Source organism: Thiobacillus sp. SCN 63-57, assembly GCF_001725555.1.
In the GTDB taxonomy this organism is placed as follows: domain Bacteria; phylum Pseudomonadota; class Gammaproteobacteria; order Burkholderiales; family Thiobacillaceae; genus Thiobacillus.
The window spans coordinates 1-43,661 of the sequence record NZ_MEGP01000026.1; the positions used below are offsets into that span (position 1 = coordinate 1).

Annotated in this window: 39 protein-coding genes and 1 pseudogene; 29 read left to right on the plus strand and 11 right to left on the minus strand. The window is 63.1% G+C overall.

Features of this window, described 5'->3' with window-relative positions:
* Positions 1-1,067 (minus strand): FAD-dependent oxidoreductase (locus ABT23_RS11460; protein WP_296635277.1); only part of this gene is annotated, 1,067 nt, incomplete at its 3' end.
* Between the two features lie 397 nt (positions 1,068-1,464).
* Here ABT23_RS11460 and ABT23_RS11465 point away from each other — a divergent pair.
* Both ABT23_RS11465 and ABT23_RS11470 read left to right on the plus strand, forming a co-directional pair.
* Positions 1,465-3,213 (plus strand): SulP family inorganic anion transporter, encoded by a 1,749-nt coding sequence (locus ABT23_RS11465; RefSeq protein WP_296635280.1) that lies wholly within the window; start codon positions 1,465-1,467, stop codon positions 3,211-3,213.
* Positions 3,210-3,770: a carbonate dehydratase gene (locus ABT23_RS11470; RefSeq protein ID WP_296635283.1), complete on the plus strand. Its 561-nt coding sequence runs from the start codon at positions 3,210-3,212 to the stop codon at positions 3,768-3,770. Before ABT23_RS11465 ends, ABT23_RS11470 begins: the two co-directional genes overlap by 4 nt.
* Positions 3,771-3,794: 24 nt before the next feature.
* Here ABT23_RS11470 and ABT23_RS11475 read toward each other — a convergent pair whose 3' ends face one another.
* Positions 3,795-3,992, minus strand: coding sequence for a CopG family transcriptional regulator (locus tag ABT23_RS11475; RefSeq protein ID WP_296635284.1), 198 nt, complete (start codon positions 3,990-3,992; stop codon positions 3,795-3,797).
* A gap of 99 nt (positions 3,993-4,091) precedes the next feature.
* Between ABT23_RS11475 and hyfB the strand changes: the two genes are divergently transcribed.
* The 6 genes from hyfB to ABT23_RS11505 are packed head-to-tail and all read left to right on the plus strand — an operon-like array spanning position 4,092 to position 11,262.
* On the plus strand, positions 4,092-6,104 hold the full coding sequence (gene hyfB / locus ABT23_RS11480; RefSeq protein WP_296635287.1) for a hydrogenase 4 subunit B: 2,013 nt from the start codon (positions 4,092-4,094) through the stop codon (positions 6,102-6,104).
* Positions 6,101-7,045, plus strand: a complete 945-nt coding sequence (locus tag ABT23_RS11485) for an NADH-quinone oxidoreductase subunit H (RefSeq protein WP_296635291.1) — start codon at positions 6,101-6,103, stop codon at positions 7,043-7,045. The genes hyfB and ABT23_RS11485 overlap by 4 nt, the downstream gene beginning before the upstream one ends.
* Before the next feature lie 48 nt (positions 7,046-7,093).
* A complete protein-coding gene (locus tag ABT23_RS11490; protein WP_296635294.1) occupies positions 7,094-7,759 on the plus strand; it encodes a formate hydrogenlyase in 666 nt (221 codons plus the stop codon).
* 3 nt (positions 7,760-7,762) lie between these two features.
* Complete coding sequence (locus ABT23_RS11495; protein ID WP_296635297.1) at positions 7,763-9,214, plus strand: hydrogenase 4 subunit F; 1,452 nt, start codon at positions 7,763-7,765, stop codon at positions 9,212-9,214.
* A gap of 1 nt (position 9,215) precedes the next feature.
* A complete protein-coding gene (locus ABT23_RS11500) occupies positions 9,216-11,168 on the plus strand; it encodes an NADH-quinone oxidoreductase subunit C (protein ID WP_296635300.1) in 1,953 nt (650 codons plus the stop codon).
* 7 nt (positions 11,169-11,175) lie between these two features.
* Complete coding sequence (locus tag ABT23_RS11505; protein ID WP_296635374.1) at positions 11,176-11,262, plus strand: hypothetical protein; 87 nt, start codon at positions 11,176-11,178, stop codon at positions 11,260-11,262.
* Positions 11,263-11,336: 74 nt separating this feature from the next.
* Here the strand turns inward: ABT23_RS11505 and ABT23_RS11510 are convergent, their stop codons facing one another.
* Positions 11,337-12,476 (minus strand): spermidine synthase, encoded by a 1,140-nt coding sequence (locus tag ABT23_RS11510; RefSeq protein WP_296635303.1) that lies wholly within the window; start codon positions 12,474-12,476, stop codon positions 11,337-11,339.
* A gap of 171 nt (positions 12,477-12,647) precedes the next feature.
* On the opposite strand from ABT23_RS11510, the gene ABT23_RS11515 reads away from it, so the two are divergent.
* Positions 12,648-12,854, plus strand: a complete 207-nt coding sequence (locus tag ABT23_RS11515) for a CopG family transcriptional regulator (RefSeq protein WP_296635306.1) — start codon at positions 12,648-12,650, stop codon at positions 12,852-12,854.
* Positions 12,855-13,056: 202 nt separating this feature from the next.
* Here the strand turns inward: ABT23_RS11515 and ABT23_RS11520 are convergent, their stop codons facing one another.
* The 4 genes from ABT23_RS11520 to ABT23_RS11535 all read right to left on the minus strand — a co-directional run bounded on the left by ABT23_RS11520 (position 13,057) and on the right by ABT23_RS11535 (position 18,336).
* Positions 13,057-15,414, minus strand: a complete 2,358-nt coding sequence (locus ABT23_RS11520; protein WP_296635309.1) for a nitric oxide reductase activation protein NorD — start codon at positions 15,412-15,414, stop codon at positions 13,057-13,059.
* A 93-nt stretch (positions 15,415-15,507) separates the two neighbouring features.
* Positions 15,508-16,311 carry a CbbQ/NirQ/NorQ/GpvN family protein gene (locus tag ABT23_RS11525; RefSeq protein WP_296635312.1) on the minus strand — a complete coding sequence of 268 codons (804 nt, stop codon included), beginning with the start codon at positions 16,309-16,311 and terminating at the stop codon, positions 15,508-15,510.
* A gap of 154 nt (positions 16,312-16,465) precedes the next feature.
* Positions 16,466-16,822, minus strand: coding sequence for a ribulose bisphosphate carboxylase small subunit (locus ABT23_RS11530; protein ID WP_026240650.1), 357 nt, complete (start codon positions 16,820-16,822; stop codon positions 16,466-16,468).
* A gap of 92 nt (positions 16,823-16,914) precedes the next feature.
* A complete protein-coding gene (locus ABT23_RS11535; protein WP_296635315.1) occupies positions 16,915-18,336 on the minus strand; it encodes a form I ribulose bisphosphate carboxylase large subunit in 1,422 nt (473 codons plus the stop codon).
* 159 nt (positions 18,337-18,495) lie between these two features.
* On the opposite strand from ABT23_RS11535, the gene ABT23_RS11540 reads away from it, so the two are divergent.
* The 5 genes from ABT23_RS11540 (at position 18,496) to ABT23_RS11560 (ending at position 25,663) form a co-directional block, all read left to right on the plus strand.
* A complete protein-coding gene (locus ABT23_RS11540) occupies positions 18,496-19,440 on the plus strand; it encodes a LysR family transcriptional regulator (RefSeq protein WP_296635317.1) in 945 nt (314 codons plus the stop codon).
* Positions 19,441-19,796: 356 nt separating this feature from the next.
* Positions 19,797-21,479: a proton-conducting transporter membrane subunit gene (locus ABT23_RS11545; RefSeq protein WP_296635320.1), complete on the plus strand. Its 1,683-nt coding sequence runs from the start codon at positions 19,797-19,799 to the stop codon at positions 21,477-21,479.
* A 1-nt stretch (position 21,480) separates the two neighbouring features.
* Positions 21,481-22,224 (plus strand): hypothetical protein, encoded by a 744-nt coding sequence (locus ABT23_RS11550; protein ID WP_296635322.1) that lies wholly within the window; start codon positions 21,481-21,483, stop codon positions 22,222-22,224.
* Positions 22,221-25,340, plus strand: a complete 3,120-nt coding sequence (locus tag ABT23_RS11555) for a DUF2309 domain-containing protein (RefSeq protein ID WP_296635325.1) — start codon at positions 22,221-22,223, stop codon at positions 25,338-25,340. The genes ABT23_RS11550 and ABT23_RS11555 overlap by 4 nt, the downstream gene beginning before the upstream one ends.
* On the plus strand, positions 25,337-25,663 hold the full coding sequence (locus tag ABT23_RS11560) for a P-II family nitrogen regulator (RefSeq protein WP_296635327.1): 327 nt from the start codon (positions 25,337-25,339) through the stop codon (positions 25,661-25,663). The genes ABT23_RS11555 and ABT23_RS11560 overlap by 4 nt, the downstream gene beginning before the upstream one ends.
* Before the next feature lie 123 nt (positions 25,664-25,786).
* Here ABT23_RS11560 and ABT23_RS11565 read toward each other — a convergent pair whose 3' ends face one another.
* Complete coding sequence (locus ABT23_RS11565) at positions 25,787-26,695, minus strand: LysR family transcriptional regulator (protein ID WP_296635330.1); 909 nt, start codon at positions 26,693-26,695, stop codon at positions 25,787-25,789.
* Between the two features lie 144 nt (positions 26,696-26,839).
* On the opposite strand from ABT23_RS11565, the gene ABT23_RS11570 reads away from it, so the two are divergent.
* From ABT23_RS11570 to ABT23_RS11585, 4 genes are all read left to right on the plus strand, one after another.
* Positions 26,840-28,465, plus strand: a complete 1,626-nt coding sequence (locus tag ABT23_RS11570; protein ID WP_296635332.1) for an NADH-quinone oxidoreductase subunit L — start codon at positions 26,840-26,842, stop codon at positions 28,463-28,465.
* Positions 28,466-28,467: 2 nt separating this feature from the next.
* Positions 28,468-30,948 (plus strand): DUF2309 domain-containing protein, encoded by a 2,481-nt coding sequence (locus tag ABT23_RS11575; protein ID WP_296635337.1) that lies wholly within the window; start codon positions 28,468-28,470, stop codon positions 30,946-30,948.
* A 25-nt stretch (positions 30,949-30,973) separates the two neighbouring features.
* Entirely contained in the window at positions 30,974-31,816 is an 843-nt protein-coding gene (locus ABT23_RS11580; RefSeq protein WP_296635340.1) for a DUF6671 family protein, read from the plus strand.
* Positions 31,817-31,879: 63 nt separating this feature from the next.
* Complete coding sequence (locus tag ABT23_RS11585) at positions 31,880-32,842, plus strand: hypothetical protein (protein WP_296635344.1); 963 nt, start codon at positions 31,880-31,882, stop codon at positions 32,840-32,842.
* A gap of 29 nt (positions 32,843-32,871) precedes the next feature.
* On the opposite strand, the gene ABT23_RS11590 is transcribed toward ABT23_RS11585, so the two are convergent.
* Entirely contained in the window at positions 32,872-33,822 is a 951-nt protein-coding gene (locus ABT23_RS11590) for a LysR family transcriptional regulator (RefSeq protein ID WP_296635346.1), read from the minus strand.
* A gap of 171 nt (positions 33,823-33,993) precedes the next feature.
* Here ABT23_RS11590 and ABT23_RS11595 point away from each other — a divergent pair, with 171 nt between their 5' ends.
* From ABT23_RS11595 to parA, 10 genes and pseudogenes are all read left to right on the plus strand, one after another.
* Positions 33,994-35,982, plus strand: a complete 1,989-nt coding sequence (locus ABT23_RS11595; protein WP_296635349.1) for a CsoS2 family carboxysome shell protein — start codon at positions 33,994-33,996, stop codon at positions 35,980-35,982.
* A gap of 157 nt (positions 35,983-36,139) precedes the next feature.
* Positions 36,140-37,524, plus strand: a pseudogene (locus tag ABT23_RS11600) (carboxysome shell carbonic anhydrase).
* Between the two features lie 9 nt (positions 37,525-37,533).
* Positions 37,534-37,791: a carboxysome peptide A gene (locus ABT23_RS11605; protein WP_296635350.1), complete on the plus strand. Its 258-nt coding sequence runs from the start codon at positions 37,534-37,536 to the stop codon at positions 37,789-37,791.
* A 1-nt stretch (position 37,792) separates the two neighbouring features.
* A complete protein-coding gene (locus ABT23_RS11610; protein WP_296635353.1) occupies positions 37,793-38,083 on the plus strand; it encodes a carboxysome peptide B in 291 nt (96 codons plus the stop codon).
* Positions 38,084-38,095: 12 nt separating this feature from the next.
* Positions 38,096-38,395 (plus strand): BMC domain-containing protein, encoded by a 300-nt coding sequence (locus tag ABT23_RS11615; protein ID WP_296635355.1) that lies wholly within the window; start codon positions 38,096-38,098, stop codon positions 38,393-38,395.
* Between the two features lie 35 nt (positions 38,396-38,430).
* Positions 38,431-38,730: a BMC domain-containing protein gene (locus ABT23_RS11620; protein ID WP_081616722.1), complete on the plus strand. Its 300-nt coding sequence runs from the start codon at positions 38,431-38,433 to the stop codon at positions 38,728-38,730.
* Positions 38,731-38,784: 54 nt separating this feature from the next.
* Positions 38,785-39,126 (plus strand): BMC domain-containing protein, encoded by a 342-nt coding sequence (locus tag ABT23_RS11625; RefSeq protein ID WP_296635377.1) that lies wholly within the window; start codon positions 38,785-38,787, stop codon positions 39,124-39,126.
* A gap of 13 nt (positions 39,127-39,139) precedes the next feature.
* The gene (locus tag ABT23_RS11630) at positions 39,140-39,589 is read left to right on the plus strand and encodes a ferritin-like domain-containing protein (protein ID WP_296635358.1); all 450 of its coding nucleotides are present in this window, start codon (positions 39,140-39,142) and stop codon (positions 39,587-39,589) included.
* Positions 39,582-39,851 carry a 4a-hydroxytetrahydrobiopterin dehydratase gene (locus ABT23_RS11635; protein ID WP_296635361.1) on the plus strand — a complete coding sequence of 90 codons (270 nt, stop codon included), beginning with the start codon at positions 39,582-39,584 and terminating at the stop codon, positions 39,849-39,851. The genes ABT23_RS11630 and ABT23_RS11635 overlap by 8 nt, the downstream gene beginning before the upstream one ends.
* A gap of 6 nt (positions 39,852-39,857) precedes the next feature.
* Positions 39,858-40,496 (plus strand): ParA family partition ATPase, encoded by a 639-nt coding sequence (gene parA / locus ABT23_RS11640; protein WP_296635363.1) that lies wholly within the window; start codon positions 39,858-39,860, stop codon positions 40,494-40,496.
* A 366-nt stretch (positions 40,497-40,862) separates the two neighbouring features.
* Here the strand turns inward: parA and ABT23_RS11645 are convergent, their stop codons facing one another.
* Positions 40,863-41,111, minus strand: a complete 249-nt coding sequence (locus ABT23_RS11645) for a hypothetical protein (protein WP_296635366.1) — start codon at positions 41,109-41,111, stop codon at positions 40,863-40,865.
* 95 nt (positions 41,112-41,206) lie between these two features.
* Here ABT23_RS11645 and ABT23_RS11650 point away from each other — a divergent pair, with 95 nt between their 5' ends.
* A complete protein-coding gene (locus tag ABT23_RS11650) occupies positions 41,207-41,620 on the plus strand; it encodes a PEP-CTERM sorting domain-containing protein (RefSeq protein WP_296635369.1) in 414 nt (137 codons plus the stop codon).
* A gap of 449 nt (positions 41,621-42,069) precedes the next feature.
* Here the strand turns inward: ABT23_RS11650 and ABT23_RS11655 are convergent.
* Positions 42,070-43,661 (minus strand): hypothetical protein (locus tag ABT23_RS11655; protein ID WP_296635371.1); only part of this gene is annotated, 1,592 nt, incomplete at its 5' end.

Below are 43,661 nucleotides of genomic sequence, written 5' to 3' on the forward strand. Positions count from 1 at the left end.
TCGGCCAGGCAGACTGCGTTCCAAGTAGCCTTCTCGGCAGGTTCCTTGCCATCCAGCAGGGCGCGGATGTTGTGCGCGGTGGCCGTCACCATGGACTCGATCATGTAGCCGGTCTTGGGCACGCCGACCGGCAGCGGGGTGGCTTCGACCGGGGGAATGGCGACGCATACGCCGACCGAGAAGACGTTCTTGAAGGTGGGATTGCGCTGGTACGGGTCGATGACAATGAAACCACGCGGATTGGTCAGCCCTTCGATGCCGAGGACGGCGTCCACGCCCTTGAAGGCGGGCAGCATCATGGAGTACTTGAACGGTAGTTCGTGCTGTTTCTTCTCGCTGCCGTCCTCGTTCACTTCGGTGACGAACATCTTGCCGGCTTCGACCTTGGTGACCTTGGCGTTGCAGATCCATTTGACGTGCTTGTCGCGAAAGGCCGATTCGATCATGCCCTTGGAGTCGCCGACACCGCCGAGGCCGAGGTGGCCGATGTAGGGTTCGGCGGTGACGAAGGTGATGGGCACCTTGTCGCGCAGTTTGCGGCGGCGCAGGTCGGTTTCCATGATCATGGCGAATTCGTAGGCGGGGCCGTAGCACGAGGCGCCCTGGACGGCGCCGACGACGATGGGGCCGGGGTCTTTGACGAAGGCCTGCCAGTTGTCGCTGGAAGTGACGGCATGGTCGACGTGGCAGACGGACTGGGTGTGGCCGTTGGGGCCCAGGCCCTCGATTTCGTCGAAAGCCAGTTTGGGGCCGGTGGCGATGACGAGGTAGTCGTAGTCGATGCTGCGGCCGTCTTCGAGTTCGATGCGGTTCTCGGCGGGATGGACGCGTTTCGCGGCGACGGGGATGAAGTCGATCTTCTTCTTGCTGAGGATGGGTTCGATCGGCAACTCGATATCCGCACGAGTGCGCCAGTTGACCGCCACCCAGGGGTTGGAGGGAACGAAGTGGAAGGTGGGGGTGTTGGAGATGACGGTGATGCGATCTTCGGCACGTGCGTTCTCCCGCATCTCGAACGCCATGGGCATTCCGCCTATACCTGCTCCTAAAATCACGATGTGGGCCATTTTTCTGTCTCCTGAGGGTTGCGATTGCATGGTTAACTTATTTTTTATACGTCAACTGATGAGGTTCGCAATCAGAATCGCTTCACCGCTCAAGTAAGCATCCCTGAGCGGGCTGGCTGCATCGCGGCTTACATGGCTTTTTCACAGTCGGTGTCCGGACCGACAAAGTGACATCAAGGTGAACGCCCGAAAACCGGCCATATCCCGCTGGCACGGGGCGGATGGGCAGCATGGCCGCGCCTCCCCGGCAATGCGTACGCAGGCGTCCAGCTGGCCATGCACACGCCCCGAAATGGCAAAACCACTGTCTCATAGCCGCCCAATGCTTTAAAATGCGCCCACCATGCAAAAAACACTTTCCAAACTCTCCTCCGTCTGTCCTCTCTGGGTTTACAGGATGCTCCCCTTTCTCCGCTGGTGGCCTTCGGTCAACGGCAGCACAACCCGCGACGACGCGATGGCGGGGCTTACGGGTGCCCTGATCGTGCTACCCCAGGGGGTGGCCTTCGCCACCATTGCCGGCATGCCGCCCGAATACGGTCTTTATGCGGCGATGATGCCGGCCATCATCGCCGCGCTGTTCGGCTCGTCATGGCATCTCGTGTCCGGGCCCACCACTGCCATTTCGATCGCCGTGTTTGCATCGGTCAGCCCGTTTGCCCATCCCGGCACACCCGAATTCATCAGCCTGGTGCTGACCCTGACCTTCCTAACCGGGGTCTTCCAACTCATTCTGGGCCTGGCGCGCATGGGCGTGCTCGTCAACTTCATTTCCCATACGGTCGTGATCGGCTTTACGGCCGGCGCGGCCATGCTCATCGCAGGCAGCCAGATCAAGAACTTCTTCGGAGTCAGCATCCCGCGCGGCACGCCGTTCTTCGAGATCCTGTCCTTGTTCGTCCAGCACCTTCAGGACATCAACCCCTACGTCACGGCGGTTTCCGTCATCACGCTTGCCTCGGGCATCCTGGTCAAGCGCTTCATGCCCAAGTTCCCCTACATGATCGCCGCCATGCTGGTCGGCAGCTTTGCGGCGCTGTTCCTGAACGCGCGTTACGGCGTGGAGGTCACCCACATCAAAACGGTTGGCGCCCTGCCGTCCGGCCTGCCGCCGCTGTCGGCGCCCGACTTCTCCTTCGGCGCGCTGAACCAGATGCTGTTCCCGTCGCTGATCATCACCATGCTGGCTCTGACGGAAGCAGTATCCATCTCGCGCGCCGTCGCCACGAAATCCGGACAACACATCGACGGCAACCAGGAATTCGTCGGCCAGGGGCTCTCCAACGTGATCGGCAGCTTTTTCTCGAGCTACGCATCCAGCGGATCGTTCAACCGCAGCGGGGTCAATTACGCGGCAGGCGCACGCACGCCCCTGGCCGCCGTGTTCGCGTCGGTGTTTCTGCTGATCATCCTGCTGCTGGTTGCGCCCCTGGCTGCCTATCTGCCCGATGCGGCAATGGCCGGGATCCTGTTCCTAGTGGCCTGGAGCCTGATCGACTTCCACCACATCAGCTTGCTGCCCAAGATCAGCCGGCAGGAAACCATCGTTCTGTGGGTGACGCTCATCGGTACGTTGATCGATCTGGAAAAGGGCATTTTCTTCGGCATCGCCCTGTCGCTGGTGTTCTACCTGTATCGCACCTCGCGCCCCGCGCTCGAACCCGTGCTGCCCGATCCCGATCCGGCAAGCTACCACTACACACCCCTCGATGGCCGGTCGGAGTGCCCGCAGATAAAAATGATGCGGGTCAATGGCTCGATCTTCTTTGGCGCCGTCGCCCACCTGCAGCAGCAACTGCAGGAAATCGAAGAATCGGAACCCGAGCGCAAGCATCTGGTCGTCATGGCCAGCGGCATCAACTTTGTCGATCTGGCCGGAGCCGAGTTCCTGGCCGAGGCTGCGCGCCAGCGGCGAAAAACGGGGGGGACCCTGTCTTTCTATCGCATGAAGAACAGCCTGGCCGAGACGCTGAAACGCGGCCATTTCATGGAAGACGTCGGTGAAGAAAACCTGTTTCCGGCCAAAACCCGCCCTGCCGAGATCCTGTATCCGAAGCTCGACAACGAGATTTGCCGGAATTGCACCGTACGCGCCTTCCCCATCTGTCACCAACACCTACCCAACGGAGAACCTCGCTCATCATGATCCGCAAAAACCCGTCCGGGCATTTGCCTGTCGTACATGACACCGCATTTGTCGACCCCACCGCCATTCTGTGCGGCAAGGTCATCGTAGAAGAAAACGTGTTCATCGGCCCCTACGCGGTGATCCGCGCCGACGAGGTGGACGATAACGGCGAGATGGAGCCCATCATCATCTGCGCCCATTCCAATATCCAGGACGGCGTGGTCATCCACTGCAAGGCAGGCGGCGGCGTCACCATCGGACGGAGCACTTCCATCGCGCACCGCTCCATCGTGCATGGCCCCTGCACTGTTGGCGATAACGTATTCGTCGGCTTCAACTCGGTGCTGTTCAACTGCATCGTGTCCGACGGCTCGGTCGTTCGCCACAATTCGGTGGTGGAAGGCTGCACCGTGCCGCCGGGCTTCTACATCCCCTCCACCGCCAACATCCACTCCGATGCCGACCTGGCGACGATCGAGCGCGTATCGCCGCAGGCCGCCGACTTTTCGGAAAGCGTGGCGCAGGCCAACCACGAGCTGGTCAAAGGCTACAAGCGCATCCGCAACGAGTTCTGATTTTGGGAGGATGTCCTCCGGACATCATTCCTCGCCCCGTGGCGCCGCAGCGGTCAGCCACCCGGGCAATTCCCTTCCGCCCGCATTGTCGATGATGTATTGACGGATCAGTCGCCTCACGACCTGTGACGGCGTCAGGTCGCGCTGCACGCAGATTTCTTCGAACAGTTTCTTTTTCCTGGGATCGATCAGAACGGTGAGCCGGGCTGTACGGTTTTCCATGGCAACAGAATAACGACTTGATATGTTAATCAGATTAACATTGTAGTTGATTTGGTTTGTCAATAGAATCAAATCTGGTCAGCTACGCGCGTACGTTCAATGTCACATTTGGCATCCCTTGACGCTCATGTCCTCGATTTGGCTTGGGCCGGGGTGCTGTACTGGTTGGGAGTAGGTTTTTCAGCGCTGCTGCTGCAACGTCGGCACGGCCTACTCACCCGACTGATCTTTCCCCTTGGCGCCTTGGGCGCATTGTTCATGGCAGGCATCGGCGTCGCCGGACTGCTGCTACCCGCCTCGTCCATGGTGCTGCCCATCGGCCTGCCTGACCTGCCGTTCCATCTGCGGCTGGACGCCTTGTCTGCCTTCTTCATGGTGTTGCTGGGCGGCGCCGCATTCGGCATCACCGTGTATGCCTGCGGCTATTTCAGAAACATGGCTGCGGGTCCGCTCGCCCTGCTCGCCCTCTGGTACCACCTGTTCCTGGTCGGGATGGTCACGGTGCTGCTGGCCGACGATGCCTACGCGTTCATGGTGGCCTGGGAAGTGATGGCCTTGTCGTCCTACTTCCTCGTCACCACCGACCACAAGATTCCCGAGATCCGCCGTGCCGGGTTTCTCTATCTGCTGATCGCGCACATCGGCGCGGTGGCCCTGCTGCTCACCTTCGGCGTGCTGCAGGGCGGCCATGGGGACTACACCTTCAACACCATGCGCCTGGCGGAGATGACGCCGTTCTGGTCCTCGGCGGCCTTCCTGCTGGCGCTGTTCGGTTTCGGCGCCAAGGCGGGCCTGGTACCGATACACGTGTGGCTGCCGGAAGCCCACCCCGCCGCGCCGTCGCCGGTATCGGCCCTGATGTCGGGCGTGATGCTGAAGACCGCCATCTACGGTCTACTCCGCGTCACCTTCGACCTGCTCAAAATGCAGCTTGGCTGGTGGGGCACGCTGGCATTGGCGCTGGGCTTGGTGACCGCCCTGTACGGCGTGATCTTCGCCGCCGTGCAATCGGACATGAAACGCCTCCTGGCCTGGTCCTCGATCGAGAATATCGGTGTGATCATCGCCGCCTTCGGCCTGACGCTGATTTTTCACACCGACGGCAAGGGCGCGCTGGCGGCACTGACGCTGACCGCCCTGCTGTACCACGCCCTCAACCATGCGTTCTTCAAAGGCCTGCTGTTCGTCGGCACGGGTTCGGTGCTGCATGCCACCGGCGAGCGGCGCATGGGCCGCCTGGGCGGACTGATCCGCACCATGCCGTGGACAGCCTGGCTCACGCTGATCGGCGCGCTGGCCATCGCGGGCCTGCCGCCGCTCAATGGCTTCGTCTCGGAGTGGCTGTTGTTGCAGGCCTTCCTGCTGACACCGGGACTCACCCAGCCCTACCTCAACATGGTGATTCCGGTGGCGGCAGCCACGGTGGCGCTTGCCGCCGCGCTCGCCGCCTACGTGATGGTGAAGTTTTACGGCGTCATCTTCCTCGGGCAGCCGCGCGATCCGGCTCTGCAACATGCACACGAGGCAAGCTGGCCGGAGCGCCTGGGCATGCTGTGGCTGGCTGGCGCTTGCATCCTGCTGGGGCTGTTTCCCACGCTGGTCATCCAGTGGCTGGAGCCGGTCGTGCTGATGCTGACCGGACAACGCCTGTCCGGCATCAGCAACTGGCTGTTGCTGACGCCGGTTTCGGCGGAGCGGGCGAGTTATGCGCCGCTGATTTTCCTGGCAGGTGTCACAGCGGTGGTGGCGCTCACCTATCTGTGGGTACGCCGCGTCTATCACGGCAGGGTACGCCGCAGCGAACCGTGGGATTGTGGCTATCCGGAACAGAATACGCGCATGCAGGACAGTGCCGAAGGCTTCGGCCAGCCGATCCGGCAGATCTTCGAGGTGTTCATGCGGGTGGAGCGCGAAACTCCCGATCCTTTCGACCGTCACCCGCATTACCGCGGTGACAGCCGCGACAAGCTCTGGCTGCTGATCTATCAGCCCATCGCCGACCTGACTGCCTGGTTGTCGATGCAGGCCGCACGCCTGCAACATGGCCGAATCCAGTGGTACCTGATCTACAGCTTCGTCACCCTGATCTTCCTCCTGGTATTCACACGATGAGCGCCGGCATCCTCCTGCAAGTCGCCCAGACCCTGTTGGCCATCCTGCTGGCACCGCTGCTGATGGGCTGGGTCAACCAGTGCCGCGCCTGGCTGCAGGGGCGCAGTGCGCCACCCATCACCCAGCCTTACCGCTCCCTGCGCAAACTGTTCCACAAGGACGCGGTGATCGCGCACACTGCCTCGCCGCTGTTCCGTTTCGCGCCCTACATGAAGTTTGCCTGCATGGCGCTGGCGGCCGGCATCGTGCCGACCATCGCCAACGATCTGTCCTTCTCGCCAGCAGCGGACGTCATTGCCCTGGTGGGCATCTTCGCGCTGGCACGGGTGTTCCTGGCGCTGGCGGCCATGGACATCGGCACCCCGTTCGACACCCTCGGGGCACGAAGGGACATGCTGGTGTCCTTCCTGGCCGAGCCTGCGCTACTCATGGTGTTCTTCACCGCCAGCCTGATTTCGCAGTCCACTGAACTTCCCATCATCGTCGCCACCCTGGCGCACAAGGCGTTCGCCATCCACCCCAGCCTGGCGTTCGCGGCGGTGGCGTTCTGGATGATCTCGGTGGCGGAGAACGCGCGCATCCCCGTTGACAATCCCAGTACGCACCTAGAATTGACGATGATCCACGAGGCCATGATCCTGGAGTATTCCGCCCGGCATCTCGCCCTGATCGAATGGGCGGGGGCATTGAAACTGTTCACCTACTCCGCGCTGGGCATCGCGCTGTTCCTGCCCTGGGGCATCGCACCTCAGGGCGATATCGCCGCCTTGCCTTTGGCGCTGGCCGCCATCGTGGCGAAGCTTGCGGTCGGCGGCGCCGCGTTGTCGTTCATGGAAGTCGTCTCCGCCAAGGTGCGCCTGTTCCGCGTTCCGGAGTTTCTCGGCACGGCCTTCCTGCTGGCTGTACTGGGCATGCTGATCCATTTCCTGCTGGAGGGATGAGATGGGATCGAACGCGATTCGCACATTGAACGCCGGGTGGAAAACATCATGACGGCATTGGCCTACCATCTTCAGATCGTCAACCTGCTTGCGGCCCTGCTGCTGCTGATCTCGTTCGCCATGTTGTCGCAGCGTCGCGTCGTTGGCCTGGTGACCCTGTTCGCCTGGCAGGGTGCGGCGCTGGCCTTGTCCACGGCCATCGTCGCCTGGTCCACCGGCCAGCACCACCTGTATTACTCGGCGGCCATGACGCTGGGGCTCAAGGTGATCGCCATGCCTTGGTACTTCTACCACTTGGTGAAAAAGCTGAACGTGAACCGGGTCGTGGAGCCGATGATCAACATCCCGACCACGATGCTGATCGGCATCGTGCTGGTGATCTTCGCCTTCAACCTGGCGCTACCCATCTCGGAAATGTCCGGCACGGTGACACGCTCGACCCTGGGCATCGCCATGGCCTGCGTGCTGCTCGCCTTCCTCATGATGATCACGCGCACCAAGGCCATCCCACAGGTGATCGGTTTCCTGTCCATGGAAAACGGCCTGTTCTTCGCCGCCACCAGCGCGACCTACGGCATGCCCCTGGTGGTGGAACTGGGCGTGGCCCTGGACGTGCTGGTCGGCGTGTTCGTGCTCGGCATCTTCATCTTCCAGATCCGCGAGACGTTCGACTCGCTGGATCTGAAGCACATGGAAAAGCTCAAGGAAAAATAGGTCATGGAACTGTTCTGGCTACTCGGCATTCCGCTGACAGGCGGCATTTTCCTGGCGCTGTGGGGCTACCGGCGCAACGCGCCGGAGATCAACGCGCTCTTCAGCCTGCTCACGCTGGCGATGGCGGCACTACTGACTGTGCGCATCGTCGAGGCGGGTCCGATGATGGTGGGCAACGGCTGGTTCTTCATCGATTCGTTCAATGTGTTCCTGGTTGCGCTGACCGCCTTCGTCGCTTTTACCACCGCCCTGTTCTCGCGTCCCTACATGCGCATCGAACAGGAACACGGCCGCCTCAACGCCACGCGCCTGCGCCTGTATCACAGCAGCTACCAGATCTTCATCGGGGCCATGCTGCTAGCGCTGACCACCAACAACATGGGCATCCTGTGGGTGGCGATGGAGGCCGCGACGCTCGCCACCGTGCTGCTGGTCTCGCTGTATCGCACCCCGGCCTCGCTGGAAGCGGCCTGGAAATATTTCATCCTGTGCGGCGTAGGCATCGCGCTGGCGCTGTTCGGCACCATCCTGCTCTATTTCGCGGCGGAGAAAGTACTGGGTTCGGGCGGCAACGCGCTGTTGTGGACGCACCTGAACGGCGTGAAGGCCCAGCTCGAACCCACGGTGCTGTCGCTGGCCTTTGTTTTCCTGCTGGTCGGCTACGGGACGAAAGTTGGTCTGGCGCCGCTGCACAGCTGGCTGCCGGATGCTCACGCCGAGGGGCCGACGCCGGTGTCCGCCGTGCTCTCCGGTCTGCTGCTCAACGTCGCACTGTATGCGGTGATGCGCTCCAAGGTGCTGGTGGACGGTGCGCTCGGCAACGACATGGCGGGTACGCTGATGATGGGCTTCGGTTTGCTTTCCGTCGTGCTGGCGGCATTCCTGATCGTGCGTCAGACCGACGTCAAGCGCATGTTCGCCTACTCCTCCATCGAACACATGGGGCTGATCACGTTCGCTTTCGGCATGGGCGGCGCAGTGGCGAACTTTGCCGGCCTGCTGCACATGACCATGCATTCGCTCACCAAGTCCGCCATATTCTTTGCCGTCGGCCATGCCACGCAAAAAACCGGCACGCAATTGATGGACGACATCCGCGGCCTCATCAAGACCAATCCCACCCTCGGCTGGGGCCTGATGCTCGGCACCGTCGCCATCCTCGGCATGCCGCCGTTCGGCGTGTTCGCCAGCGAATTCCTCATCATCACCACCGCCATGCACGAGCATCCCTGGGCCACGCCCTTCCTGCTGCTGGCGCTGGGCGTGGCCTTCGCAGCCATCTTCGGCAAGGTGCAGCCCATGGTGTTCGGCGAGACCGAGCTGCCGAAGCTGCCTTACCAGCCCGCGCAGACACCGGTGTTCCTGCATCTGGGGCTGGTGTTGATGCTGGGCCTGTTCATCCCGCCGTACCTCGCCGCCTGGTACAGGCAGGCGGCCCATCTGCTGGGAGGCTGAGATGAAAATCGGCGATCACGAGTGGCGTCTCGACTCCATCGGCCCGCACATCTGGCGCGGCAGTATGGAAACCGGGCAATTGCTCGCGCTGTCGCGCGCGGTCAAGGATGAAGGCGGACAGCTCGTCGCACTGTGGGGTTCGGACGACCGCCACCTGAACGGCGGCTTCGGTATTCAGGTCGCCCTGCTCACGGGCCTGGGGTTGGCCTGGGTGAGTTGTGCCCTGCCGGCGGAGGCGCCCGTCTATCCCGATCTCGCGCATATCTTCCCGCAAGCCGACCGCATGCAGCGTGCGGCCTTCGATCTGCTCGGCATCACTGCCACCGATGCGGTGGACGAGCGCAAATGGCTGCGCCACAACGCCTGGGCCGCAAGCGAATTCCCCCTGCGCAAAGATTTCTCGTCGCTCGCCGCTCGCCACTCACCGCTCCCGGAGGCCGACGCCTATCCTTTTATTTACGTGCAGGGCGATGGCGTCCACGAAATCGCGGTCGGTCCCATCCACGCCGGGACCATCGAGCCCGGACATTTCCGCTTCTCCATCATTGGAGACCGTATCCTCAAGCTGGAAGCGCGCCTAGGCTACGCCCACAAGGGCATCGAAAAACGTTTCGAGGGCATGGAACTCGCCACAGGCGCCAGGCTCGCCGGGCGCGTGTCCGGCGATTCGCACAGCGCCTATGCCTGGGCCTATTGCATGGCCGTCGAGATGGCGACCGCCAGCACGGTACCCGAACGGGCGTTGTGGCTGCGCGCCCTGTTCCTGGAAATCGAACGCATCGCCAACCATCTGGGCGATCTCGGCTACCTGGGCAACGACGTGGCGCTTGCGTTCGGCTTCGTGCAGTTCTGGCGCCTGAAAGAAGACTGGCTGCGGATGAGCATCAAGCTGTTCGGCCACCGCTATCTGTTCGATTGCATCACGCCGGGCGGCGTGGCCACGGATATCGACGCCGCAGGGTGTGCCGAACTCGACGCCCTGGCCCGCCGCATCGAGGCCGAAATACGTGAGCTCAAGATCATCTATGACGAGCATGCCACCCTGCAGGACCGCTTTGCCGACACCGGCATCTGCAAACCCGAACTGGCCGCGCAACTGGGTTTGACCGGGCTGGCCGGTCGCGCCAGCGCCCAGACCTGGGATGTGCGTACGCAATTTCCGCAGGTCCCCTATGACCGACTGGATGTGAACATGGCGACCCAGCGCCGGGGCGATGTGCTGGCGCGCGTGGAAGTACGCTTTGCCGAGGTGTACGAATCCCTGCGATTGATCCGCGACATCCTCAAGCGCCTGCCAGCGGGCGGCATACACACGCCACTCCAACCGGCGCACGCTGCATGCGAAGGTCTGGGCTGGGTGGAAGGCTGGCGCGGCGAGGTGGTGGTGGCAGTCAGGATTGCGGCCGACGGCACGCTCGACCGCGTGCATCCGCACGATCCGTCCTGGCAGAACTGGCCGCTGGTGGAAATGGGCGTGCTGGGCAACATCGTGCCCGACTTCCCGCTCATCAACAAATCCTTCAACTATCTGATCCTCCAGAAGATCCTCAAGACCGGCTTCGTCTCCGAACCGGCGCCCCAGGCCGACCCCGCCCTGCGCACGCGCGAGCAGGCACTGCAGGCGGAAATCCTCAAAGTGTTCGGCCAGGCGGTGGCGATCCGCCACGTCGACGCCGGCTCCTGCAACGGCTGCGAACTGGAAATTCATGCGCTCAACGGTCCGCACTACAACATCGATGGCCTGGGCGTGAAGTTCTCCGCCAGCCCCCGGCACGTCGATGTACTGCTGGTGACCGGCCCGGTTTCGCGCCACATGGAAGCCGCGTTGAAACGCGCCTACGACGCCATACCGGATCCCAAGTGGGTCGTGGCCATGGGCGAGTGCGCCTGCACCGGCGGGATGTTCGGCGAGAGCTACGCGTCGTGCGGAAAGATATCCAACCATCCCCGTTGACGTCGAAGTGCCGGGTTGCCCCCCCACCCCGACCGCGCTGCTGCAAGGCATCCTGGCTGCCGTCAGCAAGGACACGTCCAACGCAAGCGGCTAGGGAAACGTCCTACAGGCAGGCCCAGCCATCATCGTGCCGTCCCTGCCGGGGTCGCCCGTATTCGCTTGACCGGTCTAGGCTTTGGGTTTCCTGCCGGGGCTGGCGGCCGGGATATATCCCGAGATCCGATACAGCATCCCTTCGCTTTTCTTGCCCTTGATGAAGCGCGTGGAGTGGCACGCGATGACGTCCCCTCTTTTCGACAATTCGGCCAGATGAAGTCGAACGTCTTCCAGCGGGATTCGGGTTGCCGCGGCGATCTCGGCGTCGAACTGCTCGCCGCGACTTTTCAGGTATTGGTGGATTTTCTGCATATCTGAGGTACCTGATTTCATGAGTGACGAGACCTTGGGGCAGGCAGCCTGCTTTGCCCAGGGCAATTCAGCCCCCTCGCGCAAGCTGGTAACGATTGCTGAAAAATCGAGTGGGATCCGATCGACAAGCGCACTCGCCCGTTTTTCCAGCTGTCCCCAATCGAGGGGACAGGCCGGTCCGGCACATGCACAGGCAATATGGTTGTCGCCGCCAGGGACCGTCCCCAAATGCACGTGCCCCTGGAAGACTTCGCTCAACAAGGCCAGATGTCTGGACCAGTATTTCCGGGGCCCAGCGAAGTTGGCGACAAGCAGTCCGCCAGGACGGAGTCGGTTACGTGCCGCCTGATAGAAGGTGCGACTGAGAAACGTCGGGGCGATGCCTCGGGCGTCGAAGCCATCCAGCAACAGTACGTCGGTATCGCCTTCGGCCTCGGGGAGATACACGGCTGCATCGGCCTGGACGATCGCCAGGCGTTCATCGTCGGGTACGCCGAACGCCTGGCGCAACGCGATGACGTCGGGGTTCAACTCGACCACGGTCAAGCGTGTGCGGGGCAGATGGCGGTGACAGAACTTGGCCAGCGACCCACCACCCAACCCGACCAGCAACACATGGGCCGGATTCGGCACGAACAGCAGAAAAGCCATCATCTTGCGGGTATAGGCGATATCCAGGCCGAAAGGATCATCGATGCGCATGGAGCTCTGGATGAAATCCAGATTAAACAGCAGTTGCCGTGTCTCGCCGTCGTCGATGATGAAAGGCCTGGCGTAACGCCCGTCCAGGATCTGCTCGTAGAGTCCCACAGGATCGCTCTGCGGCGATTCGAGTACGCACACCTTGACCGGTTCGCCCGCCACCTTGCCGGGCAGCTCCAGCAGCGGGGGGCGACTCATGGGGGCGGCGATGGCGGAAGCGGAATGGGACAAGAATGACGAAGACCTATAAACGTGTCTGCCAATTACGCATGGCAAAAAGCGCGATCGATCAAATCACATCATCAGATGACATTCTCATGATAATACAATTATCATATTATCCCTACCCCGCCCATCACGAGTCCCGCTATGGAAAACCGTACCGCCAGGATGACCATCCTGATCGATCCGCTCAAAAAGGAAATTTTCGAGGACATCTGTACGCAACAAGACCTCACGTCGTCGCAAGTCATTCGCAAATTGATACGCCAGTACATCATCGATCACGCGGGCCCGCGAGAACTGCCCGAATGGTTGACCGGGCCTGCCGCCAAGGCAGGAAACCCATCGAAGTGAACGTAAACAAGAACGGCAAGACAGCCGCTCTTTAAATATTGGAAAGGCGAAATGCCGGCGCTCTAAGTCCCGGGCGCCCCGGTTCGAACGGATCGGCAACCCCGCGTCACCTGCGCTCCGCACGGCCGTTGCCCATCATTACCCGTCTAGGGTGCACGGTCGCCGACAGACGTGTCCGCAGGCTGCTTCCAAGATCCCGGCTTTAGCGCGTCAGACCCGCGTACAGCAGCGGCAGTTTTTCCGGCAGCCGCTGCACGTGGTCGACCACCATATAGTTCTTCTGCCCGAAGATACGCGACACATAATTGTCGGCGCGCGGATCGAGGCTCATGCAGTAAGTGGTGACGCCGTTGCGCGCCACTTCCTCGACCGCCTTCTTGGTGTCGTAGCGCAGATACTGCGGATCGCGCACGTCGATGTCGGCCGGCTCGCCGTCGGTGATCACGATCAGCAGCTTCTTCGCCGAGCGCTGCAGCTTCAGATGATGGCCAGCGTGGCGGATCGCCGCACCCATGCGGGTCGACAACTGGCCCGTCATGCCCGCGAGTTTGGCCTTGGGTACCTCGTTCCAGTGCTGGTCAAAGTCCTTGAAGCGGGTGTATTCGACATCGTGACGACCGTCCGAACAGAAGCCATGGATGGCAAACGGGTCGCCGACCTTGTCGATCGCATCGGCCAGCAGCACGCAGGCCTGCCGCGTCAGATCAAGCACGCTGTATTCCTGGTCCTGCACCAACTCATTGGTCGACTCGGACAGGTCGAGCAGCACAAGGATCGAGAAGTCACGCGTTTTCCGGACGCTGCGCATCATGATGCGCGGGTCGGGCTGGTTGCCGAGCCGGATGTCGATGAAGCTCGCGATCGCCGCGTTGATGTCGATCTCGTCGCCATCTTCGAGCTTGCGGATGCGCTGCACGCCCTGCGGCTGCATCGCGTCGAGCAGGAACTTCATGCGATGGATTTCGCGCTTGTACTTGGCGGTAATGTCGTCGATCACCTGCAGATCGCCCGATTTGGCGCGCTTCTCCAGCACCGTGGCCCAGGCCGGACGCTCCAGCTGGATCTGGTAGTCCCATTCCGAATAGTGGAAAGGATCGGACACCGGCTCCTTGCCTTCCATCTCGTTGAAGCTCTTGCCGTGGCTCTCGTCACCGATGTTCTCGTAGGGGAAGAGCTCGGTGCTGAGTACCCAGATTTCCTCGGCATCGTCGCCCGCGGTTTCGACGTCGATCGCGTTGACCATCTCCATCACGCTGACGTTCTTGCGAACCTGCTTGATGCTCTCGTAGCCGGCGCCCGCAGCCTTGTCGAAATCGAATTCCTCGAATTCCCAGAAGTAGCGGTTGTCGTCTCGGTAAGGCGCGGCAAGGATGTCGGTGCGCGGGTTGAACGGGATTCTTTTCTCGGTCAAATTGTGCGCGAGTTGGACGCCGATTTCCCACGAAATCTGGTTGTCGCCGAGGCGGTCCTGCACTGCGGCAAACAGCACGCGGCCCTCGGCGATCCACGGATCGTTATCCTGGTAGGTTTCGTCCAGCAGCGCGCGGGCCAGGCGGTTGAGATAATCGCCGACGCTCGCATTCATGTCCGGCGTGGCGACGTGCAGCCTGCTCCAGAGCTGCTTCAGGCCGGGGAAGCGACGGATCGACAGCGCTTCCACCCGCGCGTCCTCGATCACCGAAATCACCGCCATCTGCATCGGGTTCAGTGCTTCGGCCGAAATCGGTTCCTTCGTTTCCACGACGTGCGCGGCGCAGTGTGCGGCGGTCGCGCGATAGAGTTCGAGACCGGACACCGGCTCCTGCCCCTCGATCGCGAAGTCATCGACGGCGTCGGGCACATGCAGCAGGTAGTCGGCGATGTAGGGCCGGTAACCTTCGCGCGACTCGAAGTCGCCCGAAGTCGGCCGCATGAAAAAGTCACGTGCCCACAGCGCCCTTAAATACATGTTGATGCGGCGCTGCACGTCGACCAGAAGCGTGCCCTTGCGCTCCTTCTGCAGCATCGCCAGCGACTCCTTCGACTCGAGGCCAAAGTACCTGATCTGCTCTTCGTAGTTGGTGCGATGCGCGTGCGCGCCCCACAGCGCCCAGCGACGCAGGCCGCCCAACGTCAGGTGCTGGAACAGCACTTCCAGCTTGTCGAGCATCGGCCGCACGCCGCGCGGCGCCTGCGCGATGAGGGTATTGAGAAACTGCAGATACTTGAGGAAGAGGTCGGCGTCCCCGAGCCGGTTGGCGGCGGTTGGCGCACTGGCGAGCAGCAGCTCGATCACCGCACCCGAGGTTTTCGACGCCAACATCAGCGCGGCGGTGGCGAGGTCGGCCACCACATCCTCGCCCACTTCCTTGGCCACCAACGGCGCCTGTTCGATCCAGGTTTCGACCAGATCGTCGCCTCGCCCCAGCCCGCGGATGGCCGACACACCCTTCAGGTAGTTGTCCAGCCCACGCGGCGAGAACACCTTGGTGGCCTCGTGCCAGGTCGCATTCAACGTATCGCGCGTGTGCGGCGACAGGTCTTCCAGCAGTTCAGCGTAGTCTTCGAGTTTGATCGACATAGTGAGTGTGCTGTAAACAGTTAGCCGTGAGCGGTAGGGGCTGGCAGCGTAGGCAGTTCTCCCGCCTGCTGCTCACCGCTTGCCGCTTACGAATCAGAAGAACGTGGACACGGCCGCGTCGAGCGCATCGCGCATGTCGGGATCGTCCGTGATCGGGCGGACCAGGGCGACGCGGCAAGCGGCAAGCGGGTTGACGCCCTTGGCGATCAGCGACCCGGCGTAGATCAGCATGCGGGTCGACAGGCCTTCATCAAGGCCGTGGCCCTTGAGGTTGCGGCTGCGCTCGGCGATCGACACCAGCTTGGCGGCGATGTCTGCATTGACGCCGGACTCGTGCGCGACGATCTCGGTTTCGATGCCGTGCTCGGGATACGTGAAATCGAGGCCACCGAAACGCTGCTTGGTCGACTGCTTGAGATCTTTCATCAGCGACTGGTAGCCGGGGTTGTAGGAAATCACAATCTGGAAATCGGGGTGGGCGTGCACCAGCTCGCCCTTCTTTTCCAGCGGCAGCACGCGACGGTTGTCGGTCAGCGGATGGATCACCACGGTGGTGTCCTGGCGCGCTTCGACAACTTCGTCGAGGTAGCAGATCGCGCCATGGCGGGCGGCGATGGCGAGGGGCCCGTCCTGCCACTCGGTGCCGGAGGCGGACAGCAGGAAGCGGCCAACCAGGTCGGACGCCGTCATGTCCTCGTTGCACGCCACGGTGATCAGCGGCTTGCCGAGCTTGTAGGCCATATATTCGACGAAGCGCGTCTTGCCGCAGCCGGTAGGACCCTTGAGCATCATCGGCATGCGCACCGAATAGGCGGCCTCATACAATTCGACTTCGTCCGCAACCGGACGGTAATAGGGTTCCTGGGTAACGCGGTACTGGTCGACGATATTGCTCATGACAGCTCCATGTAAGGGATCGCAAATACGCAGGCCGCTCAGCGTGCAGCCTCTGGATTTACGACAGATAAAAAGCCCCCGGGCACCGACCCTGCGCCCACTTCAGGGCTTCGGATCGGGCAGCGGGGGCCGGGTGTGACAGCCTTGCCGCCGCTTAAACAGTCTTGCCGCGGAAGATCACCATCGACGCGCCCTGGCTTTGCGAGAAGTTGTCGTAGCCAATCAGACGGACGTGGTTGTTGGGGTTGGCCTTGTGGCAGGCTTCAGCTTCAGCCAGCACGCGAGAGACGTCGGTTTCGCCGAACATCGGCAGCTTCCACATGTACCAGTAGGAGTCCATCATATGCTCGGGCTCAGTGTGCTCGATGGCCGGGTTCCAGCCTTTTTTCACCAGGTACTCGACCTGCTTCTTGATGTTGTCCGCAGTCATGGCGGGCAGGTAGGAGAAGGTCTCGAATTTGCGGCTGGCGGGATCGCTCAGGCGGCTTTTGTAATCCATCACTTCAGACATTTCATATCCTTTCGGTAAAAGTCAGGGGTAAGGGGTGAGGGGTGAGGAAGGTGTGCATGCGCTCCACCCCTCCCCCTTCACGCCTCACCGGTTTACTTGTGCGCGACGTCCAGCTTGTCGACGGTGTCGAACTCGAACTTGATTTCTTTCCACGTTTCCATGGCGATCTTCAGTTCGGGGCTGTGCGCGGCGGCAGCGGTCAGGATGTCCTTGCCTTCTTTTTCGATGGCACGGCCCTGGTTGCGGGCTTCCACACAGGCTTCCAGCGCGACGCGGTTGGCGGCGGCGCCAGCGGCGTTACCCCAGGGGTGGCCGAGCGTACCACCACCGAACTGCAGCACGGAGTCATCACCGAAGATGGAGACCAGTGCAGGCATGTGCCACACGTGGATGCCGCCGGACGCAACCGGGATCACGCCGGGCATCGAACCCCAGTCCTGGTCGAAGAACAGGCCGCGCGAACGGTCTTCGGCAATGAAGCCGTCACGCATGGTGTCGATCCAGCCCAGGGTCGCTTCGCGGTCACCTTCCAGCTTGCCCACGACGGTGCCGGAGTGCAGGTGGTCACCACCCGACAGACGCAGCACCTTGGTCAGCACGCGGAAGTGGATACCGTGGTGCGGGTTGCGGTCGAGCACGGCGTGCATGGCGCGGTGGATGTGCAGCAGCATGCCGTTGTTGCGACACCAGTTGGCCAGGCCCGTGTTGGCCGTCAGGCCGCCAGTCAGGTAGTCGTGCATGATGATCGGTGCGCCGATTTCCTTGGCGAACTCGGCACGCTTGTACATCTCTTCCGGGGTCGGCGCGGTCACGTTCAGGTAGTGACCTTTGCGCTCGCCGGTCTCGCGCTCGGCCTTCAAGGTCGCCTCGTGCACGAAGGCGAAACGGTCGCGCCAACGCATGAAGGGCTGGCTGTTGACGTTCTCGTCGTCCTTGGTGAAATCCAGACCGCCGCGCAGGCACTCGTACACCGCACGGCCGTAGTTCTTGGCGGACAGGCCCAGTTTCGGCTTGATGGTGCAGCCCAGCAGCGGACGGCCGTACTTGTTCATGCGGTCGCGTTCGACCTGGATGCCGGCGGGCGGACCGCCGCAGGTCTTGACGTAGGCGATCGGGAAACGGATGTCTTCCAGACGCAGGGCGCGCAGGGCCTTGAAGCCGAACACGTTGCCGACCAGCGAGGTCAGCACGTTGACGACGGAGCCTTCTTCGAACAGATCGATCGGATAGGCTACAAATGCATAGAAGCAGGTGTCGTCGCCGGGCACGTCTTCGATGCGGTAGGCACGGCCCTTGTAGTAGTCCAGGTCGGTCAGCAGGTCGGTCCACACCGTGGTCCAGGTACCGGTTGACGATTCGGCGGCCACGGCAGCGGCGACTTCTTCACGGTCGATGCCCGGCTGGGGCGTGATCTTGAAACAGGCCAGAACATCGGTGTCCAGCGGGGTGTAATCCGGGGTCCAGTAAGTCTGCCGGTATTCTTTAACACCGGCGTTGTAGGTCTTAACAGCCATGATTCCTCCTAGCAAAGGTTAGGTTTACGGACATGCCAGAAGTGGTCATGCACGATGGGTCGCATCATGCAGGAGGCAAACCATAAATAACAGTCGATTTTTTCTATTAGAAAAATAGATTATTATCTATGAAAAGGTCAGGAAAATCAGGTTAACGCCATGCGCAGCCATACCACGTTTCGCCAGCTGGAAATTTTCGAGGCCATCGCCCGGCTCGGCAGCTTTACCCGCGCCTCCGAGGAGCTCTACCTCACGCAACCGACCGTGTCGATGCAAATGAAAAAGCTCACCGAAGCAGTTGGTGTGCCGTTGATCGAGCAGGTCGGCAAGAAACTCCACCTGACCCCCGACGGCCAGCACCTTGCCCAGGCCACCCGCGAGATCTTCAGCACCCTCGACCGTTTCTCCATGTCGGTCGCCGAGCGCAAGGGTCTGAAGCAGGGGCAACTCAGTCTGATGGCAATCACCACGGCATCGTACTTTGCGCCGCGCCTGCTGGGCGAATTTTCCAAGCTCTACCCCGGTATTGATGTCTCGCTACGCGTCACCAACAAGGAACAGGTGCTTGCCAGCATGGTCGACGGTCTCGACGACCTCTATTTCGTCGGCCAGCCGCCGGAGGACATTGACGTTGTCGCCACGCCCATCATGGACAACCCCATCATCGTGCTGGCCGCACCAGAACATCCGCTGGCGCACAGGAAAAAAATCCCCCTCGACCGGATCGCCGCGGAGCCTTGGCTGATGCGGGAGAAGGGTTCGGGCACGCGCAACGCCATCGAGCGCATGTTCAGCGGACATGGCCTCAACATCCATCCACGCCTGGAGTTGGGAAGCAACGAAGCAATCAAGCAGGCAATCCTCGTCGGGCTCGGCATCTCCGCCCTCTCCCGAGACACCCTCGCGCTCAACCAGCCCGGGCAGTTCGCCGTACTCGACGTCGAAGGCTTCCCGATCCTGCGCCACTGGTATGCCGTCTACCCGGCCACTCGGCAGCTGTCAGTCGTGGCACGCGCGTTTCTCGAGTACTTACTCGACCGCGCGGAGGCGGCACCGACGGCGGTTGGCAAGCGATCAGCCGGCACCAAAGACGCGGGCCGCTAAGACAACCTAGCCGCAACGCGTCGAACGCGACCAGTTCGGTGAGAACGCCGCCCGCCTGCGACGCGCCCAGTATCCAGTGCATATCATTCCATTTACTTTATGGTTCCCATAAAAATTTAAGACTGTTATGTATGGATTGTCGAATTTAGGATTCTACCTAGTACCTCGTGGATTAGGGTTCGTTGACCAAGTTTGGCAGAGTGCGCCGCGCGAACGCGATAAATGATGCAATCGATGTTTAGGGTGGCTCTTCTACCATAACTTATGGATTGATTCACACCGCATCGTGGTCACCCGGGCAGCGTTCACGACAGGCGCCAACCAAGACAACACTAGAATCAAGGAGAACTGACGCGGTGGACAAGCTCATCGTCCTGCTTCCGGCCACGCCATTGCTCTCGGCCTTGTTGATTACGCTGCTCGCCGATCGATCCCGGCGTCGTATCGCGCGGCTGAGCGTCGGCTTCAGCGTGCTCACCTTCCTGCTCGCCGCGGCCTCGCTCGCGCTCTATCTGACCGAAGGACAGCCGCAATGGGCATCGTTCGCGCCGGGCTGGGGCAGCCTGTATCTCGACCCGCTGACCAGCGTGATGTCCCTGATGGTCGCGGGCATCAGCCTGGTCGTACACGTCTATTCGGTGCGCTACATGGCAGAGGAAGCTGGCTACGCGCGCTTCTACATCCTGCTCGACCTGATGGCCGCGGCCATCCTGCTGATGGTCGCTGCGGGCGATCTCGTCACGCTGCTGGTGGCATGGCACCTGATCGGCGTGTTGCTCTACTTCCTGCTCGGCCACGACGCCGCGCGCCCCGCGGCCCAGCGCTATGCCTTCTGGACCTTCCTGACCTATCGCCTGGGCGACCTGCCGCTGGTACTGGCTGCGGTCCTGCTGTACGAAACCTATGGCACCGCGGCGCTGCCAACGCTGTTCGAGCGCATCGCCGCCGCGCCGGATGCGCACACGGTGGCGGGCATGCCCGTGCTCACCGTGGTGGCCCTGTTGGTCGCCCTGGCGGCGTTTGCCCGCTCGGCGCAATTTCCACTGCATACCTGGCTGCCCTACACCATGGAGGGCCCGACCCCGGTGTCGGCGCTGATGCACGCCGGCATCGTCAACGCTGGCGGCTTCATCATCAACCGTTTCGCACCGGTGTTCGTGCACGCTGGCGGCGTCTTGCACCTGGTGTTCGCAGTGGGCCTGGTCACGGCCATCCTCGGCTCGATCCTGATGCTCACCCAGAACGACATCAAGAAGGCGCTCGGCTACTCGACGATGGGCCAGATGGGCTTCATGTTCGTGGAATGCGGCGTCGGCGCGTTCTCCCTCGCGATCTACCACCTGATCGCGCACGGCCTGTTCAAGGGCACGCTGTTCCTCGGCGCCGGCAGCGTGATCAGCAACGCGCGCAAGCACGACGGCGTGCCCCACGACGACGTCTACACCTTCGTGGTCGAGCGCAAGCCGCTGGCACCGCGCCTGCCGTGGGTGCTGGCTGCCGTCATCACCGTGGTGGTGCCCTTGCTTGTGCTCGGCGCGTCACGCTGGCTGATGGGCGGCGACTCGGTCGGGGAGCAGGGCGGGATCATCCTGTTGTTCTTCGGCTGGGTGACCGGTGCCCAACTCCTGTTCGCGACCTATCGCCTGCGCGTGGATAGCCCGTGGCGGCTGATGGCGATGATCATTCTGTCGCTGATCATCGTGGTGGCAGGCTATACGCTGATCGAGCATGGCTTCGACCTCTTCCTCTACCCTGATCGAGAGCTGAGCGAGCGTATCTATGCGGCAGCCAGCCTTCCATTGGCGACTTTTGAAGTATTGGTGATGATCCTCACAGCCACCATCGTGGTCGGCTGGATCGCCACCTACTACGCTGCCGCCAACGGCCGCGCGCACCGCGGCAGTGATGCATCGCCGCTGCGGCTCGCCTTCTATTCCCTGATCTCGCGCGAGTTCTACGTGGCCGACGTGTACGCCTGGCTCACCCAGGCAACGCTCGGCCTGTCGCGACGCCTCAACGTGTGGTCAAGGTGGGTGTGACATGACGCTACTGCTGATCGCTTCGCTGTTCCTGCCGTTGTTCCCGCTGAGCATCGTGTTCAACGGCGCACTGACGACGTTGCGCCACCCCGTCGCACGCGGCGCGCTGCTGCTTCTGTGGCCCCAGTTGGGGATCGGACTGCTGCAACTCGCACCACACGCCGTCCCGCCCTACTTCGTTCCCTGGGCGCTGCTGACATCCGGTCTCTATGCGCTGCGGCTGCTGACCGTCCGCGACATGGGGCGGTGGGCTGGCCTCCTCGCGACGTCTGGCCTCGCACTCACTTGGGCGCTCGCGGCCGCTGGCGCCGATAGTGCGGACCTCCACCTGTTCGCCTTCTGGTTCAGCCTGCCGCACGCCTTGGTGGCATTGCTGGCCCTTCCGCTGACCCGCCGCTTCGGGGCCGCGTACGCGGGCCTGCAGGGCGGACTCATCGGTCATCTGCCGCGCCTGTCCGGCGTGCTGACAGTGACGGCGCTGGCTGCGGTCGCGACCCCTCCCTTCCCCGGCTTCTTCGGCCTGCTGCGCGTACTGCATGTGCTCGACTGGGCGGGAGCCGTCACCGTCCTATTCATCTGGCTGACCTGGGGCTGGGCCGCGACGAAGCTGCTGCAAGGCTTCGTCTTCGGGGCCGAGCGCATGGAGTCCGACGCCGACATCGGACGCGCTTCGACGTATGCATTCGCCGGCATGCTCGGCGTCTTCATTGCAGTCGGCCTCTATTCGACAGGAGGGGGACTATGAGCCTTTCACTCGGGCGACGCCTCAAGATTCGCGCTACGGTGCACGTGGCCGGGGAGCCGATTCCCTTCTTCTGGCCCATGCGGACCTTCATCCACCACAATCCGCTCTATGGCCTGGAGCACTTGCCGTTCGAACAGGCGGTTGGCGAGGGCGAGCGCCTGTTCCATGCGCGCGGCTTCCTGCCGCGCCCGATCCAGCAGCGGTATCTGGCCTCGGGCAAGATCGATCTCGTCGCGCTGGAGGATCAGGTCGAGCGCTTTCTGGCCACGCAGCCGGACATCGCCGGGTTCAACCAGCGCCGCCTGCTGATGACGCTCCTCACGGAAATCGAGGAACCGATCGGCGCGCCACCTTCGCTCGCCGACGCCGTCGACGTTCACGCCGCGCTGGCCGGTTTTGCCCTGCCGGCGCGCAAGATCGACGACGTCGCACTGGCGGCGCATGTCGGCGCCGACATGCCGCCCGGTCGCCCGCTCTACGCCATCGTGGACATGCTCTTCGGTACCGAGATCGGCGCGACGCTGAATGAATTGGTGATCAAGAGCTGCCTCGATTTCTTCGATGAGGGGCAGTCGGTGTGGCAGATGCCGGGGCGCGAAAAAGGCCTGTTCGCCGCCTGGACCGCGGTGGCGCAACGCAACCTACGCTTGTTCATCCGGGGGCTGCACATCAAGCGCATCCTCGCCGTCGACGACACCCCGGAAGGCATCATCAGCCACGTCATGGACGAACTGGGCGTGCCCGAGGACGACTGGAAAAGCCACTTTGCTTGCGAACTCACCCGCCTGCATGGCTGGGCGGGCTTCATCCGCTGGCGCGCCGGCGCCAAGCACTACCACTGGTCCCGACACTATCCGGCCGATCTGGTCGACTACCTGGCCATTCGACTCGTGCTGGGACTTGCGCTTCTGCGCGAGCATGCACAGCGGAAGAGCGTGCCGGACACCCTCACCGGGCTTGCGCGTTTCGTCGAGGCCCATCCGGCAGAAGCCTATTTGCGACGCGAGTTTCATGGCGGTCATGTATTGCCGGAAATGGCACATGCCGTAGAGGACGCCATCGCTTCGCGGCGAGGATCGCGCATTGCGCGTGTGCTGCCGCAATACCTGGCGCGCAAGCGCGAACACGAGGCAAGAGGGCTTGCCTCCGCATTGCGCAGGCTGGCGGATAAGGCCGGAATGGCTGATGCCATGCAGCGATTGGGGCCGGAGGATCTGGCCAAGCTCACTTCAACGCTCGCCCGCTTCGAACAGGCGGAAGGCCGCATGTGGCTGGGCGCGCTGGAGGCCCGCACCATGGACCGGCTGCTGCAGGGGATGGATCTGTCGCGGCCCGTGCCACGCGAAAAGCGGCCGTTCGCGCAGCTCATGTTCTGCATCGATGTGCGTTCGGAACGCATCCGGCGCCATCTCGAAAAGATCGGGGATTGCCAGACTTTCGGTATCGCCGGTTTCTTCGGCATACCGGTGAGCTTCATCGGCCTGGAGAAAGGCAGCGAAACCCAACTCTGCCCGGTGGTGGCAAGTCCCAAGAACGTGGTGCTGGAGCTGGCGATCGCGCGCAGCGTGGACGAACAGGCCTTCGTCTCGTCGCTGGAACAGGTTGTCCACGACCTGAAGGCCTCGGTGCTTTCGCCCTTCATCACGGTGGAGGCGATCGGCTTGCTGTTCGGGTTCGACATGTTCGGCAAGAGCCTCGCGCCGCTCGCCTACAGCCGCTGGCGCCAGCGGCTGAATCCGGGCAAATCGGATAGCCGATTGTTGCTGGACAAGCTGAGTCGGGAGCAGGCGGACTCCATCATCCGTTCGCTGCAGCGTGCGCTGATCGTCAAGGCCATCGTGAGGGAACTGGGCCTGCAACGGGAGACGATCACCGACGGCATGATTCGTGAATTACGGGAAACCGCCTTGGGCAATCGCGAGAGTTCGACCGAATTCGCACGCCATTTCAATCTGGACACCCATACCGAGTCGGCTTTCATCGCGCGCCTGCGCACGGTCTATCGCATCGACCGCGGCTATGCGCGGATGCAGATGGAAAGGCTGGGGCGCATCGGCTTTACGTTGGACGAACAATTGAACTTCGTCGGCACGGCATTGCGCTCCATCGGCCTGATCGAAGGGTTCTCGCGATTCGTGTTGCTGGTAGGCCACGGCAGCACGTCCGAGAACAACCCCTATGAATCCGCGCTGGATTGCGGCGCCTGCGGCGGCAATCACGGCATCGTCAATGCACGGGTGCTCGCACAGATCGCCAACAAGTCGGCGGTACGCGAAGGACTGCGTGGACAGGGCATCGACATCCCGGATGACACCTGGTTCGTCCCTGCATTCCACAACACCACGACAGACTGCATCCAGTTGCACGACATGGATCTGCTGCCGCCCAGCCATCTGGTCTATGTCGACCGGCTCAGCAGCAACCTGCAATCCGCCACCCGGCTCAGCGCGGCGGAGCGCATGCCGACACTGGAGCCGGAGAACGCCGGTATCGATCCGGCGAAGGCATACCGCAACGCCCAGAGGAATGCATCGGACTGGTCCCAGGTGCGTCCGGAGTGGGGCCTGTCGCGCAACATCGGATGCGTCATCGGCCGCCGGCACCTGACCGAGCAGATGGATATGGAGGGGCGGGTCTTCCTGCAGTCGTATGACTACAGCATCGATCCCAAGGGCCGTCTTCTCGAAAACATTCTATCCGGAGCGCTGGTGGTCGGGCAGTGGATCAACATGGAGCACTACTTCTCGACAGTGGACAACGAGCATTACGGCAGCGGCAGCAAGGTTTACCACAACGTCGCCGGACGCTTCGGCGTCATGACCGGCAACCTCAGCGACCTGCGTACCGGGCTGCCGGCACAGACCGTCCTCAAGGACGGCCTGCCCTATCACGAGCCCATGCGTCTGCTCACCTTCATCGACGCGCCCTTCGACCTGGCCAGACGCGCCATCGAGAGCGTCGTCCAGGTCAAGAATCTTGTCTACAACGGCTGGGTTCGCATGGCCATTGTGGACCCGGAGACCGGGATATGCCATCTGTACGAAGATGGCGGCTGGCGGCAGCAAACGATGGGGACCGCCGACACAAGCGAAGAATTCAAGGAGCTCGCAGCATGAAAAACCTCAACTTCAGTCCCCTCAAGAAACTGGAGATCATTCTCGAAGGCGCCCATCAGGAATTTGCCACCGATCTGCTGGACCGGGCGGGTGTCAGCGGCTACACCATCGTCAACAACCTGTCGGGCAAGGGGCGCCACGGCTTTCACGAAGGCCACCTGATGTTCAACGAGGAGGCCGTGCTGATCATGATCATCGTTGCCGTACCGGAAGAACTGGTGAAACCCATCCTTGAGGGCTATGCGCCTTTTTTCAGCGAACACACCGGCGTCGTGTTCATCTCGGACATCCAGGTCACCCGATTGGTGAAGTTCAAGAGCTAAAAGCGCGCGGGACAGGGTCCTGCGAGCGACATCCTGTGCTGGCGGATGGGCCGTCGTCCCGCCCTTCGGCTTCGACGTATAGCCTGGGCTATGCGTGTGGCCTGAAGCATCCGCCCCGTCTTACTAGTTCCTCGGCTTGAGCAATTGCACATGCGTCCGCAGGAATTCCAGAAATGCATTCGCCACCACCGATAGCTGCTTGTCCCGCGGGCGTACCACGTACCAGTAGCGTTTGATCGGGAAACCCTCGACATTGAGAATCGCCACTTCCGTCTGGTTGGGATCGAGGCTCAGGGTACTCTGGGACAAGAGCGCCAGCCCCAGGCCGCCGGCAACCGCCTGCTTGATCGCCTCGTTGCTGCCCAATTCCATCTTGATTTTCAGCGGCACGTCCCGTTCCTGAAACACGCGCTCGACGGTGAGCCGCGTGCCCGAGCCGCGTTCGCGCACGATGAAGGGTTCGTTGGCCAGATGCGCGAAGGGAATACGCTTGCGGCGCGCCAAAGGATGCGACGCCGGCGCCAGCACCACCAGCGGATTTTCCAGGAATGGCTCGCACTCGATGTCCAGCCCATCCGGCGGCACGCCCATGACGTAGAGGTCGTCCTGATTGCGCGCGAGGCGTTCCAGCAGGCGGTCACGGTTGACCACCTCCATCGCGATGTCGATGCCCGGGTACTGCGCACAGAACGGACCCAGCAGCCGCGGCATGAAGTATTTGGCGGTCGTCACCGCGGCGATTCGCAACCGGCCCTGCTTGATGCCCTTGAGGTCGGCGACGGTCTGTTCGAAACAACCCCAGGTCTCCAGCCAGTCGGCGCAGGTGGCGTAGAGCTGCTCGCCGGCCTCGGTGAGGAAAATCTTCTTGCCGATCTGCTCCAGCAGCGGCAGCCCGACTTCCTCATGCAGCAGGCGGATCTGTTTCGACACCGTCGGCTGCGTGACGTGCAGTTCCTCCGCCGCGCGCGAGAAATTCTTCAGGCGTGCCACAGCCTCGAAGGTCCGCAGCTGGCGCAAGCTGACATGCATCATGGGACGATCCCTCCGTTTGTATATTGCCTATAGGCTATCATTTTCATAACAACTATTCATTAGTGTTTTAGTAGGGTATTCCCTAGACTCGGCGCCAGGACGTCAAGAAGACGCTCCACTTGTCAACCCGCAAGGAGCCCAGCCATGCCACCGACACTGAGTTCGTTCATTCCCGCCCTCGTCCTGTTCGCGCCCGCACTGCTCTGGGGGGTCGGGTTCACGCCGGCCAGCTTCGCCAACGCCCGACCGCGCCTGATGGCGCAGATGAACATCGGCGCCGCGTGGCTGGTGTTCGCAGGCGCCCTGGTGGCGGCCGTCGCACACCTCTTCGACACACCTCACGCCTGGACGCTGTTCTCGCTCGCCCTGCCCGGCGACATCGGCGCCTTCTCCATCGGTACTTACGTCAACAGCGTCACCGTGATCATGCTGCTGCTGGTGTCCTTCGTCGGCGCCATCGTGTCGCGCTATGCGCGGAACTACCTGGACGGCGATCCGAACCAGGGCCATTTCCACAAGTGGCTCACGCTCACGCTGGCCTCGATCCTGACTTTGATCGTGTCCGGCAACCTGCTCATGTTCTCGCTGGCGTGGATCGCAACCAGCCTGTGCCTGCACCAGCTGCTGATGTTCTACAGCGAGCGGCCGGCGGCAGTGCTCTCGGCCCACAAGAAGTTCATCGCCAGCCGCATCGGCGATGCGAGCCTGCTGCTGGCGATCTTCCTGATCGGCTCGACGCTGCACACGCTGGAATTCAGCGAGATATTCGAACGCATGGCGGCCATGGACGGCGCGCTGCCAGCCGGCTTGCAGGCCGCGAGCCTGCTGATCGTCGTGAGCGCGGCGCTCAAGTCAGCGCAGTTTCCGTTCCACGGCTGGCTGATCCAGGTGATGGAAGCGCCCACGCCGGTGTCCGCCCTGCTGCACGCGGGCATCGTCAACGCCGGTGCCTTCCTCGTCATCCGCATGAGCCCGATCATGTCGCACTCCGGCACGGCCATGGCCGCGCTGGCCATCATCGGCCTGGTGACGCTGACCCTCGCCTCGCTGGTGATGCTGACGCAGACCAGCATCAAGGTGTCGCTCGCCTGGTCCACCACGGCGCAGATGGGCTTCATGCTGCTGGAGTGCGGCCTCGGCCTGTACAGCCTGGCGATGCTGCATCTCGTCGCGCACTCGCTGTACAAGGCCCATGCCTTCCTCGCCTCGGGCAGCGGCGTCGACGCCTTCCGCGCGCCGGTCATCCGCTACGAGTCGAAAGGCTTCCAGTTCGGCCAGTTGCTCCTCGCGCTGATCATCGCCGGCGCCATGGCGGTGGGCGTGGGCGTTGCGTTCGGCGTGACCTGGCAGCAGCAGCCCGCCCTCATTGCCGCCGGCACCATCGTCGCCATCGCGGTGAGCCAGCTCATGCTGCAGACCGCGACCATACTCGGCAACGCTGCCGCGCTGCTGCGAGCCGTCGGGCTCAGTGCTGTCGTGTCCATTGCCTACTTCATCCTGCACGCGCTGTTCGATCACGCTCTGCATGGCAGTGTGCTGCCGCTGCGTGACGCCGCCAGTGCGTTCCAGGCCGTGCTCGTGCCGCTGACCATCGCCGCCTTCGTCGGTCTGCTGCTGATGCAGCAGTTCATCAAGGCCGCGCATTCGAATCTGCGCGACACGCTGTACCTGCATCTTTATAACGGGCTGTACATCGACGTGTACATCACGCGGCTGTTGCAGCGTGTCTGGCCCGCCCCCCTTCAACCCGCCCACAGCCAGGGAGCCTGACCATGAACATGACCGACGCCATCTTCGCGAAGGAATCCACGGACGAACTCGACCGCCGCATCGATGCCGCGTGTGCACGCATCGCACCGTTGTGGCCGCTGAAGCACTTCGTCGCGGTCAACCCCTTCTTCGGCCTCATCGACCACAGCTTCCAGGACGCCTCCGACACCCTGGCGCGCATCACCGGCAGCAGCCTCTACATGCCGCGCGCCTACTTCCGGGAGCAGCTCGCGAACGGCCGCATCACGCACGAAGACATCGAACAGGCCATCGAACGCTGCGGCAGCCCGCTCGACGCGGCCGCGGTGGAGCATGCGCTGGCCACCGAAGCGCCGCAGCCCAAGATGGGCATGGCCTCGGTGAGCGAGGTGCTCGACCGCGTGGAAGGCGGCATCTGGACCAGCTTTGTCACCGAGCGCATCAGCCTGCATTGCGCCGCCTATTTCGACCTCGGCCAGGCCATGGTGGGCATGCCGTGGCGGACGCTGTCCCTCTATGCCGCCTGGCGCAAGGCAGCAAGCATCGACCGCAGTCCTGCGATGATGGGCCTGGGTGATTTCCGTGCCGCCGTCGCCAGACTGCCTGCGGAGCCGCGTGCCGCCATCGCCTGGGCCGTGACCGAGCTGGGCGTGCCCGACGCGGCGGTGGAGCGCTATTTGCACGCCGCCCTCCTGAGCATCGGCGGCTGGGCGGCGTGGGCGCGCTATCTGCGCTGGCAGGCGGAACTCGCCGGACAGCGCGACGACGCCATCGTCGACCTGCTGGCGATTCGTCTGATGTGGGACGTGCTGCTGTTCAAGGAAAAAAGCAGCGCGGCGCTGGTCGCACGCTGGCGCGAGATGCTGGCCGCCAGCATGCGGCCGCCGTCCGCCAAGCGCCAGGCCGCGGCCGAGATCGACCGCATTTTGCTCAACGCGATGGAGATCGGTTTCCAGCGCGGCGTGATCGCCGGGCTCGCCAACCCGGCCCTGTCCGCCCCCGCTGCGCGACCGGCGGTGCAGGCGGCGTTTTGCATCGACGTGCGCTCCGAGGTGTTCCGCCGCTCGCTGGAAACCGTGGCTCCGGGGGTGCAGACCATCGGCTTCGCCGGATTCTTCGGCATCTTCATCGAGCACGTGCCGCTGGGCGCCAGCGCGGGCCGCACCCATGTGCCGGTGATCTTCAATCCCGGCTATCGCATCCATGACCGGGTCAAGGGCGGCGACGCCACGAGCCTGCTCGAGCAGCGGCGCCAGCGCATCGGCCTGTCCAAGGCATGGAAGGGCTTCAAGCTGTCGGCCTCCTCCTGTTTTTCCTTTGTCGAGGCCGCCGGCCTGAGCTACGGCCCCAAGCTGCTCACCGACAGCTTCGGCTGGACCCGGCCGGTGCCCGATCCCAACAGCCAGGGTCTTGCCAGGCAGGACATCGACCGCATTGGCCCGACCCTGGAGGCGATACCCCAGGCGCAATGCTGTGGGCACCACAGCGACTCGGGCATCCCGCAAAATGATCGGCTCGGCCATGCCGAGCGCATCCTGCGCGCCATGGCCATGACCGGCAACTTCGGCCGCCTGGTGCTGCTGGCCGGCCATGGCAGCACCACGGTGAACAACCCGCACGCCACCGGCCTGGACTGCGGCGCCTGCGCCGGTCAGACCGGCGAGGCCAGCGCCCGCGTCGTGGCGGCCCTGATGAACGACCCGGCCGTGCGCCGCGGCCTGCGCGAGCGGGGCATCGCGATCCCGGAGGACACCTGGTTCCTGGCCGGCCTGCACGACACCACCACGGACGAGCTGCGCCTGTATGACAGCGACGACGTGCCCAAGGCGCTGTCCCAGGACCTCGCCCAGCTGCGCCAGTGGCTGGAGCAGGCCGGCGACCTCGCGCGCATGGAACGCGCCGCCATGCTCGGCATCGGCAACCTGCCCGATCACCGCGTGGCGGCCGATGTGCGCCAGCGCAGCCGTGACTGGTCGCAGGTGCGGCCGGAATGGGCCCTGGCCAACAACGCCGCCTTCATCGCGGCGCCGCGCCCGCGCACCGCCGGCATGGACCTCGACGGCCGCGCCTTCCTGCATGAATACGTGTGGCAGAAGGACGAAGGCTTCAAGATCCTCGAGCTGATCATGACCGCGCCCATGGTGGTGGCGAACTGGATCAACATGCAGTACTACGGCTCGGTGGTGGACAACCCGCGCTTCGGCAGCGGCAACAAGGTGCTGCACAACATCGTCGGCGGTGCCATTGGCGTGCTCGAAGGCAATGGCGGCGACCTGCGCGTGGGCCTGCCGCTGCAATCCCTGCACGACGGCAAGCGCTGGGTGCACGAACCGCTGCGCCTGTCCGTGTTCATCGAGGTGCCGGAAGCGGCCATGGACGACATCATCACCCGCCACGACCTGGTACGGCAGCTGGTGGAAAACGGCTGGCTGAATCTGTTCCGCATCGGCGACGATGGTGCTGTCTACCGGCGCGTGGCCTCCGCGAACTGGCAGCGGACCTGAGGCGCGGCAGCGCGTGCACGCCCCGATGCAAGTCTACGCAGGCGCGCAGATCGCGCTGCTGACCCGGCACGGCAAGCAGCACGTCATCGCCCCGGTGCTGGAGGACGCGCTGGGCTGCCGCGTGCGCCATGTCGACGGCTACGACACCGACCGGCTCGGCACGTTCGCGCGCGACGTTCCGCGCTTCGGCACGCAGGTGGAGGCGGCGAGGAACAAGGCGCGCATCGCGATGGAACTCGCCGGCCTGCCGTTCGGGCTCGGCAGCGAAGGCGCTTTCGTGCCCGACCCTTTCATCGGCATGGCGCCCTGGAATGTCGAGGTGATCGTGTTCCTCGACGCCCTGCGCAGCCTGGAGGTCGTCGGCATCGCACAGGACCGGGGCAATTTCCGCCATCTGCTCACCCACGAATGGCCGGCGCTCGAGGCCTTCGCACGCGAAGCCGGCTTTCCGGGCCAGCAGCTGGTCGTGCGCCCCCGCGACGAGCACGACCGGCGCATCCGCAAAGGCATTCACACCTGGCCCGAACTGGAAGCGACGCTGGTTTGGGCGACGGCAGAAGCGGAAAACGGCCTGGCCTTCGTCGAGACCGACAGCCGCGCCCATGCCAACCCCACGCGCATGGCCAATATCGGCCTGGCGGCGGCAGATCTGGCGGCGAGGCTCGCGTCGCTGTGTCCCGCCTGCGGCATACCGGGCTACTGGCAGGTCGACCGCGTGGCGGGACTGCCGTGCGCGGGCTGCGGCGCGCCGACGCGGGAAACCCGCGCCTGGGTTCATGGCTGCCTGAAGTGCGCGCATCGCGAGACGCATCCGCTCAGTAGAACCCGCCATGCCGATCCCGGGCGCTGCGACATCTGCAATCCTTGATGCCGGCTCCCCGCGTGCCCCCATACAATGGGGAACCCTTTCCACCCGAATTTGGAGCCCGTGATGGCAAACGACCTGCAAGCGAGCATCGCGCGCCAGCGAAGCATCCTGAAGAACTGGCTGTCGTCCCCCCTCTCGCATCTCGCGGAACGCTGTCGCGCGGTCTGGCCCGATCGGCAGGCCCTGGAACAGCGCCTGATGGAGGGGTTGAACGAGCTGCCGTACTGCAAGTATCTCTACATCCTCGACGGCCATGCCCACCAGCTCACCGCCAACGCCTCACGCGGCGGCCTGCTGCCGGAACATTTCGGCCGCGACCGCAGCGACCGGCCGTACATGACCGAGGCGCTCGCGGGGAGTGCGTTCTCCCTGTCGGAAGCCTACATCAGCCGCAACGCGCGCCGTCCCTCGTTGACGGCCGTGCAGCGCATCGTCACGCCGTCGGGCGAGCTGCACGGTTATCTCGGTGCGGATTTCGACCTGCGCGAGCTGCCCGCGACCCAGGCGCTGTATGAGCAGCCCCAGCAGTGGGTACAGCTCAAGGGCGATCCGGCCATTCGCGCCGGGCTGTTTCATCAGGCACGGGTCGCGAGCCCGATGGACGAACGCATCGACGAGGTCCTGGATCTGCTCACCGAACTGATCACGGTACACGGCGTGTTCCACGCCAAGCTGCATTTCTCCAGTTCGCGCGCCACCCTGTGGCTGCTGGACGATCCCTACCGCTTCCGCATCCACAACATCGCCGAACTCACCGATCCCGATCTCTGCCTTGCCTTCCCGCATCGCGAGTACCCAGGCGATGCGGTGGTTCCGGCGGAGAAGGTGCGCGCAATTCTCCAGACTTTCCGCGACCTGCGGTTCATGGACGAAACGATTTACCTGCGCTCCGGCACGCTGAACATATTCAACGGCATCGTCGGCCTGACGTTCTCCTGCGACGGATCGCACTACATGCCGTGGAACGAGTTCCTCGACAAGCGTGTCGAGTTCTGGCTGGGCACGAGCACGCCAGGGGCGGGCTGAGCAGCCGCCATCCCCCTTCGTTCGCCAGGCTACGATCGCGTGACGCGCCGGTGCGAGCGCGTCACCGGCTTCGGCTGCGGCAGCTTCATGATGCGGTCCGCCTCGTTCAGCACGAATTCGTGGAAGGCCTGTGCGATGGGCGACATGCGCTTGCCATTGCGATGAACCATGTACCACTCCTTCATGATCGGGAAACCCTCGACACTGAGGATCGCGACGCGCCCCAGCGCCAGCTCGAACTCCAGGGTGTGCAGCGACACGATGCCGAGGCCCAGTCCGGCCATCACCGCGTGCTTGATCGCCTCGTTGCGGCTCATTTCCATCGAGGTGTTGAGCTTGACGCCGCGCTGCTGGAAGAAGCGCTCGACCGCATTGCGCGTGCCGGAGCCGCGCTCGCGCAGGATGAAATTTTCCTCGACCAGGCGGCTCAGCGGCACACGACTCACGCCGACGAGCGGATGATCCGGCGGCGCAATGATCACCAGCGGGTTCTGCATGAAGGCCTGGGACCGCAGTTCCATGTTGTCGGGCGGCGTCCCCATGATCGCCATGTCGGGCGTGTTGTCCTGCAGCTGCTGCACGACCTCCTCGCGGTTGGTGACCTCGAGATGCACCTGGGTGCCGGGATAGCGCTTGAGGAAGGCCGCCAGCAGATAGGGGGCGAAGTACTTGCCGGTGCTGGTGACGGTGAGCGCCAGCGTGCCGCGCTTCACGCCCTTCATGTCGTCGAGCACGGATTCGATGTCGCGGAACTGCTGGGCGATGGCGCGGCTGAAGGCATAGACCTCCTTGCCGACCTCGGTGAGAAAGATCTTCTTGCCCATCTGCTCGAACAGCGGCATCCCGACTTCCTCTTCGAGCTGCTTGATCTGGGTCGAGACCGCAGGCTGGGTCAGATGCAGCTCCTCGGACGCGCGGGTGAAGCTGGAATTCCGCGCCACGGCTTCCAGCAGGCGCAATTGGCGAAACGTCACGTTCATACGGTTCCCTTTCTGAAGACTTAACCATTCACATTAGTGAATGGCAACAATAAATATTATTCATTTTTAATTATGCAACGGACTTTTTATAGTTCGCAACAAGGGCATTAGGCACGACAGTCCGACGCCAGACCCTAATGATCAACCGCTGATGCATAAGGAAACCAGATTATGAGTGAAGCGACAGCAACCGCCACGGCCGAACGCCTGAGCGGCCGGGAAGCAGCCATCGCCCGCCGCCAGGCGCTCTCCCTCCACGGGAAAGGTGCACTCAAGGCCGGCCCGACCGCAGCGCCCAAGAGCGCGACCGAAGCCCGGATGGCTGCGCGCGCCCGCGCACCCGCTCCAACCGCCGCTGAGGCACCTGCCGAAGCACCGAACTGCGGCTGCCAGCACGGCGAAACTTTTTCCGCGCGCGTCGAGGAAGCACGTCCGGCTACGCCCGTGGCGCTGGCACCGGTCTCCGCCGTGCGCCAGCGTCGCATCAAGCAGTCGCAGCGCGGCCGCGGTGACGCGCCGCCCTGTCGCCCCTGCGGCCGCATCAAGCCCGAACCGCCGAAAGTGGAAATCGGCACGACGCTGGCAGGCAGCACCGTGACCGGCAACCAGGTCGAGCGCACCTCGCGCGTGACCGGCAACGAGTCCGGCTCCTGCCGCGCCGTCACCGGCACCGAATACGTGGGGGCGGAACAGTTCGGCGACCTCTGCGGCATCCTGCCCGAGCCGGCGCCGGCCAAAGTCGGCACGACCAGCACCAGCCGCGGCCGTCGCGTGACCGGCACCGAAGTCGGCCGCAGCACGCGGGTGACCGGCGACGAGACCGGCACCTGCAAGCGCGTGACCGGCACCGAATACCTCGCCGCCGAGCAGGCCGGCGAATTCTGCGGCACGGCGCCCGAGCCGCGCCCGGAAAAGGCGGTGATGGGCATGACGGCGGCGCGCAATGCCGTGTCCGGCAGCGATCTCGCCCGCACCACGAAGGTGACCGGCGGCGAGTCCGGCGCGTCGCGCAACATCACCGGCAGCGCCTACGCCGACGCGCTGGTGCGCCCATCCGCCGAGGGCAACGGCCCAAAAAAGGTGGAAACCCGTCGCACGAGCAATGGCGCAATGGTGAGCGGCACCCTACCGGGTCGTTCACCGAAACTTTCCGGCGATGAGCCGGGCGCCTGCGCACGCGTGACGGGTTCCGACTACGTCAATACCGAAGAATTCAAGTCCTTCTGCCGTGCCGAGCCCTACCAGTCGCCGGCCAAGGCCGGCGTGTCGCGCACTCTCAAGGGACTCGACGTGTCCGGCACCCAGGTCGGGCGTTCGGCGCAGGTGACCGGCGACGAGCACGGCGCCTGCAAGCCGGTGACCGGCACCTCCTACATCGGCGCCGACCAGTATGCCGAGTTCTGCGCGGCGCGCACCGCGGCGGAAGCGATCAACCGCGCCCGCCTCGGCCGCAACGCCGACCTCACCGGCATCCAGCCGGGGCCCGACGACAAGATGACCGGCAACGAGCGCGGCACCTGCCAGCCGGTGAGCGGCACGCCCTACCAGGGCGAGAGCCAGACCGCGGCCGCCTGCGGCCGTCCGCCCATGGCACAGGCCTACCGCAGCCGCGGCCCCGAGGGCTCGCAGGCGCCGGCATCCATCACTGGCAACGCGATGGATGCCGGCCAGGGCGGCAACCGCACCGGCGACTTTTCCGTGGTGTCGCCGGCACGCGCCGCGCAGGCTAGCGAGACCCGTCGCATCACCGGCAGCGCCTACGGCGTCGGCGGCCGCATCACCGGTCCGCTGGCACGCGCCACCGGCCTGGTATCCGGCACGCCGGAATTCCGCTACCGCGACGAGCCGGGCGCCGTGGCCGTTCCCGCTGCACCGCAGCCGGCGGCTGAAGCTGCGCCCCAGCGCATCACCGGTGAAGGCCGCGAGCGCCACATCACCGGCGACGCCTGGGATCGCGGCGACCGCGTGACCGGCACCGAGGGCCGTTCGGCACAGCGCCGCAATCCGACCCTGCGTGGTGATCCGCGCGGCAACGGCACCACCGCCCGCGACAACCGCGAGGTCGAGCGCCCGGCAGCGGCTGCCAGCCGCATCACCGGCAGCAGCGGCAATGCCAACGGTGGCGCGGCGATCACCGTGTCCGGCGGCGCCCGGGGCTGAGCGCGCATAGCGAGGACGATCAGGCATGAACACCCGTCAACGTCTCGAAGCGATGCGCGCGCGCCAACCCGCCCCGGCGGGCATGGCGATGCGGACCGCACCGGCTGCGACCACGCTGCCGAGCTGGCCGCAGCGCCCGAGCTTCTGCCCGCCCGGCATGCAGGCGCGCGGCGGCGAATGCGTGACGAGCGCGTGCGCGCCGCAAGCGCACTCGCTGATCGACGTGGCGCGCAATGCCGAGCTGGCCGACTACGAGCGCACGATTCGCGCCCGCTTCGATGCCATCGTGCCGACGCTCAAGGAGATTGCCGCGCAGCAGCATGAGGCCGGCTTCGAGCAGCGCGCGCAGCAGATCGCACGCGAACGCCTCGGTTTCGAGTTGCCCGAAACGGTGCTCGCCGACGCCTGGGTGACTACGCTCGACATGCGCAAGCTTTACGGCCACAGCGTGTTGCAGACCTACCACGCGCTCGCCCGGGACTACGCGGCGCGCTGGAACGGCCACGCCGAAGCGGACGCCATGCAGCGCTTCTTCATCGAATGCGGCTTCCACGAAGTCGACATCAGCCCCTGCGCCGATGGCCGTCTGAAGGGCCTGCTGCAGTTCGTGCTGCGCCTGCCGAACCAGGCGGTGCGCCGCAAGTCCTACGCCGGTGCCATGTTCGACGTCGAACTGAACGTCAAGCAGTGGACCGAGATCGAGCTGCGCCGCTTCCGCGAGGGCGTACCGACGCTGTCGGACGCCGGCACGCGCTACCTCAAGGTTGCCGTCTATCACTTCAGCAGTTCGGACCCGCACCACGAAGGCTGCGCAGCCCATGGCAGCGACGATCGCCAGGCCGCCCAGGCTGCACTCGACCGCCTGGCCGCCTTCCGCACCGCGATCGAGAACGGCTTCTGCTGCGGCGCCTCGGTGGCGACGCTGCTGGTCGGCGTGGACACCGACAACGACGCAATCAGGATCCACGTCCCGGATACCGCTGGCGAGATGAGCGTCGAGTGTTTCGTCGACAACCAGGCCATCTATCAGCAGACCGCCGGCATGGCCGCCTCCGAAGCACGCTGGCGCCTCGGCGCCGCGATCGACGAGGCCGTGCGTGAGACCGGCCGCAGCGCGCCGGAAACCGGCATGCGCAGCCTGATCGAGCGCCTGCTCACGAACAATCTGTCGCAGATCGACTACGTCTGCGCCCAGCACGGCGGCCGTTACGCCGACGTGGGCCACGCCGAGCGCTTCATCAACATCGGCGACAGCTTCGATGTGCTGCATCTGCGCAACCTCGCCTACTTTGGCCATCTGCACACCATCGAGGAAGGCTGCCGATCCCGATCGCGATCCACTATCGCTACGACGAGCAGGTGCCCGGTTCGCGCGAGCGTGCGGTGGCGCGCTGCCGCCGGATCAAGGCCGCGATCGAGACACGCTACCCGGTTCTGGCCAGGGAAGGCCTGCTGTTCTGCGGCATGACCGTGCAGGCCAAACAGCCTGACAGCATGCAGGAAGACGTGACGGACATCGAAACCAATTCGCATGGGCATTGAGGTGAAGTCATGAAGATCATGCAAGTGGAAAAAACATTGGTCTCGACCAACCGCGTACGCGAAATGGGCCATCGCCCTCTGCTGGTAGTGCGCGAGAAAGCCGGCGGCACGCGCAGCGTGGCGGTGGACGCGGTGGGCTGCATCCCGGGCGACTGGGTGATCTGCGTCGGCAGTTCGGCGGCGCGCGAGGCGGCGGGCGCGAAGGACTTCCCGAGCGACCTGACCATCATCGGCATCATCGATCACTGGCAGCATCAGGAGCATTGAAATGGAGATCATGCGCGTGGTGTCGGATCTGGTGTGCACGCGGCGCATTCCCGGCCTCTTTCACGCGTCGCTGCGCGTGCTGGCCGACGCCAAAGGCACGCTCGCCGTGGCGGTGGATCCGGTCGGCGTACCGGAAGGGAAATGGGTATTTACCGCCGGCGGCTCGGCCGCCCGCTATGGCGCCGGCGATTACAGGATTCTTACCGATTTGACGATCCTCGGGATCATCGATCAGTGGAATGTGGTGGATGAGCACCACGAGGCAAGCAAGGCAGTTTCATTAACCGTGTAAAGGAGAAACATCATGGCAAACGCAATGACGGGCATCGCCCTGGGAATGATTGAAACGCGTGGTCTGGTGCCGGCGATCGAAGCCGCCGACGCCATGACCAAGGCCGCCGAGGTGCGCCTGATCGGCCGCCAGTTCGTCGGCGGTGGCTACGTGACCGTGCTGGTGCGCGGCGAGACGGGTGCGGTCAACGCCGCAGTTCGCGCCGGCGCCGACGCCTGCGAGCGTGTGGGTGACGGCCTGGTCGCCGCCCACATCATCGCCCGCGTCCACAACGAGGTGGAGAACATCCTCCCCGCTGCCGCAGCCGCCTGATTTGATTGAACGCAATTTGCAATAGGAGAGAGAAAATGGCTACTGGTATGACTGGCATTGCCCTGGGCATGATCGAGACCCGCGGTCTGGTTCCCGCAATCGAAGCAGCTGACGCGATGACCAAGGCGGCGGAAGTGCGCCTGATTGGCCGCCAGTTCGTCGGCGGCGGTTACGTCACCGTCCTCGTGCGTGGTGAAACCGGTGCGGTGAACGCGGCGGTACGCGCCGGCGCTGACGCCTGCGAGCGTGTAGGTGACGGCCTGGTCGCTGCCCACATCATCGCCCGCGTCCACAACGAGGTGGAGAACATTCTCCCCACCGCTGCTGCTGCCTGATCGGACGCCATCATGGACATGATGGTGGACAAGGTCGAGGCAAAAGGGGACATCATGGCCAGCACGAACACCGGCATCGCGCTGGGCATGATCGAAACCCGCGGACTGGTCCCTGCCATCGAGGCGGCGGATGCGATGACCAAGGCGGCGGAAGTGCGGCTGATCGGCCGCCAGTTCGTCGGCGGCGGTTACGTTACCGTCCTCGTACGCGGGGAAACCGGTGCGGTGAACGCGGCGGTGCGTGCCGGCGCGGATGCCTGCGAGCGCGTGGGCGACGGCCTGATCGCCGCCCACATCATCGCCCGCGTGCACGGCGAAGTGGAGCACATCCTGCCGACGCAGCCCAGCGCAGGTGGGGCGGGACGCGACGGCGACGTGACCTGTATCGCAGCTTAGCAAAGGGGACTGCATGGCAATCGATCCACGGCTATTGGGGTATCTGAACCGGGCACTGGACCATGAGATGGCCGCAGTACAGCAATACATGGCCCAGTCCAGGCTCTGCGACCTGTGGAACCTGGCAGACTACTGTGCGCATTTTCACCAGGACGTCACCGAGGAACTCGGCCACGTGCAAAGTCTGATGGACGCCCTGCTCAAGCTCGGGTTCACGCCCAACGCCACCCAACTTCCGCCGGTACGGCTCGGCCGCAACCTGGGCGAAATGATCGCCATCGATCGCGTACTGGAAGTCGAGGCGATTCGGCTGTACGAGGAAGCTGCTGCCTACTGTGCACGGGTGCGTGATTTTGGTCACCACGGGCTTTTTGCAGGCATTCTGAAAGACGAGTTGATGCATCTCGACGAGCTCGGCAAGATGGAGGCTGACTTGCTCGAAAAGGAACAACGTTATGCCTGAAGACAACAATCCCATTCCGCACTGGCAGCGTCAGGATTTGCCGCCGATGCTGACCCGGCGTTTCGAATTCGAGACCTATCCGGAGACGCGGCGTTTCCTGGACGGCGTTGCCAAGCTCGCCGAAGAAGCCGGACTGTATCCGAACCTGAGTTTCGGAAAAACCTATGTCAGCGTCACCATCGACGCCGACGGCAAGAAAGTCGGACCCGACTGCGTAGCGCTGGCCCAGAAGATCGACGGCCTGCTCGCGTCGGCGACCTGATCGCCCATGCCTGGTCTGCGCATCGCGGTCGTGAACCAGAAAGGCGGCACAGGCAAGACGACCCTGGCGCTCAATCTGGCCGCCGGCCTGCAGCGGCGCGCCAGCACGCTGGTGCTGGATGCCGATCCGCAGGCCTCGATCAGCCAGTGGGCGGCCATGAGCGGCAAGAGCGGACAACTGCCCGCCGTTCAGGCGGTGGCACAGGATGACGTGTGTGCACGCATCGCACAGGGCGCCCGCGGCCACCGCTACGTCGTGATCGACTGCCCCCCGACGCTGCGGACCACGATGGTGGGCGACGTTATGAACAACGTGGATGTGCTGTTGGTCCCGATCCAGCCTTCACCCGTGGATCTCTGGGCGAGCATGGACATCACCACGGCGGTTCACAACACGCGCCAGCGCAATCCCCAGCTCAAGGCCTTCGCCGTGCTGAACCAACTGGACAACCGCAATGTGCTTTCGCGCCTCATGCACGAAGCGCTGGCGGAGCTGGAATTCCCCGCCCTGCGCGCCGGTCTCGCCCGGCGCGCCGCCTACCGCAGCGCCGCAGTGGAAGGCACCAGTGTGTATGGGCTCGGACACCGCGGCAAGGCGGCCGCCCACGAAGTTGAAGCCCTGATCGAGGAGTTATTGCAATCATGAACAAGACATCCAGCAAACTCGCTGCCGGCATGCGCAAAGTGAAAGCAGGAAAACCCCGTCGCAAAAACCGAGCCGCGCAAGGCCGCAACGCCCGCACCCAAACCCGCGCCGTCGCCGAAGCATCCGGACCGAATCTGGCCGGATTGAGGCGCCCGCCGGACCGCCGGGCCAGCCACGGCTGCAGTTCCAGGCCCTCGCCCGCCCACCACTGGCCCCGTATCGGTTCGCGGTTTTGTCTGCGAATGATTGAACCGCCATGCCTGCCCTGCCGCGTGCCATCGGCATGCAGGCCCGGATAGACCAGCAAAGAACGCCGCACCGTCCGTTACCGGACGACCGGACGACCGGACGACCGGACAGCAATTGTCATTGCAGATCGGCATATCGTTTGATAGGGTTTGTCGCCGGCCCAGATACCGGCCTACCCTCATCAAACTGACTCGCCACCATGCCCAGCAAACTCGCCCTCGCCACAGCCGCCTCGTTCTGCGCGCTGTTCCTGCCCGCACCGGTCCACGCGGTAACCACGACATTCTTCGACGCTTCGCAGACGATGACGCTGGTCGCGTCGGGCACGACTTCCGACACGATCAGCACCGAGGGGTATCTGTTCACCTACACACTCGACCGGCCTGACCACCCCGATCGGCCGCACCCAGCTCGTACAGTGGCCGACCGGGCTGCACGCGCAGGCGGTCACCAGCGGCCCCGTGACCGGGCCGGCACAAATCACGATCCAACGCGTGGACGGCGGCATGTTCGATCTGGATGCCCTGAATTTCAAGCTGCTGGCCAATACCTGGGCCACCGGTGCCGACCTTGAAATCACCCCGATGCTCGACGGCAACGACGGGCCGCAGGTCTTCCTCGACGCGTCAGGCAGCTACTCGAACACGTTTTCCTACAGCACCACCCTGTCTGATTACCGCGGCTTCAATACCTCCACGCTGAAGGGCTACGACACCTACAACCTGTCGCTCTTCGTCGACTTTGCGCTGACCGGCGTCACGCTGACCGACCCGTCGCTGCTGCCCGTTCCCGAGCCCGAAACCTACGGCATGATGCTGGCTGGATTGGGCCTGGTGGGGATTGCGGTGCAACGCAGGAATCAGACTGCAGCCTGATTCAGGCGAACATGCGGGACAAAAACAGGGGCTTCGGTTCCCTTTTTTGTGACCGGGCAGGGATGCTCGCGGATGGATAGGCGGATGTGGAAGGGATGAAGCGGTAGTCGAGTAACGGGCGGTGGATGGCTGAGATCGGCCAGGAGCCGACTTTCAGCTATTTGACAGACCGGTCATTTGGACAGCGGCTCGACTCAGAAACCTGCCCTCGGGCCAAAGCGTGCAAATCGGCCGAAGCAGACTTCGGCGCAGCCAGGCAAGTGTGTCCGCTCACAGCTCCTGATCGGTCGGATGCCAGTCCGTCATACCGAACGTCTGCTTCCTGGTTGGGCCCCGACCCGTTAGAGGCTGTCACGTCATATACCTAGGATGTTTATTAGGCAGCCGCACATCCAATAGCAAACAGCGAATTGGCAAGGCCGCAGAGAAAGCGACGTGAAGTAGCGCTGTCAGCGACATGGTTCGGTTGCTTTCTCATAAAACGAATTCAAATTCCTATCCTTCGGGAAAAGAGCAACACCTTTTTTTAAGAGAGAAATAGCCTGACTGTGTTGTCCTTTGCTCATCATCAGGTCAGCACATAACTGATACAGCGATACAAGGTTGCCTATTCTTGGGCCGTTAATTGCTTTGTAAAGAAGGTTAATAGCATCCTGATGACGACCTACACTCACCATCAGTTTCACGCAGGTTTGGTAAAGATTTGCATGGCCTGTCATGCCTGGCATATGAATTGCCTTTTCGATCAATTCAATCCCTTCTGAAGTTCGATCCGCTTTCTTCATCAGCTTTGCGCAAGCTTGAAACAGCACCACTTTATTTGCTAACGCTGGCGCGCTGATGCCCTTCTTTAGCATTTCGATAGCATCATCAAGTCTGCCTGCTTTTTCCAGAAGCTCCGCGCAAGTTTGGTATAGGTACGCGTGGTTACGTGCGCTCTTGTCTGCTATTCCGCTCTCAAGTATTCCAATTGCAACATCCAAACGACCTTGCCTCGCAGTAAGGTCAGCGCAAATCTGATATAGCTGATCCTTGTCTGCCATATTGGATACCGTCACCCCCCGCTTCAATACTCCAATGGCATCATCAATATTTCTGGTGTGGAACAATTGCTTCGCACAGACGAGATAAATAGAGGGTTCCGCCGACATAGCGGGGTGTGACATTGCACTCTTGAGAAATTCGACACCACCATTTGTATTGCCTGACTCTTCCATGATCGTGGCAAACTTATGGTAAAGCGGAACGGGGTCTCTAATCGATTTAGATGCGATGCCATTTTCCAAAAGCACAGTTGCTTCTTCGGCTCGATTATCTTTCACCAGTAGCTCGGCACATAAACAGTAAATATCTTTTTTCTCTATTACTCTTGCGTCTGAGATTCCGTCATTAAGCAAACAAATTGCGTCCTCATATTTTTTGTCCAACACCATCAGCTCAGCCAACAACAGGTAAAGGCGATGAAGTGAGGTCATGCCAGAAACAGCGAGTCCATTTTTGAGTAACGCAACTGCTTCGTCATGGCGATTCATTTTTGCCATTAACTTTGCGCATTGAACGTAAACCTTCCAGAGTTCTGGCGTGTTGGGCGTGTGGATACATTCCCCTAGCACTCTGATGGCATCATCGTATCTACCGGTTTGCTCCATAAAACTCGAGCATAGGCTAGCAAGCGGCGCAAGACATTTAGCGCCCGGCTTAGAGATGCCTTTCTCTAGCACGCTGATAGCAGCATCTAACTTGTTATCTTTGCCCAGAAGATTGGCGCACAGGTGATAAACCGCAAAGGCATTGCTTCCAGTGCCGAGATACTTAAGCGCTTTGTCCTGCGCCTTGAGCATGGCGTCTACGCCGTTAAAAAAATATTCAAGCTCAATGAGTAGTAGCCAGACAGCATAGTAAGCATGTGGTCCCACGGCACGTCGTACATGAAACAGCGCCCTTTGGTAATCATCGCCAGTATTGCGGTGCTTCAAGCATAAAGCCAAATGGGATGCCAAACCCTTTGGCCTCCTAGCTGCCGGCAACGCCGAAATCAATG

Excerpts from the sequence above, each read along its gene's own strand:
- ABT23_RS11510 (WP_296635303.1), bottom strand. The coding sequence starts at position 12,476 with ATGAGTCGCCCCCCGCTGCTGGAGCTGCCCGGCAAGGTGGCGGGCGAA.
- ABT23_RS11485 (WP_296635291.1), top strand. The coding sequence starts at position 6,101 with ATGAGCGCCGGCATCCTCCTGCAAGTCGCCCAGACCCTGTTGGCCATC.
- ABT23_RS11560 (WP_296635327.1), top strand. The coding sequence starts at position 25,337 with ATGAAAAACCTCAACTTCAGTCCCCTCAAGAAACTGGAGATCATTCTC.
- ABT23_RS11625 (WP_296635377.1), top strand. The coding sequence starts at position 38,785 with ATGGCCAGCACGAACACCGGCATCGCGCTGGGCATGATCGAAACCCGC.
- ABT23_RS11605 (WP_296635350.1), top strand. The coding sequence starts at position 37,534 with ATGAAGATCATGCAAGTGGAAAAAACATTGGTCTCGACCAACCGCGTA.
- ABT23_RS11490 (WP_296635294.1), top strand. The coding sequence starts at position 7,094 with ATGACGGCATTGGCCTACCATCTTCAGATCGTCAACCTGCTTGCGGCC.
- ABT23_RS11475 (WP_296635284.1), bottom strand. The coding sequence starts at position 3,992 with ATGGAAAACCGTACAGCCCGGCTCACCGTTCTGATCGATCCCAGGAAA.
- ABT23_RS11550 (WP_296635322.1), top strand. The coding sequence starts at position 21,481 with ATGACGCTACTGCTGATCGCTTCGCTGTTCCTGCCGTTGTTCCCGCTG.
- ABT23_RS11520 (WP_296635309.1), bottom strand. The coding sequence starts at position 15,414 with ATGTCGATCAAACTCGAAGACTACGCTGAACTGCTGGAAGACCTGTCG.
- ABT23_RS11570 (WP_296635332.1), top strand. The coding sequence starts at position 26,840 with ATGCCACCGACACTGAGTTCGTTCATTCCCGCCCTCGTCCTGTTCGCG.
- ABT23_RS11615 (WP_296635355.1), top strand. The coding sequence starts at position 38,096 with ATGGCAAACGCAATGACGGGCATCGCCCTGGGAATGATTGAAACGCGT.
- ABT23_RS11465 (WP_296635280.1), top strand. The coding sequence starts at position 1,465 with ATGCTCCCCTTTCTCCGCTGGTGGCCTTCGGTCAACGGCAGCACAACC.
- ABT23_RS11535 (WP_296635315.1), bottom strand. The coding sequence starts at position 18,336 with ATGGCTGTTAAGACCTACAACGCCGGTGTTAAAGAATACCGGCAGACT.
- ABT23_RS11595 (WP_296635349.1), top strand. The coding sequence starts at position 33,994 with ATGAGTGAAGCGACAGCAACCGCCACGGCCGAACGCCTGAGCGGCCGG.
- ABT23_RS11495 (WP_296635297.1), top strand. The coding sequence starts at position 7,763 with ATGGAACTGTTCTGGCTACTCGGCATTCCGCTGACAGGCGGCATTTTC.
- parA (WP_296635363.1), top strand. The coding sequence starts at position 39,858 with ATGCCTGGTCTGCGCATCGCGGTCGTGAACCAGAAAGGCGGCACAGGC.
- ABT23_RS11540 (WP_296635317.1), top strand. The coding sequence starts at position 18,496 with ATGCGCAGCCATACCACGTTTCGCCAGCTGGAAATTTTCGAGGCCATC.
- ABT23_RS11630 (WP_296635358.1), top strand. The coding sequence starts at position 39,140 with ATGGCAATCGATCCACGGCTATTGGGGTATCTGAACCGGGCACTGGAC.
- ABT23_RS11590 (WP_296635346.1), bottom strand. The coding sequence starts at position 33,822 with ATGAACGTGACGTTTCGCCAATTGCGCCTGCTGGAAGCCGTGGCGCGG.
- ABT23_RS11525 (WP_296635312.1), bottom strand. The coding sequence starts at position 16,311 with ATGAGCAATATCGTCGACCAGTACCGCGTTACCCAGGAACCCTATTAC.
- hyfB (WP_296635287.1), top strand. The coding sequence starts at position 4,092 with ATGTCACATTTGGCATCCCTTGACGCTCATGTCCTCGATTTGGCTTGG.
- ABT23_RS11610 (WP_296635353.1), top strand. The coding sequence starts at position 37,793 with ATGGAGATCATGCGCGTGGTGTCGGATCTGGTGTGCACGCGGCGCATT.
- ABT23_RS11555 (WP_296635325.1), top strand. The coding sequence starts at position 22,221 with ATGAGCCTTTCACTCGGGCGACGCCTCAAGATTCGCGCTACGGTGCAC.
- ABT23_RS11635 (WP_296635361.1), top strand. The coding sequence starts at position 39,582 with ATGCCTGAAGACAACAATCCCATTCCGCACTGGCAGCGTCAGGATTTG.
- ABT23_RS11565 (WP_296635330.1), bottom strand. The coding sequence starts at position 26,695 with ATGATGCATGTCAGCTTGCGCCAGCTGCGGACCTTCGAGGCTGTGGCA.
- ABT23_RS11620 (WP_081616722.1), top strand. The coding sequence starts at position 38,431 with ATGGCTACTGGTATGACTGGCATTGCCCTGGGCATGATCGAGACCCGC.
- ABT23_RS11530 (WP_026240650.1), bottom strand. The coding sequence starts at position 16,822 with ATGTCTGAAGTGATGGATTACAAAAGCCGCCTGAGCGATCCCGCCAGC.
- ABT23_RS11575 (WP_296635337.1), top strand. The coding sequence starts at position 28,468 with ATGAACATGACCGACGCCATCTTCGCGAAGGAATCCACGGACGAACTC.
- ABT23_RS11470 (WP_296635283.1), top strand. The coding sequence starts at position 3,210 with ATGATCCGCAAAAACCCGTCCGGGCATTTGCCTGTCGTACATGACACC.
- ABT23_RS11580 (WP_296635340.1), top strand. The coding sequence starts at position 30,974 with ATGCAAGTCTACGCAGGCGCGCAGATCGCGCTGCTGACCCGGCACGGC.
- ABT23_RS11585 (WP_296635344.1), top strand. The coding sequence starts at position 31,880 with ATGGCAAACGACCTGCAAGCGAGCATCGCGCGCCAGCGAAGCATCCTG.
- ABT23_RS11515 (WP_296635306.1), top strand. The coding sequence starts at position 12,648 with ATGGAAAACCGTACCGCCAGGATGACCATCCTGATCGATCCGCTCAAA.
- ABT23_RS11500 (WP_296635300.1), top strand. The coding sequence starts at position 9,216 with ATGAAAATCGGCGATCACGAGTGGCGTCTCGACTCCATCGGCCCGCAC.